Here is a 57,671-nt window from a genome sequence, read left to right as displayed (position 1 = left end):
CGCTGGCGCTGGTCGGCAAGGGCGTGGTGTTCGATTCCGGCGGCGTGTCGATCAAGTCGGCCGGCGGCATGGAGGATATGAAGGGCGACATGGGCGGCTCGGCCGCGGTCGTCGGCACCCTGCATGCGCTCGCCTCGCGCCGCGCCAAGGTCAACGTCATCGGCGCCATCGGCATCGTCGAGAACATGCCCGACGGCAATTCCTACCGTCCCTCGGACATCGTCACCTCGATGTCGGGCCAGACCATCGAGATCATCAACACCGACGCCGAAGGCCGCCTCGTCCTCGCCGACGTGATCTGGCACGTGAACCAGGCCTACAAGCCCAAGGCCATCATCGATCTCGCCACGCTCACCGGCGCGATCATCGTCGCGCTCGGCCAGGAGATCGCCGGCCTGTTCTCGAACGACGACGACCTCGCCGCCGCAATCACGGCTGCCGGCGAGACGGCCGGCGAGAAGGTCTGGCGGATGCCGCTGATCCCGGCCTTCGACAAGGCGATCGACTCCAAGTTCGCTGACATGAAGAACACCGGCGGCCGCCATGGCGGCGCAGCCACCGCCGCGGCCTTCATCAAGCGCTATGTCGGCGAGACGCCCTGGGCGCATCTCGACATCGCCGGCGTCGGCATGAGTTCGACCGCCAGCGAGATCAACCGCAGCTGGGGCGCCGGCTGGGGCGTGCGCCTGCTCGACCGGCTGGTGCGCGACAAATACGAGGCGTGAGCACTTCGGCGCTTCTCGTTGCGACGGCACCCCTAGCCGCCGCCCTCGCGGCGCTGATCGCCGCGTTCCTGACCGGCTTCGACCAGAGCACGCCGGTGCCGGCCGAGGTCGGGACCCGCTTCTACGGGTTCTTCCTCGACCATTACCCGCTCTACGCCTTCGCGATCGTCTATGCTCTGGTGCGGGTGATCGCCGCCGCCGTCGCGCCTGGGCCGTCGGCGGTCCTGCGCCGTGTCCTCGGCGCGGCGGTCGGCCTCGCGGCCATTCTGGGCCTGAGCCTCCACCCGACCTTCGGCGGGCTGGTCCTGCGCGGCGGCTTCATGACCGGGGGCATGGCCTTCCTCAATCAGGTACCGATGATGGCGGCCTACGCTTTCGGCGCGGCAGTCGCCGCGTCCGCACTCGGCTTCGCCATGGGCCTCGGCGTGCTCATCGCCGGACAGCCCGCCCGCGAACCGGCATCCCGGCTGCGCCGCTTCGGGCGAAGCCTCGGCACCCTGTTTTCGCGGTTTCTCGCGCTCTGGTACGCGCTCGCCGTGCTTGGATTCGCACGCACGATCGGGCTCGGACCCTGGCCGCGCCGGCCCCTCGATTCCAGCGACGTGGCGCTGGTCGCGGCCTGCCTCGTCGTCGCCTTCCTGCCGCATGTACTGATCTCCGCCCTGCGAGCGGATCGGTCCGCATCGGCCGCGGGTTGATCGGTCCCGGTCGATCCCGCTAAGCCAAGTAGCCGTACGAGCCGCAGCAGAAGGCTCGACGCAGGGAGAACACCATGGCCGATCCAGTGGCCGGCGACCGCAGCGGCGCGCGCCCGTGGTTGTCCGCCTATCCGCCCGGCGTTCCGGCCGAGATCGACGTCGAACGCCTGGGAACTCTCGTCGACCTGATCGACCACGGCACCGCCGCCTATGCCGACCGTCCGGCCCTGATCAGCTTCGGCAAGAGCGTCAGCTATGGTGAGCTCGGCGCGGCCTCGGACGGCGTCTCGTCATGGCTCGGTGCCCTGGGCATGGCCAAGGGCGACCGTGTGGCACTGATGATGCCGAACGTCGCCGCCTATCCGGCTGCCCTGCTCGGTGTTCTCGTGGCCGGCTGCACCGCCGTCAACGTCAACCCCCTCTACACGCCGCGTGAGCTCATCGGGCAGCTGGACGATTCGGGCGCGCGCATCCTGTTCGTGCTGGAAAACTTTGCCCACACCGTCGCCGAGGCTCTGCCGAAGCTGCCGAAACTCGAGCGAGTGGTCATCGTGGGACCGGGCGATTGCTTGGGGCTCAAGGGCAAGGTGATCGACATCGCCTCGCGCTACATCAAGCGCGCCGTGCCGCCGTTCGCGCTTCCGCCGCGGATCGTCACGCGCTTCGACGCCGTCTTGCGCGCCGGCCGCAAGCTGCCGCGCCACCGCATCGCGGTTGGGCCCGACGATCTCGCCTTTCTGCAATATACCGGCGGCACGACGGGGATCGCCAAGGCGGCGATGCTGACCCACCGCAACATCGTGGCCAACGTCGAACAATGCCGGACCTGGTTCCGCGTATCCGGCGAAGACGGTCAGGAGCGGGTGATGGTGACGGCGTTGCCACTTTACCACATCTTCGCGCTGACGGCCTGCTTCTTCTTCTTCCTCGATATCGGCGGCTGCTGCCTGCTGATCGCCAATCCGCGCGACGTCGACGGCTTCGTGAAAACGCTGGCTTCGAGCCGCTTCACGCATCTTTCCGGGGTCAACACGCTCTACAACCTGCTGGTGAATCACCCGAAACTCGGCACCATCGATTTTTCTGGGAATGGCTACCACATCGCCGGAGGAATGGCCGTCCAGGCGGCCGTCGCCGCCAAGTGGAAGGCGGCCACGGGCCGGGTCCTGATCGAGGGCTACGGTCTCTCGGAGACCTCGCCGGTCGCCACGATCAACCCGGTCGATCTCGACGAATGGTCGGGAACGATCGGGTATCCGGTCTCCTCCACGGACATCACGATCCGGGACGCCGACGGCCGGGACGTGCCCTACGGCGAGCCCGGCGAGCTCTGCGTGCGTGGGCCGCAGGTGATGGCCGGCTACTGGAAACGTCCCGACGAGACGCGGGCCGCGATGACGGAGGACGGCTACTTCCGCACCGGCGACGTCGCGACGATGGCTGCGAGTGGCGCAGTCCGCATCGTCGACCGGATGAAGGACATGATCCTCGTCTCCGGCTTCAACGTCTATCCGAACGAGGTCGAGGACGTGCTCGCCAAGCACCCGTCCGTGCTCGAATGCGCCGTGGTCGGCAGCCGCTGCGAGGACGGCGAGGTTGTCGTGGCACATGTGGTGATGAAGGGCGAGGCCGTCGCGCCGGAAGTCCTGAAAGCCCATGCGCGCTCGGAACTCACCGGCTACAAGGTCCCCCGCCGCATCGTCTTCCACGAGAGCCTGCCGAAGACCAATGTCGGCAAAGTGCTGCGGCGGGCGCTGCGGGATCTGGATTCTTGAGCGCGGGCGCGAGCCCGATACGGGTCATCCGATCGCGTCGCGGCTTTCTCCACTCGCAAAGACGGCCGAGCATTTCGCCGACCATCGCCTGAGCGTATCAGCCGGAAACGCAACGGTACCCGCTCATTGCGGACAGCCGTTGGCCCGCTCGTAGCTCTTCAGCTCCCCCACGGTCGTGCGCTGGCGCGCTGAGAGCGGCACATCCTCGACGGCGTCGTAGGAGCAGCCGGCATTGCCGAAGGCGCGGATGCCACGCGGTGTCCGGAAGCAGTAGCCGGCTTGCTTGTAGATCAGGTTGCGCTGGTACCAGGCTTCCTCGCAGCCATCCGCTCGTGCCGATGGTGCCGCCAAGCCCGTCACCAGCATGCCCGACAGACCGACGAGCACGAACGAGAATCGCATGGAAAGTCCCCTCTGACTGCCGTCAGCCGATCACGCCGGGGCTTTCCTGTCGAGCTTCCGCTGTCTCAATATGCCCAGCGCTGTGCCTTGGAGACCAGAAAGTCGCGAAACGCCTGAACGCGGGCGACCGAACGCATTTCCTCGGCATAGACGAGATAACTCTCCATGCTCGGCATCTCGCTCTCCCGCAGGACCTGCACAAGGGTCTGGTTCCCGTCGATGGCGTAGTCCGGCAGGATCCCGATGCCGGCGCCGGCCCGCATGGCTTCATGCAGCGCCGCGACGTTGTTGACGGTGAAACTGATCGGGCGCCGCTCGCGGCCATCCCGTCCGATGCTGGCGAGGTAGTGCGTCGCGAGCAGGTAGGACGGCTCGTTGCCGCCGAACGAGATCAGACGGTGCTCGTCGAGGTCGTCGAGGGATTTCGGTTCGCCGAAGCGCTTGATGTAATCCGGGCTGGCGAAGGCGTGGTAATGCACCGTGAACAGGCGGCGCTGGATCAGGTCCGGCTGCGCCGGCCGCCGCATCCGGATGGCGATGTCGGCCTCGCGCATGGCGAGATCGAGCTCCTCGTTGGTGAGGATCAGCTCGATGCGGACCTCTGGGTAGAGGTCGAGGAATTCCGAGACGCGCTGGGCCAGCCACGAGGTCCCGAGTCCGACCGTCGTCGTCACGCGGAGGTCGCCCGAGGGACGCTCGCTGGTCTCGACGAGGCGGGCCTGCGTGTTCTCGAGCCGCAACTTCATGTCCCGCGCGGCGCGGAACAGGAGGTCGCCCTGCTCGGTGAGGATGAGGCCGCGGGCGTGGCGGTGGAACAGCGGTGCCTTCAGCTCCCGCTCCAGCGCACTGATCTGGCGGCTCACCGCCGACTGGCTGAGACCGATATCGTCGCCGGCCCGCGTGAAACTGCCGGCCTCCGCGACGTTGAGGAATATGCGGATCTTGTCCCAGTCCACGGCCGTGCCTCCCGTACGCATACCGAGACGCCTCCCGCCCGGCTCGTTGGCCGGGCGGTTCCTCGCCCCAGGCGTCTTCCGGCTAGCCCCCGATTCCTCGCGACCGGAACACGACCGACTGGATCGATCGTGCCGCCGCCAGACGGAATCCCGCGCTGCCAGCTTCTGCCGACATCGCACAGGTTAGCCTGCCAGGATTGCGAATTGGTTGCGAAAGGCCGCGTGTCAACATCTTAACATTCGATGACCTGCAACCAGGGATTATTCCGCAGCGGCTTGGGTTGGATTTTCGCCGACTTCGAGGGCCGCGAGATACTTTTCTGCCTCCAGGGCGGCCATGCAGCCCATGCCCGCCGCGGTCACCGCCTGACGATAGACGTCGTCCGTGACGTCGCCCGCAGCGAACACGCCGGGGATGTCCGTTGCGGTGGAGCCGGGCCGCACGTTGAGATAGCCGCCATGGCGCATCGGCAGCTGCCCCTCGAAGACCTTGGTCGCCGGCTGATGGCCGATCGCCACGAAGATGCCCTCGGTGACGTGCTCGCGGATCGCCCCGGTGCGGGTATCCTTGAGGCGCAGATGCGTGACGGCGGGCGCCGGATCGGTCCTGCCGCAGATTTCCTCGACGGCGTGATGCCAGATCACCTCGACGTTCGGGTGCTTGAACAGGCGCTCCTGCAGGATGCGCTCGGCCCGGAAGTCGCCGCGGCGATGGACGACGGTGACCTTGCTCGCGAGATTGGCCAGATACAGCGCCTCCTCGACGGCGGTGTTGCCGCCGCCGATCACCGTGACCTCCTTGCCTCGGAAGAAGAAGCCGTCGCAGGTGGCGCAGGCCGAGACGCCGAAGCCCTGGAACCTGGCCTCGGAGGGGATGCCGAGCCACTTGGCCTGCGCGCCGGTGGAGATGATCAGCGCATCGCAGGAATAGGTCTCGCCCGAATCGGCCACCAGACGGAACGGCCGGCTCTTCAGGTCGACCTCAGTGATGTATTCGGAGACGACCTTGGTGCCGACATGCTCGGCCTGGAGGCGCATCTGCTCCATCAGCCAGGGACCCTGGATCACGTCGGCGAAGCCAGGATAATTTTCGACATCCGTCGTGATCATCAGCTGCCCGCCGGGCTGGAAGCCCGAGATCAGTAGCGGCTCGACCAGCGCACGCGCCGCATAGATCGCCGCCGTGTAGCCGGCCGGACCGGAGCCGATGATCACGAGCTTCGCGTGCGTATGGGCCATGTCATCCGTCTCCTTGCCCGGGCTTTCAGGCCGGTATGTCGCGGGTCGTCGTCTTCAGCTTCGGCTCGATTCGGCCGTCAGCCGCTTCTGATGCTCGGCAAAAGCCTTCGCCATCGCTAGCGCGATCTCGGGCGTCGCATCGATCGGGGCGTATTGCAGCCCCTCCAGGCGGCCGACGAATGTCTTCAGCGCGCCCGCCATGGCAAGCCCTGCGAACATCCGCCTGTGGCGGATGTAGGTCTTCGGCAGGTCGAACAGAAGAAGCGGAACGCCGGTGCTGGCCGCCTCTCCGACCATGTTGGCGGAATCCGAGGTCACCACCACCTGATCGGCGATCGCCAGCATCGCGACGTAGGGGTTGGTGCCGCTGCCGTCCCAGAAGAACCCGCCCTTGTCGGCGACGAGCTTTTCGAGGGCCTTGCGCAGGGCATCCGGCGTCCGGCGCGAGACGGTGAGCATCAGCGAGGAGCCGCCGTCGGCGAGGTTGGCGAGGTTCTTCACCAGCCGCTTCATGTCGGCCGGACGGTAGCGCAGGTGGCGGCTGTCGCCTCCGATGAGCACCGCGATCCGCGGCCACGAAAGGACCGAGAGGCGCGGGTCCGGCGTTGCCCGCGCCGCCTCCAGCCGGGCCCGCGAGACCTGATGCGGAGCGGTCAGGGTGGTGAAGACGTTCGGCCCGCGCAGATCGTCGTAATCCGGCACCCAGATGAAGTCCGCGGAGTCGTGGCCGGTGCGCGGATCCTTTAGGAAGGCCGTGAAGCTGCGGTTGCCCGAGGCCTGCCGCAGGGCGCGGAGGTAAGGGACCGCGCGCCGGCCGGACGAGATCACGATGTCGGGCAACGGACCGGCGAGGGCACCGCCCTTGCGGCCCGGTGCGTCACGCGGATCGATCGGCCCCCAGGGGGCCGTCCAGCCGAAAGGCCGCGAGGTGATGCGTCGGAGCTCGTAGGGTAGCTTCAGGCACTCGGCGATGCCGATGCACTGGTTCTCGTCGCCGGCCTTGCCGTCGGTGACGATCCAGGTCGGCACATGCGACAAGTCGGGCATCGGCGACGCATCGTCGCCTTCGGGAATGCTCACCGGATACGCCCTCGGCCTCTCCAGCCGGTCACTCGACCGGCAGCATGCGCACGAGCCACTGGGCATATTGCTCGGCGATGGCGGCGATGCGGCGGCGCTCGGAGGCGGGATCGTACCAGGCCCCGCCCGAGCTCGCCGGCAGCACCGACAGTTGCGGATGCCGGGCGAGAACCTGCCCGTTCGCGGCGACGAGGAGCGCCTCGCCGTCGAGGTAGTCGTTCGATCCGCCGCCGCCGAGGCTGCCACGGCCGCCCCCGCCCTGGCTGCCGGCATAAGGGTTCAGCGAGAGACTGCGCACCACCACGACGAGGCTCGGACCGCGGCCGCCGATGCGGTCGGCGAAGGTCTGCCGGAGCGAGGCCGTCAGATCCGCCCGAAGCGCCTCGGCCTGCGCCCCACCGCCGAGCGCCAGCATCGGCCGCACGTCGACCCGCACGGATGCGAACCGGCCGAAGCCGGGCGCCGCCCGTACGGATGCCGCTTGACCGAGCGTCAGACAGACGATCGCCGCGGCGACGATCCGGCCGACGGCTCCGATGGCGGTCGCGTTCCGTCCCACTTCAGGCGCCGTACTTGACCGCGACGACCTCGTAGGACTTTCCGCCGCTCGGCGTCGTGACCTCGACGGTGTCGCCGGCGCCCTTGCCGATCAGCGCGCGGGCGATCGGCGAGGTGATCGAGACGCGGCCGGCATGCACGTCGGCCTCGGGCTCGCCGACGATCTGATAGGTCTTCTCTTCCTCGGTATCGTCGTCGATCAGCTTCACGGTGGCGCCGAACTTGATCCGGTCGCCCGAGAGCTTCGATACGTCGATGATCTCGGCGCGGGCGATCATGCTCTCGAGTTCGAGCACGCGACCCTCGTTGTGGGACTGCGCTTCCTTGGCGGCATGGTACTCGGCGTTCTCGGAGAGATCGCCGTGGGCGCGCGCCTCGGAGATCGCCGCGACGATCCGCGGACGCTCCACCTGCTGGCGATGCTTCAGCTCCTCTTCCATGGCTGCGAAGCCACGTACCGTGATCGGAACCTTGTCTATCGCCATCGTCTCACGCCGCAATTGAAGAGGCCCGGCCGGGAGCGGCTGCTCCCTCCGGGCCAAACACCAAAAACATCCGGACCGCCCACGCGGCCGAACTTCAATGGACCGTCATGCCGACGCGGCTCTACGCCGCGAAGTAATCCTGCAAGGCGCGCACCTGGAAATCGCCTTCGAGATAGGCTTTAATTCCCTCGGCCGCCGCCATCGCTCCGGCAAGAGTGGTGTAGTACGGCACTTTATGCAAGAGGGCCGTGCGGCGGAGCGAGCGGCTGTCGGAGAGGGCTCCTGCGCCCTCCGTGGTGTTGAAGACGAGCTGGATGTCGCCGTTCTTGATGGCGTCGACGATGTGCGGGCGGCCCTCCAGCACCTTGTTGGTCCGCTCGGCCGGGATGCCGTTCTCGACGAGGTAGCGCTGCGTGCCCCCCGTGGCGATCACGCCGAAGCCGAGGCCGTGCAGCGCCCGCACCGTCTCCAGGATGCGCGCCTTGTCGTCGTCGCGCACCGAGACGAAGACGTTGCCCGAGCGCGGCACCGTAGTGCCGGAGCCGAGCTGGCTCTTCGCGAAGGCGACGCCGAAGCCGGCGTCGAGGCCGATGACCTCGCCGGTCGAGCGCATTTCCGGTCCGAGCAGCACGTCGACGCCGGGGAAGCGCGCGAACGGAAACACCGCTTCCTTGACCGCAATGTGATCGAGTTTCTTGGGCTTCAGCCCGAACGAGGGCAGGCGTTCGCCGGCCATGATCCGCGCGGCGATCTTGGCGATCGGCTCGCCGATGACCTTGGCCACGAACGGCACGGTGCGGGAGGCGCGCGGGTTCACCTCCAGCACGTAGATCGCGCCGTCCTTGATCGCGTATTGCACGTTCATCAGGCCGCCGACCTTGAGGGCCAGCGCCATCGCCTTCGTCTGGCGCTCAAGCTCGGCCAGGATCTCGGGCGAGAGCGAGCGCGGCGGCAGCGAGCAGGCGGAATCGCCCGAGTGGATGCCCGCCTCCTCGATGTGCTCCATGATGCCGGCGACGTAGACCTCCTCGCCGTCGCAGACCGCGTCGACGTCGACCTCGACCGCGTCCGAGAGGTAGCGGTCGAACAGCAGCGGATTGCGGCCGAGCACCGTGTTGATCTGGCCGGTCTTGTCGTTCGGATAGCGCTGCTTGATGTCCGACGGGATCAGGCTCGGCAGCGTGCCGAGGAGGTAGTCCGCGAACTGCGCCTCGTCGCGGATGATCGCCATGGCGCGGCCGCCGAGCACGTAGCTCGGGCGCACCACGAATGGCAAGCCGAGTTCGGAGGCGATCAGGCGGCTCTGCTCGACGGAATAGGCGATGCCGTTCTTAGGCTGCTTCATGCCGAGCTTGTCGAGCAGCCGCTTGAACTGGTCGCGGTCCTCGGCGAGGTCGATGGCGTCGGGCGAAGTGCCGAGGATCGGCACGCCATTGGCCTCCAAGGCGCGGGCGAGCTTCAGCGGGGTCTGGCCGCCGAACTGGACGATGACGCCGTGCAGCGTGCCGGCCTGCCGCTCGGTCTCGATGATCTCGAGCACGTCCTCTTCGGTCAGCGGCTCGAAATAGAGCCGGTCCGAGGTGTCGTAGTCGGTCGAGACTGTCTCCGGGTTGCAGTTGACCATGATGGTCTCGTAGCCGGCCTCCGACAGCGCGTAACAGGCGTGGCAGCAGCAATAGTCGAACTCGATGCCCTGACCGATCCGGTTCGGGCCGCCACCGAGGATGATGATCTTCTTCGCGTCCGTGGGCCGCGACTCGTCCACGACCGTGCCCGCGAAGGGAGCGACGTAGGTCGAGTACATGTAGGCGGTCGGCGCCTTGAACTCGGCGGCGCAGGTGTCGATGCGCTTGAAGACCGGACGAACACCGAGCGTGCGGCGCTTGGCGCGCACCGCAGTCTCTTCCGTCCCTGTGAGCACGGCCAGGCGCGAATCCGAAAAACCGGCCGCCTTGAGCTGGCGGAACGCCGCCGGCGTCGTCGGCAGGCCGTGGGCCTTCACCCGGTATTCGAGGTCGAGGATCGCCTGAAGCTGCTCCAGGAACCACGGATCAATCTTGCAGGAGGCGTGGACCTCCTCGTGGCTGACGCCGAGGCGCAGGGCCTGGGCGACCTTGAGCAGCCGGTCCGGCGTCGGCGTGCCGATCGCGGCCTTGATCGCGTTGTGGTCGTCGCCCTTGCCGAGGCCCTCGATCTCGATCTCGTCGAGGCCGGTCAGGCCGGTCTCCAGCGAGCGCAGGGCCTTCTGGAGCGATTCCGCGAAGCAGCGGCCGATGGCCATAGCCTCGCCCACCGACTTCATCGCGGTGGTCAGCGTCGGCTCGGCGCCGGGGAATTTTTCGAACGCAAACCGGGGAATTTTCGTGACGACGTAGTCGATCGTCGGCTCGAACGAGGCCGGGGTCGCGCCGCCGGTGATGTCGTTGGCGATCTCGTCGAGGGTATAGCCGACGGCGAGCTTCGCCGCGACCTTGGCGATGGGGAAGCCGGTGGCCTTGGACGCCAGCGCCGAGGAGCGCGAGACGCGCGGATTCATCTCGATGACGATCATCCGGCCAGTGGCCGGGTCGATGGCGAACTGCACGTTCGAGCCGCCGGTCTCGACGCCGATCTCGCGGAGCACTGCGAGCGATGCGTCGCGCATCACCTGATATTCTTTGTCCGTCAGCGTCAGGGCCGGGGCGACCGTGATGGAATCGCCGGTATGGACGCCCATCGGATCGATGTTCTCGATGGAGCAGATGATGATGCAGTTGTCCGCCTTGTCGCGGACGACCTCCATCTCGTACTCCTTCCAGCCGAGCACGCTCTCCTCGATCAGCACCTCATTGGTCGGCGAGGCGTCGACGCCGCGCTCGACGATGTCGAGGAATTCCTCGCGATTGTAGGCGATGCCGCCGCCGGTGCCGCCCATGGTGAAGGACGGCCGGATGATCGCCGGCAGGCCGATCTCGGCGAGGGCGATCAGCCCCTGGCCGAGCGCGTGCTCGATGTAGCGCCGGCGCCGGTCGCTCTCGCCGCCATTCCACTGCCGCTCGAACTCGGCCAGAGCGGTTGCGCGCGCGGGGCCTTCGCCGTTGGCGGCCTCGATGCGGGCGATCTCGGCGAGGTAGCGGTCGCGGTCGGCCTTCTTGGCGGCCGAGGCGTTGGCCAGCGCCGATCTCGGTGTCTCCAGGCCGATCTTGGCCATGGCCTCGCGAAACAGGTTGCGGTCCTCGGCCTTGTCGATGGCTTCCGCCGTGGCGCCGATCATCTGGACGCCGAACTTCTCGAGCACGCCCATCTTCTTGAGCGAGAGCGCGCAGTTCAGCGCGGTCTGGCCGCCCATGGTCGGCAGAAGGGCGTCGGGGCGCTCCTTCTCGATGATCTTGGCGACGATCTCCGGCGTGATCGGCTCGACATAGGTGGCGTCGGCCATGTCCGGGTCGGTCATGATCGTCGCCGGGTTCGAGTTCACCAGCACGATCCGGTAGCCCTCCTCGCGGAGCGCCTTGCAGGCCTGGGTGCCGGAATAGTCGAACTCGCAGGCCTGCCCGATGATGATGGGCCCGGCACCGATGATGAGGATCGAGGAGATGTCGGTGCGTTTCGGCATCGGGCGCCTTGGCTTGCGTACTGGTCTTCAGCCGCGCGCATCCGCCCTCGCGCGCCGCCGACGGGTCGGCGAGGGTCGAGGCCGGCTGGCGCGGGAATGATCGTCAGACCCGGCGTTTACACGCAGCCGCAAGGGTTTGGAAGGGTGGCGATCGGCCCGGTCCGGCGCCGGCCGCATGGCTCCAGTTTGAAGTATAATTATTCCATTTATCGAATTTGCTCCGCCATTTGATCAAATCTCGCGAAGCACATAAATCAAAATTGCCGGCAGATACTGCCGGAATGCTTCAGAATTATTATGGAGAAAGCCATGACGCCCTCAAGAGCGCTTCTCGCCGCGGCGCTGATCGCGGCGACCTGTGCATCGACGCAGGCGGCCGAAGTGACGATCAAGATGCTGAACAACGGTCCGGCCGGGATGATGGTCTTCGAGCCGCCCTTCGTGAAGATCGCGCCCGGCGACTCGGTGAAGTTCGTCGCGACGGACAAGGGGCACAACGTCGAGACCATCAAGAACATGGCGCCGGAAGGCGTGGCCCCCGTGAAGGGCGCGCTGGGCAAGGACGAGACGATCACCTTCGACAAGGAGGGCGTCTACGGCTTCAAGTGCTCGCCGCACTACATCATGGGCATGGTGGCGCTGGTCGCCGTCGGCGCAAATCTCGATAACCTCGAGAAGGCCAAGGGCCTCGACCAGAACAAGATGGCCAAGCAGCGCTTCGAGCCGCTTTGGGCCAAGGCGGAAGGCAAGTAGGCTTCGCGAAGCCACATCCGGACAGCAGAAATCCGGGCCGATTTCTCGGCCCGGACCTCACGGGATCGACGGAGTCAGAAAGCGGCGTACAGCGCTGCGATGGCGCGATCGATCGAAAGATAGAACACGCCGAAGGCGACGAGCGCCGCCGCAGCGAATTCGTGGGCTTGATTCGGCAGGGTCTGGAAGCGGCGCATCATCTCGCGGCCGAAATAGACCGAGAGCCAGGCGAGGGTCAGCACCGCCGGCATCACGAACAGGTAGGACAGGGTGCTCTCGACCCGCGCGGAGCCTGCGCCGGGATCGATCAAGGCGCGGATGTTGCGGACCCAGGGCGCATGGACCGCCGCGTAGAGCGCTGTCATCCAGGCGAGGCCGACGCCGACGCCGAGATGCAGGGTGAACTGGCGATGCAGCCGCGAAAAGTCGTCGCGCGCGTCGTCGAAGGTCATCCGGGAATCCCCATCGATTCTGTGTGGCCGATCGGCGATTCCGCGAAGGATCGCGTTCCGGCTTTCGATGGGGTCTGGGTGCCGGGGAAGCTGGGGTTTTTTGTGACGGGACCGTGCCGGGATCGTGCTTTCGGCAAGCCTCACGGACCACACGAAGCTCGCGTGGCCGATCGGCCACTATCCCTTCTGGACGGTTTCCGGCCTGTTCTCGCGCATCAGCGTCACGAAGCGCTCGAACAGGTAGTGACTGTCCCTCGGACCGGGCGAGGCCTCTGGGTGGTGCTGGACCGAAAAGGCCGGGCGATCGGTGAGCGACAGGCCGCAATTCGAGCCGTCGAAGAGCGAGACGTGGGTCTCGACGGCGGTGTCCGGCAGGCTTTTCGGGTCGACCGCGAAGCCGTGGTTCATCGAGACGATCTCGACCTTGCCGGTGGTATGGTCCTTCACCGGATGGTTGGCACCGTGATGGCCCTGGCCCATCTTCACGGTGCGGCCGCCGAGCGCGAGGCCCATCAGCTGATGGCCGAGGCAGATGCCGAAGGTCGGCACGCGCTGCTCCAACAGCGAGCGGATCACCGGAACGGCGTAGGCTCCCGTTGCAGCCGGATCGCCGGGACCGTTCGAGAGAAACACGCCGTCGGGCTTCAGTGCCAGGATCTCCTCGGCGCTGGTCGTGGCCGGTACCACGGTGACGTCGCAGCCGGCCTGCGCCAGGAGGCGCAGGATGTTGCGCTTCACGCCGTAATCGATCGCCACGACCCGGAAAGAACCGTCGGCCGCAGCGCGGGTGCCGTAGCCGCTCTTTACCGCCCAGGTGGTCTCGCTCCAGGTCGAGCGCTCGCGGCTCGTCACCGGCGGCACGAGGTCGAGACCTTCCATCGGCGCGAGGGCCGCAGCCCGCGCCTTCAGGGCCTCACGGTCGAACTGCCCGGACGGATCGTTGGCGATGACGGCGTTCGGCATGCCGTGGTCGCGGATCAGTGCGGTCAGCGCCCGGGTGTCGATGCCGGTGATGCCGGTGATGCCGCGCGCCTTCAGCCAAGCGTCGAGATGGGAGGACGAGCGCCAGCTCGACGGCCGGGTGACGGCCGAGGCGATGACCGCGCCACGCACGCCGGAGGCGGGAGCCGCTTCCAGGCTCTCCAGGTCCTCGTCGTTGGTGCCGGTATTGCCGATATGCGGGAAGGTGAAGGTGACGATCTGGCCGGCATAGGACGGGTCGGTCAGGATCTCCTGGTAGCCCGTCATCGCCGTGTTGAAGCAGACCTCGCCGTCGGCGACCCCCTCGCGTCCGATTCCGAAGCCTTCGAGCACGGTGCCGTCGGCGAGCACGAGAAGCGCGGTGGCGAGAGGCTCGCTCCAGGGCTCGGGTGCGGGGCGCGCGGGAGCGGCGGCGTCGTGCAGCATCGATCGGATCCGGATGGCTGTCGGCCGCATTCCGGCGCCCTCAGGGCGGATTCATGCGGCGAGCGGTTGCGCTGCACATAGCGATCCGGTCGCGTGTGGGCAACGTGGTGGGACGGGAGCCGGTGCACATCGTGACGCGTAGCTACGATCTGCTTGATCTGGGGCCGTGCCGATCGTATCGATGGGCATGTACATCGTCTGGGACGAGCCGAAGCGCCTGGCGAACCAAGCCAAGCACGGCCTCGACTTCGCGGAGTTCGAGGATGGTTTCGACCTCGATGGCTGTACCGTTCACGAAACACGCGCGAGTCGCACGGGGCGAAGCCGCTTCAAGCTCATCGGTCTCTTCCGGGGCCGCCTCGTCACGGCTGCGATCGTTTCGCCCCTCGGTTCGGAGGCCCTGTCGATCGTCAGCTTCCGCCGCGCCAGTCCGTCGGAGATCCGTCTGCATGAACGCTCCTAGACACACTCCCGGCTACATTCCCAATCCGGCCTATACGCAGGAGGACTGGGACGAGGTGTCCGACAACCCCGAATGGACCGAAGAAGACTTCAAGGCCGCGCGTCCCTTCGCCGAGGTCTTCCCCGAATTCGCTGAAAAGCTCCGCAAGACGCGCGGGGCGCAGAAGGCGCCGACGAAGCAGCTCGTCTCCCTACGCCTCGACCGGGACGTGCTGGAGCGCTTCAAGGCGAGCGGGCCGGGCTGGCAGTCGCGGATGAACGAGGCGCTTCGGCGGGCCGCTCGGAACCTGCCGGCGGCTTGAGATGCTGGCGGCGGGTCTACGAAGCGTATAGGCACCGCCGTTTCGCCCAACGAGCCGACAGGAACCGACCATGCTGCGCGAGCGCCTCACCGCCGAGATGAAAGCGGCCATGAAGGCCGGCGAAAAGCAGAAGCTCTCGACCGTCCGGATGATCCAGGCCGCGCTGAAGGACAAGGACATCGAGGCGCGCGTCTCGGGCAACGGCACCGGCCAGATCGACGAGGCCGAGATCCTCTCGCTGCTGCAGAAGATGATCAAGCAGCGTACCGAAGCCGCCGGCGTCTACGACCAGGGCGGCCGGCCGGAACTTGCCGAAGGCGAGCGCGCCGAAGTCGCGATCATCGCGACCTTCCTGCCGCAGCAGATGGACGAGGCCGAGACCCGCGCCGCCATCGCGGACGCCATCGCCGAGACCGCCGCCGCCGGCCCGAAGGACATGGGCAAGGTCATCGCCGTGCTGAAGGGCAAGTATGCCGGCCAGATGGACTTTTCGAAGGCCAGCGGGCTGGTGAAGGAGGCCCTCGCCGGGACGTGATCGCGAGGCCGCTTCGCGCGGGTCCTACGCGAACTCGACCCCCAACCGCCGGCCGTCGCGGCGCATGACGGTGCAGGTGCGGGGGCGGCGGTGTTCGCCGATGGTCAGGGTGAACCGGTCCGGGACCGGCTCCTCGGTGGAAACTTCGATCATGGCGCCGCGCTCGGATTCGTCCCAGACGAGGCAGTCGCGCTTCCCCGCTTGGCCTTCGATTTGCAGCGATCCGAAGCGGAAGGCGTTCTTGCGTGGCTCCAGCCGGCGGTTGTCGGTCATGGCAGGCGTCCGGGAGACAAGGCTGCGACGGTTGCAGTCTCAACTTAACAAAACGTGCGACGGGTTCCCGCAATCCCATCGGTGCCCGCCCTGCGGCGATCCGATGAATGTTTTCGATCTTCGGCGTCGGTGAGGCCGGCGCCGCTCCAACGGCCTGCACGGACTTCAGTCGAATCCCGCGCCGCGGACCTCCAGGGTCACGGCGAGGACGCGCGAACCGGCGCACAGGAACAGTCGGCGGCCGTCGGGACCGCCGAAGGCGATGTTGGCGCACGGGCCGGGCGTCGGGATGGTTCCGAGCACCGCGCCGTCCGGCCGCCAGACCTGCGCTCCGTCGCCGATCCCGGCGAAGACGCGGCCCTGCTCGTCCGTCTTGAGCCCGTCCGGCACGCCGTTGGTGATCGTTGCGAAGACCCGCTCGCGATTGAGGCGACCGCCCTCGCCGACGTCGAAGGCGCGGATCTCGCTCCTGCCGCCGGGGTTCTGGTTGCCGCTCGACTCGCTGACGTAGAGCATCCGCTCGTCGGGTGAAAAGGCGAGGCCGTTCGGCTGCATGAACCCGTCGGCGACCGCGTCGAGGCGGCCGCCCGGATCGAGCCGGAACACGAAGCGACCTCGCTGCTCGGAACGCCGCAGGGTGCCTTCCTTCCGGTTATCGATGCCGTAGGTCGGATCGGTGAACCAGATCGCACCATCCCGCGTCACGACGACATCGTTCGGCGAGTTCAGCGGCCGGCCTTCGAAGCTGTTGGCGAGCACGGTGAGGCGGCCGTCCGGTTCTTCCCGGACCACCCGATGATTCCGGTGCTCGCAGGTGATCAGCCGGCCCTGGCGGTCGAGGGTGTTGCCGTTGGCGTTGGCGGATGGCTCGCGGAACACCCGCGTGCCGCCCTCGGCGAGCAACAGCATCCGGTCGCTGCGCACGTCGCTGAAGACGAGGCCGCCGAGCCGCGCGACCCAGACCGGCCCCTCGCACCAGCGGCCCCCTTCGTAGAGTGTTTCGACCCGCGCGCCCGGCGCCAGCACCTCCGCGAGGCCGGCATCCGCTGCAAGTGTCTCGGCGCGTAAAGGGCGGAGACCCAAGGCCAGCACTCCCCAGCCGAGCAGTGCGCGCCTGTGGAGAGACTGTGGATGGATCGCGTCGGGCATCGCCCGGCCAACGCTGTGCGGGCGGCTTTGCTCCGGGCCGACGAGAGGGCTGAGACTCGGGCCGGGTCGATGCGGTATCATCGCCGGTCCCGACACCCCGAAAAGATCCGCCACCGGACTCCGTTGCGATACCCGCCCCACATCCTCGAAGAAATCCGTGCGCGGCTGCCCGCCTCGGACATCGTCGGCCGGCGGGTCCGGCTGAAAAAGGCCGGCCGCGAATGGCGCGGGCTGTCGCCGTTCAATGCGGAAAAGACGCCGTCCTTCTACGTGAACGACCAGAAGCAGTTCTACCACTGCTTCTCCTCCGGCAAGCACGGCGACGTCTTCAAGTTCCTGATGGAGACGGAGGGGCTCAGCTTCCCCGAGGCGGTGGAGCGGCTGGCGAGCGAGGCCGGCGTGGTGCTGCCGAAGCCTTCGGCGGAGACCGAGCGGGCCGAAGAGCAGCGCAAGGGCGCGCTGGAGGTGATGGAACTCGCCGCCGCCTATTTCGAGGCTCAGCTCAAGAGCCAGAGGGGCGGCGCGGCCCGCGAGTATCTCGACCGGCGCGCGCTGGGGGAGGGTGTGCGTCGGCAGTTCCGCCTCGGCTACGCGACGAGCGAGCGCTACGCTCTGCGCGATCACCTCGCGGGCAAGGGCGTCGACAAGGACCTGATGCTCGAGCTCGGCCTGTTGGCCACGAGCGAGAGCCAAGCCGTCCCCTTCGACAAGTTTCGCGATCGGGTGATCTTTCCGATCACCGACATCCGTGGCCGGGTCGTCGCCTTCGGCGGCCGCGCCATGCAGGCGGACGCCAAGGCCAAATACCTGAACTCGCCGGAGACGCCGCTCTTCCACAAGGGGCGGATGCTCTACAACCTGAATGCGGCGCGCAAGGCCGCGCATGATCGCGGCACGATCATTGCCGTCGAGGGCTATGTCGACGTCATCGCGATGACGCTCGCCGGTCATCCCGAGACCGTGGCGCCCCTCGGTACGGCGCTGACGGAAGATCAGCTCGCTCTGCTCTGGCGCCACGGCGACGAGCCGATCCTATGCTTCGATGGGGATAAGGCGGGCCAGAAGGCGGCGTTCCGGGCGCTCGATGTGGCGCTACCGATGCTGGAGCCGGGTAAGTCGCTGCGCTTCGCCATGCTGCCGCAGGGCCAGGACCCCGACGACCTGCTGCGCTCGGGCGGCGCTGGCGCAATCGACGCGGTGCTGGAAGGCGCACGGCCGCTGGTCGAGATGCTGTGGGCCCGCGAGAGCGAAGCTGGGCCGATCGACACCCCCGAGCGCCGCGCCGGCATGGCGCGGACCCTGCGCGAAGCCGTCTCCGGCATCCGCGACGAGACCGTTCGCCGCTTCTACCGCGACGACATTGAGGACCGGCTGCGCGGGCTCTCGGGTGGCGGGGGAAGCGCGCGTGGAGAGCGCGGAAACTACCGACAGGGCGGCCAGGCCGGCCGGTCCGGCAGCGGCGAGGCGTTCCGCCGGCGGCCGCGTCCGGGCGACCCGCCGCCCTCGCCGCGCATCGATTTCAAGTTTAGCCCGCTACTCTCCAGCGCTACGCCTCCGCCTCAGGGCAGCGCCTTCCGCGAGCGCGAGGCGATGATCGTCTCAAGCCTGCTCGTGCATCCCGAACTCCTCGGAATCGAGGAGGAAGCGCTCTCGGAACTGGAGCTCGACAACCCGGACGCACAACTCCTGCGCGGCGCTCTTCTCGACCGCGCCGCCGATGACACAGCGTCGGATTCCGAGATCATGGCGTCGCGCCTGGAGCGGGCCGGCCTCACGGATGCGGCGGCGCGCTTGGCAGCGCTGGTCAGGCCCGGAGACCGCTGGGCGCTCGATCCGCATGTCGATGCCGCACGACTGGAAACGACTCTCCGCCAAGCCGTGATCTTGCACCGCAAGGCTGGAACGCTAAATAGCGAACTTCGCCAAGCAGAACGTGCCCTTGTCGACGACCCATCCGAGGCCAATTTTGCTTGGCTATGCGACGTCAAGGAGCGTCTGGCGGTCATCGCGAGCGCCGATGCCGAGGCGGAGGATCCGGAAACGGATGAAAATTCGACACTGTGACGCGCGGAACATCGCTGCGCATGGTTAACGGTCGGTCAAGCTGGGACGCGTAGACCGACTGCAATCTGCCGGTGACGACCGGCATCCGTATTGCGGCCAATACCGGGGAACGCGTCCGATCGCGTCCGGTGCGGCTGCCACGAAAACATAGGCTGAGCATGGCAACGAAGGCAACCGAGCGGGACGAGACCGACGTCGCTCAGGAGCAACAGACGGACGGCCCTCTTCTCGATCTGACCGATGCCGCCGTGAAGCGTATGGTCAAGCTCGCGAAGAAGCGTGGCTACGTCACCCACGACGAGATCAACGAAGTCCTGCCCGACGGGCAGGTCGACGGCGATCAGATCGAGGACGTGCTGGCGCAGCTCGACGACATGGGCATCCGCGTCATCGAGAGCGAGGAGACCGAAGAGGCCGCCGTCGAGAAAAAGCCCAACGGCGAAGCCGCCGAGGAGGAGGAAGCTTCGGAGGGTGGCGAGGTCGCGGAGGTCGCCCCGGCGCGCGCCGTCGCCGTCGCGGCCACCACCACCAAGGAGCCGACCGATCGCACGGATGATCCCGTGCGGATGTATCTGCGCGAGATGGGCTCGGTGGAGCTGCTGTCCCGCGAGGGCGAGATCGCGATCGCCAAGCGCATCGAGGCTGGCCGCGAGGCGATGATCGCGGGCCTCTGCGAGAGCCCGCTGACCTTCCAGGCCATCATCATCTGGCGCGACGAGCTGATCGACGGCAAGGTTCTGCTGCGCGACATCATCGACCTCGAAGCCACCTATGCCGGCCCCGACGCCAAGACCGCGCCGCAGGTGGCCGCCGAGGGCGCAGAGGAAACCGAGGAGGCCGAGCCCGAGGGGCCGCAGCCGCCCGAGGGCGACGACGAGGACGATCTTGAGAACAACGTCTCGCTCGCCGCGATGGAAGCGGAAATCAAGCCGCGCGTGCTCGAGACCTTCGACGCCATCGCCGGCAATTACCGCAAGTTGCGCAAGCTCCAGAACGAGTCGAACGACCGCCAGGTCTCCGGCGAGAACTCGACGCCGGCCCAGGAGAAGAAGCAGTCCGAGCTCAAGGACGTCGTCGTCACCGACGTGAAGTCTCTGTCGCTCAACTCCAACCGCATCGAGGCGCTGGTCGAGCAGCTCTACGACATCAACAAGCGCCTGATTTCGCACGAAGGCCGCCTGATGCGCGCCGCCGAGAACCACGGCGTCGCCCGTGATGAGTTTCTGCGCCACTACCAGGGCTGGGAGCTCGACCCGAACTGGATGGAGCGTGTCGGCACCCTCGGCGGTAAGGGCTGGAAGAACTTTGTCGAGAAGGGCGGCCGGCAGGTCGCGGACCTGCGCGAGCAGATCCTGACGCTCGCCTCCGAGACAGGCCTGCAGATCGGCGAGTACCGCAAGATCGTCAACATGGTCCAGAAGGGCGAGCGCGAAGCCCGTCAGGCCAAGAAAGAGATGATCGAGGCCAACCTCCGCCTCGTGATCTCGATCGCCAAGAAGTACACCAACCGTGGCCTGCAGTTCCTGGACCTGATCCAGGAAGGCAATATCGGCCTGATGAAGGCGGTGGACAAGTTCGAGTACCGCCGCGGCTACAAGTTCTCGACCTACGCCACGTGGTGGATCCGGCAGGCGATCACCCGCTCGATCGCCGATCAGGCGCGGACCATCCGCATCCCGGTCCACATGATCGAGACGATCAACAAGATCGTTCGTACGTCTCGCCAGATGCTGCACGAGATCGGCCGTGAGCCTACGCCCGAGGAATTGGCCGAGAAGCTGGCCATGCCTCTGGAGAAGGTGCGAAAGGTTTTGAAGATCGCGAAGGAGCCGATCTCGCTCGAGACGCCCATCGGCGACGAGGAGGATTCGCATCTCGGCGACTTCATCGAGGACAAGAATGTCGTCCTGCCGATCGATGCGGCGATCCAGTCGAATCTTCGCGAGACGACGACGCGTGTTCTGGCCTCGTTGACGCCCCGTGAAGAGCGCGTGCTGCGCATGCGCTTCGGCATCGGCATGAACACCGACCACACCCTCGAAGAGGTCGGCCAGCAGTTCTCGGTGACCCGCGAGCGCATCCGCCAGATCGAGGCGAAGGCCCTGCGCAAGCTGAAGCATCCGAGCCGGAGCCGGAAGCTGCGGAGCTTCCTCGACAACTGATCCGGCCGGAAGATCGGATTGAGAAACCCCTTGCGGCGCTGCCGGAAGGGGTTTTTTCGTTCAGGCCTGCCGGACGGACGGTGTCCAGTTGCGCACAGCTAGAATGGCTGCTCCACCACCGAGGACCGCCGTCACCGAGAAGACCGCGAGCAGCGCCAGCCCGACGCCGCCCAGTCCGAAAACGGCATCGTTCAGCATTCCGACGATCAGCGGCCCGGTGCCGGTGGCGACCAGGGTCACGGCGGCGAGGAAAAGCGCGTTGACGCCGCCCCGCAGCGACGGGGGCGTCAGGAACTGGATGCCACCCAGCCCCAGCGGGCTGGCGAAGCCGAACAGGAGCGCGAGGGCCGCGTACCCCGCCAGCGAGACGTGCAGATCCGGCGAAAGGCTCGTCGTCACCGTCGCCGGCACCGTGAGGGCCAGGGCCAGGGCGAGGAGCCGTGGCGCGGCCGCCGCGTCACCGGTGCGGCGCATGCGATCGAGGAGGGCACCTCCGGCCAGATGGCCGCACGGAGCCGCCAGCAGAGCGATCAGTCCGAGTGTCAGCCCGCTCTCGGCCGGCGTGAAGCCAAAGGCGCGGACGTAGAAGGTCGGCGCCCAGGCGGCGAGCGTCTGGATCATCAGCACCGAGGCCGTCGCCGCGGCGGCGTGGGGCAGGTAGGCGCGCCAGCGGCGTAGGACCCAACCCAGCGCCTTCATCCGGGGCACCGGCTTCGCCCGCGCGGGCGTCTCGCGGATGCGGAGGATCAGCCCCGTCAGGACGAGGTTCGGCGCGATCGCGACGACGAACAGCATCTGCCATGGGGCGAGCGGCTCGAGCCCCGGCACGGAGATGCCTCCGGACACGGTCAGCCATGCGAGCACCGCGCCACCTGCCAGCAGCGCGACGCTACGGCCGAGGCTGGAGCCGGCGGTGATGAAAGAGACACCGCGTCCGAGCTGGCCGCGTTCCAAGCGGATCGCCAGCAGCGAGAGCGCGGCCGGAAGTATGCAGGCCTGACCGAGCCCGAGCGCGGACCGACTGACCAGCAGTCCCAGGAAGCCGCCTGCGAGCCCGAAGCCGAGGGTCGCCAGACTCGACAGGACGATCCCGAGGAGCAGCAGGCTGCGGCGTTGGCCGCGATCCACGAGGTAGCCGAAGAGCGGCGACGCCAGGGCGAAGGGCAGGGCGAAGGCCGCGCCCTGCAGCAGGCCGAGTTGGGTGTCGCTCAAGGCCAGCGCCGCCTTCACGGGTGTCGCCACCAGGGTCAGCAGGAAGCGGTCGCTCGACGCCATGAGCTGCGTCGCAGCCAGGAGGGCGACGAGCGGCCAGCCCGTCCGGCCCGCGCTCGCCCAGCTCAATACAAGGTACTTACCCACTCGGCCATGAGCTGTCGCGGGCTGATGGGCGGCCCGTCGGGATTGGTAAGCCGCCCGCCGCCCATCTCTGCGCGATAGCGGCCCGGCGGCATGCCGTAGGCAGCGCGGAAGGCACGGCTGCAATGGCTCTCGTTGGAGAAGCCGAGATCGTAGGCCAGGGTCGAGACGCTGCGCAGTTCGGTCGGCCGTTGCAGGGCCGACCGCATCTGTTCCAGCCGCCGGGTCGTGATGTAGTGCCCCACCCCACCGGCCGGCACGAACAGGCGATAGAGCACGCTCCGCGAGATCGCGACGCCCGAGGCGACGGTTTCGGCATCCAGGCTTGGATCGGCGAGGCGGGCGTCGATGAAGGCCTGCGCGCGTTCCAGCCGCAGGGCCGCCATCCGCGCCGGCGAGACGGCCTCGCTGGCGTCGTCCGTGCCGATTGCCACCGCGACGAGCTCGGCGACGGCGCGCGAGACATGCGCTGCGGCCTTGTCCGGCACGGTGTCTCCACGGCGGGCCAGCGAGCGCATCAGGTCGCCGAGCAACCCCGAACCCGTCCGGGGCAGGATCCGGCCGTGATAATGCCCGGCTTCCGGTGCGGACGCCTCCACAACGTCGCGCGGCAGGCTGAGTGTCAGGAAATGCGCACCTTCGGCCAGAGTCCGCTGCGGCCGGGTCATGTCGAACAGGATGATCTCACCCTTGTTCAGCGGGCTCTCCGCACCGAGCGCCCCGCCCTGGAAGCTGCCCTCGCACAGGAGCTGGAGCGTGTAATGGTCGTAGCCGTCACGCCGAACCCGAGCAGGGCTCCGACTATGCATGACGCCGCTCAGGCGCCGTTCGAACAACATCAGCCGGTCGAAGTGATACCCGTCGACGCGCGCATGAAATCGCGCCCCGCTGGCCGTGACGTCGGAGCCGACGGAGTAGAGGTCGCGGTAGGATGCGAAGCCGTCGGCTTCGTTCTCCGCGGTGAAGGTGAAAGAGGGTATGGACACGCCTGTTAAGCCTGACACCCCGGTTCGGCACGCTTCAAGCGTTGAAGACAGCTGAGCCGTGCAACCTAACGGGTGTTTTAGATGCCGGCGTCCGTCAATGCCCTTTCTCGGGCATCGGACAATCCGGCTTGTGTGTGCCGAAAAACGAGACGAAATGTCCGCTGAGCAACGTGGGCGAAACGAGCCTCGGATGACAACGGCGATCGTCAGGCACTCCATTCGGCTGGCGGACGGCGACGCCGCCTATCGTGTCGCCGCGTGGCAGGAGGCAATGGGGACGTCGGGCGAGATCCAGATGACGGCCGAGGAGGCCGAGCGCTTCACCAGCGAGAGCACGTGGCGGCGTCTCGGGCCGGCGATGGTCGGGCGGATCACGGCGAGCGATTTCCGCCTCGTGCGGACGAAGGCCGCTGCCGAGCGCATCGGCCTCGATCACGTCTTCGTCAATGTGGTCGAGGACGGCCGGGGCCACGGCACCTGCGGCAAGCGGAGGATGGATTTCGGCATCGGATCGCTGATGATCACGAAGCTGTCGAGCCCGGCCCACTACCAGATGGAGGGCATGACCTTCACCGTGATCGTCCTGCCGCGCAATCTGCTTGAGGCGGCGATGGGGCCGGTCGATCCCTTTGACGGGCGGGTCTTCAAGGCGGAATCGCCGGAGGCTCTCATCCTCGGCGCACATATCCGCGCCTTGCTCGATCTGCCCGATCCGCTGGCGCCCGCCAAGGCGGCGCTGGCCGGCCGCTCCTGCCTCTCGCTCCTCGCGAGCTGTCTCGACAGGGCTTCGCCTCGGCCGAGCATCGGCACCGACGAGGACCGGGAGACGGCGAATGCGATCCGGCGCTACATCGACGAGCATCTCGCCGATCCCGATCTCGGGCCGGCCATGATCGGCCGGGCGTTCGCTCTGTCCCGCTCCCGGCTCTATCGGCTCATGAGCGCGTCGGGCGACGTGGCTGCGACGATCCGCAGGCTGCGCCTCGCGCGGGCTCATCGCGAGATCGCCTCGCGGCGCATGGTCGACGTGCCGGTGGCGCAGATCGCGGCGGGTTTCGGATTTCGGCAGGAGCGCAGCTTCCGCCGGGCCTTTCAGGACGCCTTCGGCTACTCCCCCGCCGCCTTGCGCGACAAGGCGCGCGCAGGGGTTCGGGTGGTGCTCCCCGCATCGGGGGCCGTGATCGAGGATTGGTTCAAGGAGCTTTGAGGATCACGATCGAGACGGGGCCGCCGCGCCGGATTGCAGCAGCGGCGGACCGTCCGATGCCTGGCCCCGCACGGCATCGGAACCTGCGTCGTGCACCGCTACTCGGCGACCGCCCGCGTGGTGCCGGCCTTGCGGTTCCAGAACAGGCTGACCTTGGTGATGTCGCAGAGATTGACGTTGTGGAATTCTGCAGCATCGCCGTCGTTGTAGACGACCCGGATGTCCCACTTGCAGCCGCCGCCACCCTGGAAGCTGATGTCGGCGCTCTCGCCGTCATCGATCGCGTCCTTGCCCATGACGTCCTTGCCCCACTCGGAGCTCGAGACCGGGCCGACATAGACTTCGTCGATCTGGTAGCCGGTACGGTTGACGAGGGTGAAGTCCTGCTTGGACTGAGCCAGCGCGAGACCCGGCGCGAAGATCGCGGCCAGAGCGGCGAGACGAAGTGCGGTATTCAGCATCGGATGGGTCCCGGGAGTTCGATCGCGAGGGTTCGTCGGACAATGCCGAGCTTCCGAACCCTCGGACGCCCCTTAGAGCGGCCGCACCCGATCTGCATTGATCGTCTGTCCCAAAGTTCCGATTGCACGTCTCATATCCACAGACTTGTTGGGCCGTACCACTTGGCGATGAATTTCGGGAATACGTTGCACGCACGTCGAGCGTCCGCGTGACGACGGGATGTCGAAGATCGCACGGTTTCGGGGTATGACACGCCAGGACGAGCCGCAGGATCCGGGGCGCACACGAGGTGGTCGCTGACTTGCGTCCGCACTGCAACTCGACCGCACCGGCGAACCTTGCTTTACCCCCCATCGCCCCCACCTTGGCCATATGCCCGACGAGGACACCACGCCGCAGCCATCGAGAGCTCTCGCGCCGACTGCCTTCGCCGACGGCTCCGAGGCACAGGACGTCCCGTTCGGCGCGATTCAGCAGAGCGTAGGCATCCGTGACTGGCTGCTGGGCGAGGGCGCGCGCCTGCAGAATGCCAGCGACCTGCTGTCGGGGCTGGCGCAGCGCCTGATCGACGTCGGTGTCCCGATCGACCGTGCCTCGACGGCGATCGACACGCTGCATTCGGAATATTCGGGCGTCGGCCGGGTGTGGACCCGTGAGGCCGGCACGACCGTGCGGCTGTTTCCGCACGGCGAGGCCTCGGACGCGGCCTATCGCGAGAGCCCGTTCCACGCCGTCCACCAGAGCGGCGAGTGGCTGATCCTCGATCTCGCCGAGACCGATCCCGGATTGTTTTCGATCATCCCGGAGCTGAAGGCCGAGGGCTACACGGCCTATGTCGTCGTGCCGGTGTTCTTCACCAACGGCACCCATAACGGCCTCACCCTGGCGACCCGGGCGAAGGATGGGTTTGCCGACGAGGACATCGCGATCCTGCGCTTCATCATGCCGGCGCTCGCCGCAGTGATGGAGATGCGCATCGTGAACAAGCAGCTCGACCAGGTGCTGCGCATCTATGTCGGCGACGAGCCGCACCGGGCGATCCTCTCGGGCGACATCCGGCGCGGACAGGTGAAGCGCATCCGCTCGGCGATCCTGTTCGCGGACATGCGCGACTACACCCGGCTCTCGGCCGACCTGACGCCGGAGGAGGCGGTCGAGCTTCTCAACCACTTCTTCGACTGCCTCGTGCCGGCGATCGAGCGCGAGGGCGGCGAGGTGCTGAAATATCTCGGCGACGGCCTGCTCGCGATCTTCCGCGAGCCCGGCGACGACCTTGGCGGCGCTGCGAAAGGTGCACTCACGGCGGCGCAGGGTGCGCTGGAGGCGCTGGCCGAGGCCAACGCCGTCGGCCGCTTCGGCGGCAAGCCGGTCGCCGCGGGCATTGCCCTCCACCACGGCGAGGCCGCCTACGGCAATGTCGGCTCGGGCACCCGGCTCGACTTCACCGTGATCGGCCGCGACGTGAACCTCGCCAGCCGTCTCGCCCGGCTCAACCGCACGCTCGGCGAGCCGCTCCTGATGTCGAAGCCCTTCGTCGATTTTCTCTGGGGCGATCCAGAATCCGTCGGCGTGCACGGCCTCGACGGGTTTTCGGAGCCGATGGAGGTCTATCGGCCGAGCCGGAGGCGGGCGGCAGGGACTTCCAGCGGACAACCTGCCGATCGTGGATCGCCGCCGGGCGTCCTCGTGGCGGCTGCTCTCGCACAGGATGCGGATTGAACCGTCGGATGGCGCGGAACAGGCGCTGCGCGCATCCCGGAAATGGGACGTGTCATCGATCGGATCAGCCGCAAACCGCATGGTTCGGTTTAGCGTCGAAAGGTCCGGCGGGAACGTCCAACCGCGATCACCCAACGACTCCGCGACGGCAAACAGAATGAGGCCGCCCCTGGCATGGCCGGTTTCGATACCGATTGAGGTCGACTTCGACTCTCCCTCGGTCGGCCGTTGATGTGACACAACGCGCCATTGTTTCCGGATGTTGCCGGCGCGGCACATCGCGGTGAATCAATCCTCGTTAATGACGGATTGAAACGAAATCCTTCGAAGATTGCATATGTTCGGTATGCAACTTTAAAGACGTACGTTTGTACAGCAAGCTCAAGTCATTCCGGGGAGCAGAATGAGACGATCGGGCAAGGCGCGGCCATTCCGCAAGGCGGGATTGGTGGCGGTCTCGACGGTGCTGGCCCTCGCATCCCGTCCGGCCCGCTCGCAGGCCGTGGATCTGTCCACCTTCGCGTATTTTCCGCAGCGGACGGCGCCGGCGAGTGCGGCGGATCCTTACGGCTTCGCCCTCGACAGACCGAGCCTCCCGCCCGGTACGCCCCAGCCCACGCTGTTCGAGTTCAACGCCAACTGGGGCAGCTTGGCGGTCGGACAGGCCGCCGCGCTGAACACGAATGCGACGCGGGCCGGCCTGCCCGTCAACGGCCTGACCGGTCTCGGCGTCACGGTGGCGGTCATCGACAGCGGCATCGACGCCCAATTCCGGACGACCAACCCCGCCGACGGCTTCTCCAGCATCCATCCCGAATTCGTGAGCCGCCTCGACACCCGTAGCCGCGCCTTCCTGGCCGAGACCGGCCAATCCCTCGACATCCTCGACCGCGACGGCCACGGCACCCACGTCGCCGGAACCATCGGCGCGAACCGCAACGGCGTCGGCATGATGGGCATCGCCCCCGACGCCAACATCGTCGCCCTCAAGGCGATCGGCGCGAAAGGCGAACCCGCCTTCGACTCGGAGGCGGCCCTCGCCTATGCCGCGTCGCTCCCCGACGTGCGGATCGTCAACGGCAGTTACGGCCCGACCATCGCAGCCGGCACCACCGTCTGGCAGACCGGCGATCTCACGAGCGAGTATGCGGCGGTCCGCGCGGCGCTCACCGCCGGCAAGATCCTCGTCTTCGCCAACGGCAATGATTTCGCCTCCGCGCCGGTCGTCTCGCGCAACCCCACCGGCATCGCGCTCTACCCCTTCATCCGCCCGGCCAATGCCGGTCTCGGCGTCTACAACGACGGCGGCCGCAACTTCGACTTCTCGTCGCTGGCCACCTTGCCCGGCAGCATCATCGCCGTCGCGAACGTCGATGCGAGCCTCAAGATCTCCGGCGATTCCAACCGCTGCGGCGTCACCGCGAACTGGTGCGTCTCCGCGCCCGGCGGCGGCACCGACGACGGTGCGGCGGCTATCCTCTCGGCCTACCCGCGCGCGGTCGCCGGCACCAATGTCGGCCCCTCGGCGCAGGAGACCTACCGGGCGATCACCGGCACCTCGATGGCGACGCCGCACGTCTCGGGTGTGCTCGCAGTCCTGTTCCAGGCCTTCCCGGCCTACTCGTCTCTCGACATCGTCCGCGTCCTGCTCTCCACGACGCAGGATCTCGGCGTCCCCGGGATCGACGACATCTACGGCCGCGGTCTCGTCCGCCTCGACCGCGCCTTGAGCGCGCCGGCCATCGACCCCGCCGCCTCGGCGAACACGGCGAACCTCGCTCCCGGCGAGACCCGCTACTGGTCGGCTCCCGTCACCGCCGCCGGGACACTCACCGTCACCGGAGCCGGGCGCGAACAGGGCACGGGCAGCGAGCTCGTCGTGGCCGGCCGCACCACCCTGCGCGGCACGGTGCGAGCCGAATCCGTCGACATCGAGGTCGACGGCACCCTGACCACGCCGCAACTGAGCATCGCCCAGAACGCCTCGCTCAGCGGCGAGGGCGACATCTTCGGCAACGTCGAGGTGAAGGGCCTATTCAGCCCTGGGTCGGGCAATGGCGGCGACCTCGTGGTCCACGGCAACCTGACGCTGGCCGAGACCTCGCTGTTCCATGCCTTGATCGACGCCTCCGACGCGGAGGACGGCGTCGTCGATTACAGCATCGCCATGGTCACCGGGCAGGGCCACGCCTTCAGGGCGGCCGGCGCCCTGGTCTTCGACATCTTCGGGATCACCGGCACCAACCGGATCGGCGAGATCGGCGCAAAATTTCCGCTGGTCCTCGCCACGGACGGCGCAAGCGTCCTCGGCCGCTTCATCAGCGTGAGCGTCACATCAGACACCGGCCGGACCGGCTTGCCAGCCGCCTCGCGCATCGACCTCCTCTACCGCCCGAATTCGATCGTCGGCGCGATCACGCCCGCCGCCTATGCGAGCCTCGAGGCCAACGGCGTCGCCTTGAGCGCCCGCCAGCGCGCGGTCGGCGCGGCCCTCGACCGTGCCCGCGGCCAGCCCGGCGACGCGATGAGTGACCGGGCGCTGGGGGTTTTCGATCCGCTCTTCGGTCAGTCTGCCGCCGACCTGCCGCGCGTGTTCGAGCAGCTCTCCGGTGCCGGCAGCAGCGCCAACGCCCAGGCCTCCGTCGAGGATTCGCGGCGGTTCACGGGCCTGATCGGCGGTCGCCTCGACGCCCTGCGCTCGGGCACAGCCAGCGTCCAGGGCGACTTCGCGCCAAGTCTCGCCACGGCCTCGACCGGCACCGGCGGGCTCTTCGTCTCGCCGACGGCCTTCGTGCCGACGACGTTCACCGCCCTCGGCGTAAGCCCTTCGCGTGTGGCGGACCCGGCGGAAACACGGTCCGGCACCGGCATCTGGGGCCTCGGCTTCGGCAACGGCTACCGCATCGGCGCCGACAGTTCCGGGCCGGGCCTGCGCGCGCAGGGCGGCGGCCTGATGCTCGGCGCCGACCGGGCGATCGATCCCTCGCTCCTCGTCGGCGCGGCCTTCGGCTATGCCCGATCGAGCACGACCGCGTCGGGCACGCGGGGCACCTCCGACACCTATCTCGGCGCCGCCTATCTCGGCTACCAGCGCGACGGCGTCGAGGTCGATGCCATCGCCGGCCTCGCCTACGCCACCCTCGATTCGCTGCGGGCCGTCGCACCGTTCGGCGGCGTCATGACCGCGCGCGGCCGTACCGACGGGTTCGGTGCCATCGCCTCGGTCGAGGCGGGATACCGCTTCCTCGTGCCGACGGAGGCCGGCCTTCTCGGCATCAAGCCGCTCGCCGGCGTCGCCTACAACGACCTGCACCGCTCGGGCTTCGCCGAGACGGGCGCCGGTGGGTTCGGGCTGAGCTTCGCGGGCCAGAACTTCGGGCGCGCTACGACCTTCGCGGGCGTGTCGACGGGACTCGATCTCGTCACGGCCGGCGGCCTGGCGCTCAGGCCCGACCTGCGCCTCGGCTGGACCCACGACCTCATCGACGCCAGCCCCTTCATCACGACCGCGCTGCTCGGCCAGCCTTTCCGGACCCGCGATGCCCGGCCCGGCCGCGACGGGCTCCTCGTCGATGCGCGGGTGACGCTGTGGTCCTACCAGTCGGTCAGCCTGTTCGCCGGCTATCGCGGCGAATACCGCCCCAACGCCGCCAGCCACCAGGGCCATGCGGGGTTGCGGGTTAGCTGGTGAGACTCGACCGGCAGTCGTGTTGCGCCATCACAGGCGGATAGGCCAAAGACTGCATCCGTCATTGCGAGCGCAGCGAAGCAATCCAGGGCCGCATCCGCAATCGTCGAAGTCTTGGCTGTGGATTGCTTCGCTGCGCTCGCAATGACGGAGTTGTACTGACGTGCTGATGGCTATTGCCGATCCAGTTGCAACCACGTCTATTCGAAAAACGACTGTGTTGGTTCGAACGTCCAGACGCAAAAACAGGAGCCCATGCGAATGCGGCTCCTGTTTTCGTGTCGATCGCGACGCCTCGGCTTCCGGTCGTGACCGAAGGCGGCCCGCTGGTCAGTGGCGCGGCAGCCGGTGCAGTGCCTTGAGGAAGATGTCGACGTCCTCGCGGGTGTTGTAGAAGGCGAGCGAGGCGCGGATCGACTGGTCGACGCCAAAGCGGCGGAGTGCCGGCAGCGCGCAGTGGTGGCCGGAGCGCACCGCGACGCCGTGGCGGTCGAGGTGATGGGCCACCGCCTCGTTCTCCAGGCCGTCGATCGTGAACGACATCACGCTGGCCTTCTCGCGGGCCGTGCCGATGAGGCGCAGGCCCTTGATGTCGGCGAGGCCCGCCTGCGCGTAGTCCAGCAGGTCGTGCTCGTAGGCCGCGATGGCCGGCAGGCCAACGCTCTCGAGGTAGTCGAGCGCCGCGCCGAGGCCGACGGCACCGGCGATGTCCGGGGTCCCCGCCTCGAATTTTTCAGGCGCGCCTTTGTAGACCGTCTTCGTGAAGGTGACGTCCTCGATCATGTGGCCGCCGCCCTGCCAGGGCGGCATCGCCTCGAGCAAGTGCTTCTTGCCGTACAGCGCCCCGATGCCCGTCGGCCCGAAGACCTTGTGGCCGGAGAAGACCACGAAGTCCGCATCCAAAGACTGCACGTCGATCGGGATGTGCGGGGTCGACTGGGCCGCATCGATCAGCACCGGCACGCCGTAGGCGTGAGCCAGCGCGATGATCTCGCGGACCGGGTTCACCGTGCCGAGCGCGTTGGCGACATGCGTCACCGACACGATCTTGGTGCGGCCCGACAGGAGCGCGGCGTATTGCTCGAAGATGATCTCGCCGCGATCGTTGACCGGGATCACCCGAAGCGTCGCGCCGGTGGCCTGCGTGAGCAGCTGCCAGGGCACGATGTTCGCGTGGTGCTCGATCGTCGAGACGATGATCTCGTCACCCGGGCCGATATTGGCGCGGCCGTAGGAGTTCGCGACGAGGTTGATCGCCTCCGTCGTGCCGCGCAGGAAGACGATGTCGTCCTTCGACGGCGCGTTGAGGAAGCGGCGCACCTTCTCACGCCCGCCCTCGAACAGGTCCGTCGAGCGTGCCGCGAGGGTGTGCGCGGCCCGGTGGATGTTCGAGTTGTGGCGGCCGTAGAACTCCGAGGTCGCATCGATCACGGATTGCGGCTTGTGGGTGGTGGCCGCGTTGTCGAGCCAGACCAGCCGGTGTCCGTTCACGCTCTGGTGGAGCGCAGGGAAGTCCTTGCGGACATGGTCGACTTCGAAGGGCGCCCCGGCGGGGCTCGACTGGGTCGAGGTCACGCGCGGAGCCGGGCCCTCGTGACGCGAGGGTTCGACACGGGGAGACGCGTAGGTCTTGGTGTTCCGCGAAGAGCCGGTCAGGAAATAGTAGTCGCCCGACGAGAACGGCTCGTCGCCGCCATGCTCCACCGTGCGCACGGGATCGCCCGAGAGCCGGCCGGTGCGCTGGAAGTTCTCCTGGGAGACGTCGACGCCGCTCTTCGAAGGATTGGCCGGGACGAGGCTCGGCGCGACCGCGCTGGCGAAGGCGTTCGCCCGCGGATGGTCGGCCGCGATCGTGCGATGCAGGTCGGCGACACCGGGCAGGAAGGCGGCGACGTCCGGCACGCTCGGCACGAAGAATTCCGGCAGCCCGCGCTGTGCCGATAGCGGGTCGGCGAGCGGATGGACCGAGGGAATCGTCGTCGTGTCGAGGACGCCGGCGCTGGCGGGCGCAGGCGTCCCGCCGAACGGGTTCGCCGCGGACGGCCCGGTCAGGCCCGGCAGGCCGACGGCCGGACCGCCGAAATTCCGCGCGCTCAGCGATGCGGCGTCGGGCTGGATGCCCGACGGGAGGGCGCCGGAAGGCGCCGAGGGGGTGCCGATGTTGGCGCCCGGAAGAGACGGCTGCCCGGGGGCCTGGGGAAGATTCTCCAGGCCTTGGGGAAGCTGCGGCGAAGCCGGCAGCGCAGGGGCAAACGGCGCGGAGGCCGCGTTACCCTGGCCGTAGATCTCGCGGGCGAGACGCCCGACGAGATCGGCGTGGGCGAGATCGCCGGGTGCGCCCGTGGGGATGCCGATGGCGGATACTCCCAAAGGGCTGGCCTCAGGCGTAGTCATGGTAGTTGCCGAGCAGCACGTTATCGAGACGTGCGATGGCATCCTCGACCAGCACGGCGGCTGAGAAGTAGCGGGTCACAAGGTGCGAGGCGATGGAGTGGTCGTTGGTGCCCATATAGCGCACCGACAGGCCCGGCTCGATCTCGCCGGTGACGCCCGACTTCTGCAGGCCGACGACGCCCTGCTCGCCTTCGCCGACGCGCAGCAGCAGGATCGAGGTGGTCTGGGCGCCGGTGACCGGATCGATGTTGATCGGCAGCTTGTCGCTCGGCACCAGCGGCACGCCGCGCCATGTGATGAAGGGCGCGCCGAACAGGTGGACGACGACCGGCGGCACGCCGCGGCGGGTGGCCTCGCGGCCGAAGGCGGCGATGGCGCGGGGATGGGCGACGAAGAAGGCGGGCTTCTTCCAGACCAGCGTCAGCAGCTCGTCGAGATCGTCCGGGGTCGGCGGACCCGAGCGGGTCGGAATGGCCTGGCGGCCGCCGACTTCATGGAGCAGACCGAACTCGGAGTTGTTGAGCAGCTCCCACTCCTCGCGCTCCTTCACGGCATCCACCGTGAGGCGGATCTGCTCGCGGAGCTGGTCGATCTCGTTCGAGTAGAGATCGGTGACGCGGGTGTGGGTGTTGAGGATCGTCTGGATCGTCGACAGGTGGTACTCGCGCGGGTCGATCTCGTAGTCGACGAAGGTCGTCGGCAGGCGCGGTGCGCCGGTATGCACGGCCAGGAGCTCGATGCCCTGCTCGCCGTGGCTGTTGGTGTGGCCCTTCAGCCGGTCGCGCTCCTCGACATACTGGGAGATGCGGTTCTTGATGGCGTCGTCATCGAGCGCCTTGCGGTCGAGGGTGAGCAGCGTCACGGCCGAGAGGGCCTTAGCGGCGGGAGCGGGCTGGCCGTCGCCGGTGATGGTCTCGTCACCGAAGAAGTCGCCGCGGGTGGCGAGGCCGGAGCGCAGGCGGTTCTTGTAAGGGCCGGACAGGGACAGCTCGACCGTGCCTTCGGCGACGATCGTCAGGCTGCGGTCCTTGGCGCCTTCTTCGGAGATCGTGTCGCCGGCCTTGTGCTTGCTCTCGACGAACTTGTCGGCGAGCGCGGACAGCTCGGCATCGCCGAGGCGGCTGAACGGCGGCACGGACCGCAGCGAAGCCGGGCTGACGGCCCGCTTGGCACCATCGGTCGGGAGATCGATGCGGCCGGGCTTGGCCAGCACCACGGCGCGACGGTTCACGCGGTAGACGCCGCCGTCGACGTTGACGAAGGGCAGCAGCCGGAGGAGCCAGCGCGGCGTATTGGCAAGATTCTGGACCGAAGTGACGGTCGCGGTCGATAGATTGCGTGCTGCCGATGCGCCCACGCTCTGTCCCTGTCCGCTCATCGTTGATGGTCTCCGCTCGATTTTCTAAGGTGGATCGCGCTCTCCTCGGCACATGGCGGCTCAGGTACAGTCGCGAAGACTGCGCCGAAGCCGCGCTCGGGAGAAGCGCGTCCGGGTCAACAGGGTGAATTCTTGGGTTCCGGACGCGACGACTTGTGTCGCCCTGGGAACGGTCAATGGTCTAGCCGCGCCTGCGACATCCGGTCAATGGAAGGATTTTCTTAATTTATGCCAATAGGCAGTGCATCATCCTACTGATAGGTAAAATACAAAATTATCCTACTAAATAAATTCAATCTAGTAGAATTTAATTCTTGAAATGCCGCCGTCGACGGGGGCGACGGCGAAAAAATCATCTACCGTTGCGCCGCGCCTCCTGCATGTGTGCCCGGTGAGTACCGCTCACTCATGCGCCGCCGTTGCGATCGTCCGGCACCCCGTTCTCAAGTCCAGCGCTGCGGTCGCTCGTCGAAGCGGAGCTCGGCTCGCGGGGCTGATTCGCACGCAGCCGATCAGATCCCGTCGCCGAAGAACTGGTCCATGCTCTGCGCCGGTTCCTCGTTCCGCGGCAGCTTCGAGACCACGCGCGCCGGCACACCGGCGACGGTGGTGTGCGCAGGGACGTCGTGTAGCACCACGGCCGCGGCGGCGACCTTCGCGCCTTCTCCGACCCGGATGTTACCGAGCACCTTGGCGCCGACGCTGAGGAGGACTCCCCGTTCGATCTTCGGATGGCGGTCGCCGCTCTCCTTGCCGTTGCCCCCGAGCGTTACAGACTGCAGGATCGAGACGTCGTCGGCGACCATGGTGGTCTCGCCGATGACCACGCCGGTGGCGTGATCGATGAACACGCCCGAGCCGATCTGCGCGGCCGGATGGATGTCGGCCCCGAAGATCTCTGAGATACGGCTCTGCACGTGGAGAGCCAGCGTCGCCCGGCCCTGCTGCCAGAGCCAGTGCGCGACGCGATAGCCTTCGAGCGCCGCAAGCCCTTTGTAGAACAGGAACGGATCGAGATAGCGTCGGCAGGTCGGATCGCGCTCGCGGATGGCGACGAGGTCGCGCACCGCATGGGCGCTCGCATGCGGGTCGGCCTCGAAGGCCGATAGGCAGAGGTCGCGCATGGCGAGCCGCGACAGGTCGCCGTCGCCGAGCCGGTGGGCGAGGCGATAGGCGAAGGCCTGGGCGATGCTGCGCTGGTCGAGCACCGTCGCCTGTATGATCCCGGCATAGAGCGGTTCTTCGATCAGCGCCGCCTCGGCCTCAGAGCGCAACTCGTGCCAGACCGCGTCCACGGTCGAGGATCGGCTGGTCGCCCGGAGCGGGGCCTTGGACAGCGACGACCGCGCATCGAGAACGGCGCCGAGACTCACGCGGGGATCCTTACTTGCGGGGACATTCTTAGTTCGTCCGTTTCTCGAACAGGTCGGGCAGGTAGCGCTGCAGGGTCTCGTGGCCGTCGAACTGCACGTCGACGGTGACACGACCCTCGGAGGCGGCCTGCGTTTCGTCGTGGGTGTCGACCACGCGGCCGGTGGCGTGGCGCCAGATGCCGAGCGCCTCGGCCACGTCGAGCCGCGCGAAGACGACGCGGTCTCCCGGGACCATCGCGCCGGGTCCGACGCTCGATTTCGCCGCATGCCGGTTCGCGCCGCCCGCCGGCCGCCCGGCGCGATCCGTATCCGATGCGGTGGGAGAGTAGCTTTCCTCCGAAGCGTCCAGATGGGAGAAACTTTGCGTCGCGGAAACCCTGTCCAGCAGCATGATTCTTCCGTTAAGCCATTGATCTGATTACATAATTGGCGATTGCTGTCGGTTTTGCAAGCCTTGTTTCGCGTCGTCCGCCGCGATACGCCGACACAGCCGGCGGACGCGCTCGCCGGTGGGAGGCCGGTATGAAACTCACCCCCGTCCACGAAAAGCTCTCGGTCGCTGACCAGCCGGACGCCGCGGAGATCGCCGCGCTCGGGGCCGGCGGCACTGTGCTCCTCATCAACAACCGGCCCGACGACGAGGAGGCGGCCCAACCGGGCACGGAGGTCGAACGCGCGGCGGCCGAGGCCGCGGGCCTCGCCTATCTCCACCTGCCCGTCACCGGGCCGAGCCTGAGCCGCTCCGACGTCGACCGCTTTCGCGAGGCGGTTCTCGCCGCCCCTGGCCCCGTCGTCGCGCATTGCCGGAGCGGCACGCGCTCCCTGACGCTCTGGGCGATCGGCGAGGTGCTGGCCGGGAACCTCTCCCGCACCGAGCTGCTCGCTTACGGTTCGGAGCGCGGCTTCGACCTGACCGGCGCGGCGCGCTGGCTCGATGCGCATGGGGATCGGACGTGAGCCCGTATCTCGCCTCCCTCGCCGGTGGCGCACTGATCGGCCTGTCGGTGGCATTGCTGCTGCTGCTGAACGGCCGCATCGCCGGTGTCAGCGGCCTCGTCGCCGGCCTCGGCACCGACCGGGGCGAGCGCAGGCTCATCGACGCCGCCTTCGTCGCGGGCCTTGTGCTCGGGCCGCCGGTCTTCGCGTGGCTCGCCGGAGCTTGGCCGGCGATGACGATCGTCGCCTCCCTGCCGGTGCTCGCCGTCGCGGGCCTGCTCGTCGGCTTCGGCACCCGGCTCGGCTCGGGCTGCACCAGCGGCCACGGCGTCGCCGGACTGGCGCGGTTCTCGCCCCGCTCGCTCGTTGCCGTCCTGACCTTCCTGTCGGCCGGGATACTGACCGTGGTGCTCGCCAGGGCCTGCGCGACGTGGTGGTCCTCGTGAGCGCCCCGGCGCGCCTTGTCGCGGCGCTCGGATCGGGCCTGATCTTCGGGCTCGGCCTGTCGCTGTCGGGCATGCTCGATCCGGCCCGGGTCCGCGGGTTCCTCGATGTGACGGGAGCCTGGGACCCGAGCCTGATGTTCGTTCTCGGGGGAGCCGTGACCATCGCTGCGCTCGGCTACCAGCTCGTGCGGCGGCTCCCGAAGCCGGCCTTCGCGCCGGAGTTCCAGATCCCGACGAACCGCCGGATCGACGGAGGGCTGATCGGTGGCTCGGCCCTGTTCGGCATCGGCTGGGGCCTGTCGGGCTTCTGCCCGGGCCCGGCCGTGGCCGCGCTCTCGACGGGGGTGCTCCCGGTGGCGGTGTTCGTCGCGACCATGCTGATCGGCATGACGGCCTATCGGCTCGTCTCGGGATCCTGATCCCACCTACCGGTTCCGGCCAATCTGTTCGGGCGGCGCGCATCCCCTCGCCCCGCTTGCGGAGAGAGGGGGCACGCGCACCACCGATCTGATCGAGAGGAAGCGGTATCGGGAGCCGCAGCCGGCTCAGTGCCGGAGCACCAGCGGTGGCGCTCCGGTGGGAACCCGCGGGATCGGTGGCGCTGCAGCGAACACGGCGCCTATCCCGAGCCAGCTGCCCTGCACCGCCTGCCGAAGCGTAGGCAGGTCGCTGCCGTCGATCATCGCCAGCGGGAAGGTGTCGAGGCCGAGCGAAGCGTAGACGTTGGCCCGCGCGTTCTGCACGGCCGCATGGGCGAGGTCGTACTTCACTTCGGCGATCAGCGTGTTCATCTCCTCGCGGATCAGGGTCTGCTCGCTCGCCGACTCCACCGCGGCCGAGGCGCGCAGCTGCTCGACGATGCGGCGCTGGACCCGGCGGAATTCCGCTGCGGTCTGGAACTCCTTCATAGACAGGATGTGGCGGATGCGGCTGACATGGACCTGCGTCAGCACCGCCATCGTCACCGCCAGCGCGCGCTTGTCGAGGAGCGCATCCTGCGTGTCGATCAGCCCCTGCCGTGCCGGATAGCGGAAGACGTTCAGGAGGTTCCAGCTGGCCCGCGCTCCCCAGCCGACCCAGTTCGAGTTGTAGAGCAGGCGGTTCGAATCCGCGTTGCCGCCGACGATGAGGTTCATGCCGGGCAGGAGTTCGAGGAGCGCAGCGGTCGCCTCGCGGCCGTTGATGCGCTGGCGGTAGGCGACTTCGCGCAGCTCCGAGCGGTTCTCGAGGGCGACCTTCACGAGGTCGGAATCGGGCACGCCGAGCTTCAGGCCGGCCTCGACGCCCTCCATCTCGGCGAGCCGGAACGGCAGGTCGGGCGGCAGGTTCATGAGGGCGGCGAGCTGGCTGCGGGCGACGAGCAGGTCGGCCTCGACCCGCTGGACCTCGCGCTTGATTTCGATCAATTCGCGCTCGTAGGTCAGCGCGGTGATCGGCGAGGTCTGGCGGTCCGAATAGAGCTTGCGCGCGTCGCCGATGGCGGCTTGGGCGCGGCCTTCGAGGCGGCGCAGGCGGTTGACGAGGCGCTCGCTCGTCAGCGCGCGCCAATAGGCCGTGCGCACGTCCTCGATGATCCGGCTAACCACGCGGCGGCGGCATTCCTCGGCGATGAGGACCGCGTCGGCGGCCTGCCGGGCGCGAATGTAGGACAGGCCGAAATCGAGGATGTTCCAACTCAGCGAAAGGTCGCTGAAGACGTAGTTCTTGTCCTGGCTGTAGGACGGCTCCAGCGACTGGCGCTGCGTCAGCACCGAGATCGAGGAACTCGCGGCATAGCTGTCTCGGCCGGCATAGGCGCTGTTGGCGACGAAGTTCGGCAGCATCGAGTAGCTGGCGAAGCTCAACTCCTGCGCACGCACCGCCGTCTGCATGATCTCGACGCGCTGGTCGAGGTTGTACTTCAGGGCGCGGGCGAAGGCCTCGTAGAGGTCGATCTGGGGCCCTGGCAACGGCTGGTCGGCGGTCACGCGGCGCAGCTTGTCCGCGGCGTAGGCGCCGAGCTCGGCCGGTCCCATCTGTTGCGGCTTCAGCGTGCAGCCCGCCATCGTCGTCGCGAGCGCCGTCGCCCCGACAAGGGCGGCGGCGATGCGGCGTATCCGCCGGCCGGCGGCGTGCCGATACTCGAACATGGTCCCCGATACCCCTCAGCTCGGGCGTACTCGGGAACCCCCGGGGACACGCTCTCGCGACCCCTCGATGTTTCGGCGTTTAAGGTAAACGAAGCGTCAAAGTCGGCCCCCGGACAGGTCTCACGGTTCAGTGCCCTCGGGCGAGCGCCATTTCGATCAAAGCAAGATCATGGGTGCCACGTCCTCCGAGCGAAGCGAGTTGGGCCGTGAAGAGGGGCGCATCGGGCCGCGGGGCAGGCTCCGGGTCGCGGGCGCCGCGAGGTTTCGGGTCGCCCGCGGGCTTTGCCGGCGGCAATGCGCGAATCTCTCCGGTTTCGGCGTCGATGCTGAGGGGCCGACGGACGATGCGCCCGTCCTCCAACTCGATCTCCAACTCGATCCGGACGAGACCGGTGCCGGCCGGGGGACGTCCCCAGAAACCGCCCTTGCCGTCGCTCTCGATCCAGTCGGGACGGGGCGCGCCGTCGATCCCAAATAGGCGGACCGCTGCCACGGTTTCGAGGCCGGGGGCGTGGTTCCGCAGGTTGATCGCCAGCGCGTCCGGCCGGCGGATGGCCTCGACTGTCAGATCGTTCGTGCCGAAGCCGTCGGCATCCGCCGTCAGCGAGACGCCGAGGGACCGTCCGAGATAGGGCCGGGGTGAGAACCAGGGCGTCTCGTCGATCGGCACGCGCTCCAAGCGCTCCCACGCGAGCCGCGCGATCCGGTCGCTCTCGTCGAGCGTCACCGACCGGTCGACGAGGATCGTCGTGCCGTGCAGCGAGGCGACGCCGTTCACTGCAGCCACCACGGCTCCGTCGGCGAGGATGACATCCCCGATGGAGCCGAGCGCATCGATCTCGGTCACGGCGGGCAGGACGATCCCGTTGGCGGCGATGGCCGATGCCGAAGGCAGCACCGGCGGCGCGGCCGGGCGATCGGAGAATGGCTGGGACGGCGACAGGATCGGAACCAGCGCGGATGGCGGCACCTGGACCGGGTTCGGTGTGATGGTGATGGCGACCGTGACGAATGTGCGGCCGCCGTTGCCGTCGCTCACTTCGACGACGAAGCTGTCGGCACCGCTGAAGGCGGCGTAGGGCCTGTAGGCATAGGAGCCGTCGGCAGCGAGCGTGACGGTGCCGTTGACCGGCTGATCGGTCAGTCGGAACCTCAGGGCATCGCCGTCGCGGTCGGCGGCGGCGATCCGGCCGGTGCCGATGGTGTTCGCCGGAAGCGTGAGCGGGTCGGCGCTGGCGGTCGGCACGTCGTTCACCGAATCCACCGTGAGGTGGACGGTGGCCGTCGCGCGGCCTCCGTCGGAATCGATCAGGGCGTAGGTGAAGGCGTCGGTTCCGTGGAAATCGGCGTCCGGCGTGTAGGTGAACGTTCCGTCCGGCCTGAGGTCGAGGCGGCCGTGGGCGGGCCCGGCCACCGGCACCGGATCGACCCGGAGCGCGTCGCCGTCGGGATCGCGGTCGTTGCCGAGGACGCTGCCGGTGAGCACGCCGTCCTCGGAGAGCGTGGCGTCGTCGTCGGCCGCGATCGGGACGGGATTCGCCACGGTGATCGTGAACCGCGTCGTGGCCGAGCCTCCGCCTGTGTCGGTGGCCGTCAGCACGATCGTGTAGGCGCCGCCCGGAACACGGCCGGAGGCATCGGAGGCGATGGTGCCGGAGATCAGGCCCGTCGCCGGATCGACGGTGAGGCCCGTCGGCAGGCCGGTCGCGCTGAAGGTCAGCCGGTCGCCGACGTCAACGTCGCGGAAGGCGCTGCCGGCCGGGATCGCGACCGATTCTGCGTCGTTCGCCGAACGGTCGGCGAGGGCGGGAGAGGACGGATCGAAGATCGGGGCGTCGTTGACCGGTGTCACGGCGACCGTGACGGAGGCCGTGGCGAAGCCGCCATTGCCGTCGGTGATGGTGTAGACGATGCGGTCGGTGCCGTTGAAATCCCGATCCGGCACGTAGCGCAGGCTGCCGTCCGGGTTCAGGGTCACGGTGCCGTGCTCCGCCGCCATCGAGCCCGGCACGACATTGAGCGCGTCGCCGTCCGGATCGGTGTCGTTCGCGGTGACGTCGATGTCGACGGGCGTGTCTTCGGCTGTCGCGATGGTGTCGTCGACGGCCGTGGGAGCGGGGTTGGTCACGGTCCAGGCGAAGCTGCGCGTGACAGCGAGACCATTCGGATCGGTGGCGGTGAGGGTCACGACATAGGTCGCGCGCCCGCTCGGCCCGGAAGCGGCCCGGTCGATCGTGCCGGCGATCTCGCCGGTGGCCGGGTCGATGCTCAGGCCCGGCGGCAGGCCGGTCACCGAGTAGGCGAGCCGGTCGCCGTCGGGATCGGCGATGAGGTTTTCGAGGGACACCCGCACGCTCTCGCCGTCGGCGACGGTGCGGCTGGGCAGGGTCTCCGGCGCGACCGGGCGGTCGTTCAAGGGCGCGACGTTGACCGTGAGGATGCCCGTGGTGCGGCCGCCCTGCGCGTCGGCGATCGTGTAGACGACGGTATCGCTGCCGGAAAAGCCTAAATCGGGCGTGTAGGCGAGAAGGCCCGTCGCCGGATCGACGGTAACGCTGCCATGGGCTGCGCTCGCCGCGCCGGGCTCGTCGACGAGGCGGATCGGGTCGCCGTCCGGATCGACGTCGTTGGCGGTGACCGCGACGAGGACCATCGTTCCCTCGCGGGTGGCGGCCGTGTCGGGTGCGGCGAGCGGCGCGATGTTGCTCACCGTCCAGGTGAAGCCCCGAGCGACGCTCGCGCCCGAGGCATCCGTCGCGGTGATGGTGACGGCGTAGCGTGAGACCGCGGAGGCATCGCTCGGTAGCGTGCCGATGATCACGCCCGTCGCCGGATCGATGCTCAGGCCGGGGGGCAGCCCGGTGGCGGTGAAGCGCAGGCTGTCGCCGGTCGGAGCCTGCACGATCGAGGGGTCGGTGTCGGCATCGTGAAAACGGCTTGAGACGTCGTAGCGGACGGGGGCGCCGTCGCGGCCGAACTGGTCGGGGAGAGGGCCGGCATCCGGCGCGTCGTCGGCCGGGCTCACCGTGACGGTGACCGAGGCGGTGCTGGTGCCCCCGTTCCCGTCGGAGACCGTGTAGGTGATCGTGTCGGTGCCGTTGAAGTTCGGGTCCGGAATGTAGGCGAGGCGGCCGTTCACCACCGTGACGCGGCCGTGGCCGGCGCTCGGGGCGGCATCGCCCGTGGCGACGATGGCGAGCGCGTCGCCGTCGGGATCACGATCGTTGGCGAGGACGTCGATCGTGATTGGCGTATCCTCGACCGTGGTCGCTCGATCGTCCGCCGCCTGCGGGGGCGGGTTCGTGACGCGGAGGGTGAAGCTGCGCTCCGTCGTCGTCCCCTGCGGATCGGTCGCGGTGATCGTGACCCGGTAATCGGCGAGCCCGGTGGCACCCGAGGCCGCACGGTCGACCGTGCCGGTCACGGCGCCGGTCGCCGGATCGATGCTCAGGCCCGGCGGCAGGCCGTCTGCGCCGAATCTGAGCGCTCGGCCGTCGGGATCGGCGAACAGGCTGCCGAGTGGCAGCGCCACGGTCTGTCCGTCGGCGAAGGCACGGTCGCCCGGTGCGAGGGTGGCAGGCGGGGCGTTGCGCCCCGTCACGGTGACGGCGACGCTCGCCTCCGCGGTGCCGCCGTCGCCGTCGGCGACCGTATAGGTGATCCGCGTGGTGCGGGTCTCGCCCGGGGCGAGATCGGCGAAATCGCTGCCCGGATCGAAGCGGTAGCTCCCATCCGTGAGCACGATGAAGCGGCCGCCGGCCGAGCCGGCGACGGACTGTCCGATGTTGGCTGCCGCGCCGTTCACGGCGGCGACTGCGAGCGGGTCGCCGTCCGGATCGCTGTCTGGACCGTTGCCGTTGTCGGCGAGAACCGAGCCGGCCACCGGGGTCGCTGCATCGACGATCGCACCGTCGTTCCGCGCGACCGGCGCCGGATTGACGACACGCCAGACGAACGTGCGGCTGGTGACGCCGCCACTGCCGTCGTCGGCTGTGACCGTGACGGCGTAGTCGCCGTTCACGCCGCCGCGCGAGGCCGAACGGTCGATCGTCCCGCTGACGAGGCCGGTCGACGGATCGATCGCGAGACCGGGCGGCAGGCCGGCGCTCGTGAAGCGCAGCGTGTCCCCCTCGACATCGGAGAAGTAGCGTCCGAGATCGGCAGTCGCGACGGCATCGCCTTCCAGCGAGCCGATCGCGGGCAGGATGCCGGACCGCGGAGCGTCGTTGACCGGGGCAATGGTCAGAGCGATCGCGTCGGTGTCGCTCTGCGCGCCGCCCGAGCCGGTATTGCCGTTGTCGTTCGTGAGAACGGTGAGTGTGTCCGCGCCGTTGTAGTCCGCCGCCGGCCGGTAGGTCGTGCCGTCGAGGGCGGCATTGATCGCGTCCACCGTGCCCGTCAGCGTGACCGAGCCGGTGCCGTCGCCGGCGACCGTGACGCCGCTGGTCGAGCCGAGCGTCAGCGTGCCGTGCAGGACGCTCAGCATCGTGGTGATGCTGCCGTTCTTCGCGTCCGCATCGGAAACGCCGATCCGGTTGCCGTTGGCCGTCGAGAAGACGAGCGGCGTGTCCTCGGCGAGGCCCTGATCCGCCGGCATGCCGTTGATGGGGGCGTCGTTCACCGCAGTGAAGGCGATGGTGGCGATGGCGAGGTTCGACTCGAGCCGGCCGTCGTCCACGCTCACGGCGATGCTGCGGGTGACGGTCGAAGGATCGCGCTCCGCCGAAGAGAATCGAACCTGCCGGAGGGCGGTCTGGTAGTCGGTCTTGCTGGCGGCCCCGGTCAGCGTCAGCGTGTAGGTCTGGGCGTCGAAGGTTGCGCCGATGCCCGCGGGCAGGGTGCCTTCGACGGCGAGCGTGTCGCCGGTCCGGCCATTGGTGATGACGGCCTTGGCCGACGCCATGCCGGCATCGTCGACGTCGATCACCGAGACGTCGGCGTCGGCGATCGCCACGCCCGGGGCGCGCTCGGTATAGGCCGTCGCGTAGCCGGTGCCGGCGGCGGCAGTGCCGAGGTCGAGGATCGGCGCGTCGTTCACCGCGCTGACCGTGACGGTGATGGTGGCTGTTTCGGTCGTGCCGCCGGAGGTCACCGTGTAGGTGAAGCTGTCTGTCCCGTTGAAATCCGCCTCCGGCGTGTAGGTCATCGTGCCGTCGGGCTGGAAGGTCACTTGACCGTGGACGCCCTGCGTCACCGCGGTCACGGCCCGCGTGAGGTCCTCGAAACTGTCGGCGGAGGCGCCGTTCGTGCCGGTGATGGCGTTGAACGTGATGGCGGTGTCCTCATTCGTCGCGACCGAATCCGGCACGATGTCAGCGACCGGCGCGATGTCGATGGCGATGGTGCTGGAGGCGGTCGCGCCCTGCGGATCCCGCGTCGTCAGTGCGATCTGCACGGGGCCGTTGAGGTCGGCGTTCGGATCGAAGCGCAGGCCTTCGAGGGCGGCGTTGATGTCGGCGATGGTGCCGGAGAACCGCATCGTCCCATCGCCACCGCCGTCGCCCTGCAGGAAGGACAGGCCATTGGTCTGCGAGAGCGTGAGGCGCCCTTGCGCCGAGCTCAGTGTCACAGTCACGGTGCCGCCGTCCGGATCGGCGACGCGGATGCCGTTTCCGGTGCTGGTGGAGAAGACCAGCGGCATGTCCTCGTCCACCGTCTGGGTCACGGCAGGGACCGAATTCGTCGGGGGGTCCGCAACCGGACGCACGGTCAGGGCGAGCTGATCCGTGTCGTTTTTGGCGCCCCCTGCGCCGGTGTTGCCCCGATCGTCCGTGGTGATCGTCAGGGTATCGGCGCCGTTGTAGTCGGCCGTCCCGCGATAGGCGGTGCCGTTCAGCGCCGCGTTGATGTCGGCGACCGTGCCGGTGAGCGTGAGCGTACCGGTTCCGCTTCCCGATACGGTGACGTTGGCCGTGCCGCCGACGGTCAGGGTGCCGTGCAGGACGCTCAGCGTGGTCGTCAGGCTGCCGCTGCCGGCATCGATGTCCGAGACGGTGATGCGGTTGGCGTTGGCCGTAGAGAAGACGAGGTCGGTGTCCTCGTCCACGGCCTGCGCCGCGGGGAGGCCGTTGACCGGCGCGTCGTTCACCGGACGAACGGTCACGGTCACGGTCCCCGTTTCGGTCGTGCCGCCGGAGGTCACCGTGTAGGTGAAGCTGTCGGTTCCGTTGAAGTCGGGATTGGGCGTGTAGGTGAGCGTGCCGTCAGGCTGGAAGCCGACGGTACCGTGCGCGCCCTGCGTCACCGAGGAAATGGAGCGCGAGGGATCGCTGAAGCTGTCGGCGGAGGCGCCGTTCGTGCCCGTCAGGGCGTTGAAGGTGATGCCGGTATCCTCGTCGGTGGCCACGGTATCCGCCACGACGTCGGGCACCGCGGCGATCACGACGTGAATGTTGCTCGCGACCTCGAAGGATTGCTGGATCCGGATGCCGTCGACGAAGTTTCCGATGCTCGGCGAACCGCCGGCCGCGCTGATCGAGCGGAACTCGAAACGCAGGGTGTTGCCGCTGGCGTTCTGGGCGAGGTTCTCGTGATAGGCGCCCCAGGCGGTGTTGCCGTCGGCATAGGTCTTGTCGAGCAGGACCGAGTCGTCGGCCGTGCCGAGGGTGTTGTCGGCGCCGAGATCCGTCACCACCACCTGCATGGTATCGACGCCCTGCCGGCCACGATGGGCGAAGTCCAGCGAGATCTTGGTGCCCGCCGTCGGATTGAAGGTCTGGAAGAGCGCCGCGACCTGGTTTGCATTGATCTCCGCGAACTGGTTGCCCTCGTAGGCCGTGACGCCCTGGAAGCCCGACTTCCAAATCTCGATCTGGTGATCGGTCGCATCGGTCATCCAGCCGGGCACCGAGGAATCCTGGACGAAAGCATTGCTCGAACCCGAGATCACCGGGTTCTCGAAGCCGCCATTCGTGAAGTTGGCGGCGCTGTTCGGGCGGCTGCGCGTCAGGAGCCCGATATCGGCCGCGCCGTTGTAGTCGGCGGACGGATCGAAGCGGAGGCCTTCGAGCGCAGCGTTGATGTCCGCCTCCGAGCCGGAGAAGGTCATCGTCGCGTCGGTCGTTCCGTCGCCCTGGACGAAGCTCAACCCGTCGAGGCGTGACAGCGTCAGGCTGCCGTTGGCGGTCGACAGGGTGACGATGAGGCCGCGGCCCTCCCGGTCGGTGACGCTCACGCCGTTGCCGGACCTGGACGAGAAAACGAGGGGTGTATCCTCGGTCGCCGCCTGGGAGCCGGCCGGAACCGCATTGCTCGGTGCGTTCGGGTCGGAGCCGACCGTGATGGCGACCGTTTCGGTGTCGGAAAGCGCGCCGCCCGTTCCACTGTTTCCCTGGTCGTCCGTCGTGACCCTCAGTGTCTCGGAGCCGCGGTAGATCGGGTTGCCGTGATAGATCGTGCCGTCGAGCGCCGCGTTGATCGCGCCGACGGTGCCGACGACGGTCACCGTGTCGGTCCCGTTACCGGTTACCGTCACGTTGCCGGTCCCGCCAAGGGTCAGGGTGCCGTTCACGACACTGAGGGTCGTCTTTACGGCAGCGCTGCCCGCATCGACATCGGAGATCGTGAGGGCGTTGCCTCCGTTGAGCGAGAAGACGAGGTCGGTATCCTGGTCCACGGCCTGGGCTGCGGGGACGCCGTTGATGGGCGCGTCGTTTACGGCCGCGACGGTGATCGCCAGCGCGTCCGTGTCGCTCTGTGCCCCGCCGGATCCGGTGTTGCCGTTGTCATCGGTGACGACGCTGAGCGTGTCGGCACCGTTGTAGTTCGCGCTGGCCCGGTAGGTGGTGCCGTTCAGCGCGGTATTGATGTCTGCGACCGTACCTGTGAGCGTCAGCGTACCCGTCCCACTCCCCGACACCGTGACGTTGGCGGTGCCTCCGATGGTCAGGACACCGTGCAGGACGCTCAGGGTCGTGGTCAGGCTGCCGCCACCGGCATCCGCGTCCGACACAATGATGCGATTGCCTCCGGCGGCAGAGAAGACGAGGTCGGTGTCCTCGTTCACGGTCTGCGCGGCGGGGAGGCCGTTGACGGGAGCGTCGTTGACCGCGGTGACGGTCACGGTCGTCGTGGCGACGTTCGAATCGAGCGCGCCGTCGTTGACGGTGACCGCGATGCTGCGGGTCGCTGACGACGGATCGTCGCTCGTCGACAGGAACCGGATCTGCTGGAGCGCGGTCTGGTAGTCGGCCCTGGTCGCGGTACCGGTCAGGGCCAGGGTGTAGGTCGCGGGGTCGAAGGTCCAGGCGATGTTCGACGGCAGCGTACCGACGACGCTCAGCCGATCGCCTAGGCTGCCGTTTGCAATGACCGCCCTAGCCGATGCCATCGTCGTATTGTCGACATCCGTGACCGAGACGTCGGTGTCGACGATGGAGACGCCCGCTCCGTTCTCGGTGTAGCCCGTCGTGTAGCCGGTGCCCTGTGAGGAAGCGTCGGCATCGAGCACGGGCGCGTCATTTACGGCGACGACTGCCACTGTCGTCGTAGCGGACGTGCCCTGAATGTTGTTGCTCGTCACGCGTGTCTTGACGACACGATCGATCGTGCTCGGATCGCTGCTGGTATTCTCGAAGGTGATCGCCTGGAGGGCAGCCTGGTAGGTGGCGGGATCGGCGTCGCCCGAGAGCGTCACCGTGATCGTGCCGGAACCGGTCGACGGCGTGGCGGTGATCCCGTTCGGCAGTGCGCCGATGTTCAATTGGTCGCCCGCCTGAGCGTTCGTCAGGGTGACCGTTGCGCTCGATACCGTCGCGGCGGTGTTCGTGACGAGCGGATCGGTGTCGGCGATCGCGACGGCGCTCCCCTTCTCGGTGAAGCTCGTCCTGTAGTCGGTGCCGGTGGCGCCGCTCGAATCGTCCGCGTCGAGATCGACCTTGGGGATCGCTTTGACCGCACCGGGCGTGAAGGCGAGGCTGCGATCACCGTCGTGCTGGAACGCGGCCTGACCCGTGGTCGCGTTGGACGCCAGATCGTAGGTCACCTGCCAACTGGAAACGTTGGTCCAGTCGAAGCGCACGATCGACACGGAATTCGGTGGCGAGGCGGTTTCGTCCTGGGTACCCGAGACGCGGATGCGGTCGTTGCTCGAATCCACGATCAGGTCTGTCGTGTCGGCCAGCGTGTACGACGTTAGCCCGGTCTGGGACGGCGTGACGGACTCGCGCGTGTTCGGCTGGCCGCCGATACCGTCGATGTCGCCGATCTGGAGATCGATGTCGGCGGCCACCGCGACCGATGGATTGTCGGCGCGAACCAAGTCCCAGCGGATCGTGACGGAGGCGGCGTGGTTGGCCGCAGGGCTCGTCGTCGCCTGCGCACGAATGAGCACCGATGCGTCGCCTCCGGTTGCGGACGTCGCGAAGGAGACGGCGTCGTCCGACTCACCGACCGCGATCACCGTGGCACGAAGGCTCACATTCACGCCGCCCACCATGCCGGCATTCGCCCAGAAGGCGGTGGAGCCGACGACGCCGCTTTCGACGTCTAGATAATTCACGCCATTGCTGGCGCGCGCGGTCGTGATCGCGTTTCCGGCACCGTCCTTGACGACCGGATCGCCCGAAACGGTGATCGTGGCCACCGCGAGCAGGTGGTGCCAGCCGCGCTGCGCCGCATCGCTGAGGATGACGCCGCTCTCGATGGCACCGTCATGCACTTCGAGATCCCAGTCGCCGCCGAGTTCGGTGTGGCCCGTCGCATCGTTCGAGGCGGCGACGTCTGCGCCGGTGGCCTGGGCCAGCAGCGCCGCGGCGCGCGCGCCGACGTCCCCCGCGGCGAAGTCGCAGCCGTAGATCAGGAGATCGCCGGTAACGGTGAGCGCGCGGCCGATGATCGCGAGGTCGGCAGCGTAGCGGCCCTGGATCGTCTCTGCCGTCAGATCGCCGGTGCCGAGACGCAGGTCGCCGGCCGTACCGTGCGAGAGGATGTGGATCGCGTCGATGTCGCTGCGCCCCTTGAGCGCGTCGGCGAGCTGGTCGAACCCGTCCTTGCCGGAATCGATGAGGATCACTTCGGCCGAGGCCGGAATGCCCGCGAGCAGGGTCTGCAGGTCGGCGACACGCTGATCGATCACCACGATCTCGTGGCGGCCGTTGGCGGAGGCGGTTTCCGTGCCCGGTGACGCCGCGGCCGGGGCGGCCGCCTGCTTGTCCGAAGGCTCGGCATGAGAGGTATCGGGATGAGAGGTGTCGGCCCCGTCGCCGTGCGATTGCGCGGCGGCGTCCGACTGTGCCTGGGCTGCGGCCGGCGCGGCGGCTCCGTCGAAGATGAAGCGCAGCTCGAGCGCGCGGATCGCTGGGGCCGGCATCGCCGCGGGGCCAGCCAGCGCATCCGATCCGTTTCGCGACCTGCTGCGGAAGCGCTCGAACATCGATCTCAGCCCATCGTCCATCGGGGGCGCAGCGAGCGTCCCTGTCGGGCGAGGCTAGATCGGCATGGTTAAGGAAGGATGGGACGAGGGTCCGATCGCCCCGCGATCAGAACCCGCTCTCGCGTACGACCACGGCGACGACACGGCGAAGCGCATGGGCGGCGATGCTTTCGCGATGGCCCGAGACGGCCACGACGCCGCGCGCCACACCCGGCGTTCCGGACAGGCGCAGTTCGTCGTCCGGCCGGTTGAGCACGACGGCGTATTGCGCCTCGACCGGCACCGGGCCGACGCCCTTTTCCTCGCGAACGGCCACAGGGCCGCCGAGATGCGAGGCGAGCGCGGGAATCTCGACGGTCGAGACCGCGGCATTCGAGACGGAAGTGACGGCGACCGGGATCGCGCCGGTGGTGAGATCGTCGGGCACGAAGGTGCCGGCGGCGCCGGCATAGAGCCGCGCCATCGCGTCTTCGGCCACGAGGCCGCGCACCTGCCGTCGTCCGTTCGAGACGAGCGTGCCGAGTTCCTCGCCCTTGCCGACCCAGCGGCCGGGCTGGAGGTCGGGCTCGATCTCCGCGACGATGCCGTCGAAGGGCGCGCGGATCACGAGTTCGTCGTGTCGGCGCTGCAGGCCCTGGAGAGCTTCCCTCCGCACGCCCTGTTCGCCGTCGAGCACGAGGCCGCCGGCCCGGTCCTGCGCGTCGGCGGCGCGGCGGTCCTGCTTGGATTCGACGAGGGCGAGGCGGATCCGTGCGGTGGCCAACTCGTGGTCGAGGCGGGGCGAGCTCAGTCGCATCAGGATCTGCCCGGCGCTGACCGCCGCGCCCGGCTCGACCTCGACGGATTCAACTCGCGCCGGCGCCACGGCGGTGAGGCGCTCGGTCCGCTCGGGCTCTGCGATGGCCGGGATGTCGACGCGGCCGGAGAACGGCAGGAAAACCAGCACCAGCATGACGGCGAGCGCCGCCCCGGTGACACGCGCGCGCCCACCCGGCGCGATCCGTGCGCGGTTGGCCCACCAGAACAGCGTTTCGCGATAGATCGGGCGGATGACAAAAACGCCGATCTCGACGGCGAACAGCAAGAGACCCAAGATCTTGAAGGCCATGGTGTAGACCATCACGGCGATGCCGGTGAACAGCACCAGCCGGTAGATCCAGACCGCGACGCCGTAAGCGATCAGAGCCGCGCGCCGGCGCGGGCTCCAGGCCTCGGGGCAGGGATCGCCCAAGCCGAACAGCGTCTCGCGCAGCGCCCAGGTGGTGAGGGCAAAGGCGCGGGGCTGCAGGTTCGAAACCCCGAATAGGTCGGCGGCGATGTAGTAGCCGTCGAAGCGCATCAGCGGGCTGAGGTTGATCGCGATGCTCATCACCCAGCTCGTGGTGGCCAGGAAGAAGGCGATGGAGCGCGGCGTGCCCTCCGGCAGAAACGACCATGCCAGCGTCGCGATGGCCGCCACGGCAAGTTCCACGGCGACGCCGGCCGCGTCGATCGCCACCCGCTTGCGGCGGTCGCGCAGGCGCCAGGCGTCGGTGGTGTCGGTGTAGAGTACCGGCATCAGCACCATGAAGGCGACGCCCATGCTCGGCACGCGGCAGCCGTGATGGGTCGCGACATAGGCGTGGCCGAGCTCGTGCAGCAGCTTCACCGCGACGAGCGCGGCGAGGTATCCGGCCATGCCCTCGGGCGTGAGGAACTGCAGGAAGGTCGCCGTGAAGGCGTCCCATTGCTGGGCGGCGAGGTAGAGGCCGAGCAGCCCGGCCATCGCGATGGCGATCAGGCTTCGGCGGCCGGCGAGCCGGCGCGCCAGGGGCAGGGTGCGGTCCAGGAAGGCCTGCGGCCGCACCAGTGGGATGCGGACGAACAGGTAGTTGTGCAGCAGCCACGCGCCGGGCCCGTGCCGGCGCGCCGCCACCTGCCGGGCGAGCCCCTGCCAGCCGCCGCGATGCGCGACGAGGCCGTTGCTCTCGCAGAAGCCCCGGAAGCTCGCCACTTCGGACGGCGTGACGTCGCGGCCGAGCGCGGTCCCGGCGGCCTCGGCGAGTTCGGCCGGCGTGATGCCGGCCCGCCAGGCGCGCAGGAAGGCGAGGCCGGTCCCGTCGATCTCGTAATAGCGATGCGCCAGCGGGTCGTAGACGAGCCAGGGCGCCGGCCCGCCGTCGCCCGGCACGGCGCCGCGCTCGATCCGGAGGTCTTCGCGGAGCGCGGTGAGCGGGAGTTCGCCGGGAGGGGCCATCATGCCCGCACCCTCCCGTCATCCGTCATTGCTTCGCTGCGCTGGCGATGACGGAGGAGGGTCGGCATCCCGCTCACAGCCCGACCTTCTGCCGAAGGAACGTCAGCGGCTTGCGCAGCAGGTAGAAGCCGAACGGCACGGTCGAGCCGTAGAGCTGCGCCGTGCCGTGCGCCCCGAGCCGCGGTGCGGGTGCCGACGGATCGAGCCGGGCGGTGACGCGGTGGGCGAGCACGCCGGCATCGGTCAGGCGGGAGACCGGCGTCACCTGCTGCACGCGGGCTTCGAGGGCGCTCAACGGGTCGGTGTCGAGGAAAATGCGCACGCGGGCATCCGGTGCGAGGGCGATCGCATCCGAAACCGGAAGGTCGATGCGGACCTCCACCGTCTTCGGATCGGCGATCTCGAGGATGCGCTGGCCGGCGGCAACGGGCTTGCCGTACCACTCCTTACGGTCGGCATAGACCGCGACGCCGGGGCGCTCGGCGCGCACCTGCGTCTTGGCGAAGGTGTCCCGCGCGAAGTCGCGCTCGGCGGCCTTCAGGGCGAGTTCGGCGCGCGCTTGCCCGACGTCGCGCCGGGCGCGCTCGTCGGAATAGGCGCCCTGGGTGACCTGCCGTAGCCGGGCTTCGGCGACCTGGACCTCGCGCTCGGCCACCGACAGCGCATTTCGCTGGGCGGTGTCGACGTAGCGCAGCACGATGTCGCCGATGGCCACGGACGCGTTCGGCGCCACCGCGATCTCTTCGACGATGCCCTCGATCGGCGCCGCGACGACGAAGGGCTTTTCGGCGGTGACGGTGGCCGGCGCCAGCACGGTCATCGAGACAGGCAGGCAGAGCGCCAGCAGGGCGGCGACGGCGACGGCGAGCGCGGGCTTGCGCAGATCGCCGGACAGGCGCGGCAGCAGGGGAGGGCGTAGCGCCAGCAAGGCGTGCGCGCCGGTTTCGGCGAGCCGTGCGGCCAGGGCCGTATCGGCGTCGTCGAAGGCGCGCTCACGGGCGAAAAGAAGGCCGCCGATGAGGGCGCCGGCCCGGTCGAGCAGCGGCATCCAGAGGCCGTGGCCGAATGGATAGCTGCGCGCCTCTTCGCCGCCCTGGGCTGTGAGGTCGAAGGGGCGGGGCTTGAGGCGCTCGGCCCCGGGGATCGCGGCGGCGGCGGTCTCGACGAAGGCGATCAGCGGCGCGTTGCGCTCGACCTGGACCGTGCCGGAGACCCGCTCGACGATCAGGCCGCCGATCCCGTCCTTCTTCAGCAGGAAGCCTTGCCGGGCACGGACCAGCTTCACACTCTCGTTGACGAGGGCGAGGCCGAGCGCATCGCGATCCGAGGCTTGGCGGAACGCCGCCTCGATGCCGAGAAGCTGGCGAAGGCCGGCGCCGGCATCCTCGACCGGGGTCGGCTTCGATGCCGGTATCCGCACCAGCGTCTCTCCGGCCGGATCGACGAGGAGACGGCGGCGTGGCGTTTCGGTTTTCGGCTGTAGTGCGGGCATTACGACAACCGCCCTCGTGCTTCTTCGAGGCCCTGCGGACGGGTTCGAAATCCCCTCCCGTCATTCCGGGGCCGCGCAGCGGAACCCGGAACCCACGACTGGCCGGAGCGTGTCCGGTGGGTTCCGGGTTCTCGCCTCTGGCGAGCCCCGGAATGACGGCGGAGGGTGCCGGAGCCCTCGAGACGGCAGGAGGAGAACACTATGAGCCCGGACGTTCGAACGTCGCGTCGAGGCTCATGCCGGGCAGCACGGCGGAGGTGTCGCCGGGAGCGAAGCCGGCGGTGATCTTGATGGTCTGCGAGACGGGATCGACGGCGGCGGCGGTGCGGATCACCTTGGCCGCGTAGGTCCGGCCGGTCTCGTCGACCTTCACCTGCAACGGCGTCGCGACCTTCAGCCAGACGAGCCAGGCCGACGGCACGATCAGATCGATCTCGACGGATGCCGCGTCGACGATGCGCAGCAGCGGCTGGCCGGCGGCGGGCATCTCGTGTTCGCGCGCCCGGAGTTCGGCGACGCGGCCGGAAAACGGCGCGACGATGCGGCAGTCGCGTACGCGGAAGCGCAGGGCGTCGGCCGCGGCATGGGCCTTGTCCCACTTCGCCTTCGCGGCCTGGACCTCGATCTTGCCGATGGCGTGACGGCGGTCGAGCTGCTGGGCGTTGTCGAGGGCGATGCGGTTGACCGTGTCCTCGGCTTCCGCGGCGCGGAACTCGGCTTCCGTCCGGTCGCAGTCGAAGGCGACGAGGGTCTCGCCGGCCTTGAACGACTCGCCTTCGCGGAACGGGAGCTTGACGATGCGGGCGTTGAGGTCGGTGGCGATGCTGGCATCGCGCACGGCGCGGACGACACCGCGCACCGGCGGGTCGGATTGGGCGAGGGCGGGCAGGCCCGCGAGCGACAGTAGAACGACCGTTGCCAGACGCACGAAACCCCCTCACGCACGCTCGATACCGTGGGGATGGTTGTGCGCGATTAGGGTTAAGACATCGTGCGGCGGGGCGAGGATCCCGGAGCGATCGGCCTCTCGCCCCCGCTCAGACCGGCTTGTTCTCCAGCCGGCGCTCGATCGCGTGCGGCTCCAGGCCCGGCGCCACCAGCGGCGGTTCCGGCACTTCGGCAGGGTCCTTTCGCGAGGAGAGGGCGCCGGCGAGGCGCGAGCGCTCGAACAGCAGCACGACGACGATCGCGACCGCGAAGGGCAGCAGCAGGTAGAACAGCCGGAAGATCAGAACGGCCGCGACGACCGAGGCCTTCTGGTCGTCGGCGTCGATCTGCATGGCGGCGAGGAAGACGAGCTCGAACACGCCGAGGCCGCCCGGTGCGTGCGAGGCCAGCGCCACCGAGAACGAGGCCAGGAAGATCGCGAGCACCGGGATGAAGCCCGGGTTCAGGCTGTCGGGAAGCGCGAAGTAGATGATGCCGGCGGCGCCCAAGAGCTCCATCGGCGCGGCGACGAGCTGCCGGAGCATGATGCCGGGACGCGGATACTCGACCTTGAACGAGCGGATCGTCAGCGGCTTGAAGTGCAGCACCGAGCCCAGCACGTAGAGCGCCACGAAACCGAGCATGGCGAAGCCGACGATGCGGGCCGTGGTCGGGTTCGTGAGCAGGCTCGGCAGCAGGGTGTCGAGCCGCGCCAGCAGATGCGGATCGTAGACGAGGCAGAAGCCGCCGAGCAGCAGCGTGCCGAGTCCGAAGGTGAAGGAGCAGAGCGCGACCAGCACCGCGACCTGCGCGGCCGAGAGCCCCTTCGCGGTGTAGGCCCGGTAGCGCACCAGCGCCCCGGAAAACACCGACGCGCCGATGTTGTGGGACAGGGCGTAGGTCGTGAACGAGCAGAGCGAGACGAACACCCAGCCGATGTGGCGCACGCCGAGATGCAGCAGCGCGATCCGGTCGTACCAGGCGAGGGCTGCGTAGGCGACGAGGGTCGAAAGCGCGGCGAGCAGGAAGTGGTGCAGCGGGATCGCTGCGAAGGCGGCCTGAAGCTGGACCCAGGACAGTGTCTTGAGCTGGCCGTAGAGCAGGTAGCAGGAGACGACGACCGCACCGAGACCGATGAGCGGCCAGAGGAATTCGCTGATCTTCTTCATGCAGAACCGGCCGCAGCTTGGGGACCGGGTCCTGATGCGCCACGGTGCCGTGCATCGCAAGCGGGACCGGTCAGGTCTCGTGATGCGCGCACCCTTGCACCGGGATCATGACATTGTCGTGCCGCGGCTGTCGTCCGCAGCGCGGGGGGCGGTTCAGGCCCGGGCGCGGCTGAGGCCGATGGCGTCCATCTCGGCCTGCTCGCGCACGCCGGCGGCGGCACGCTCGGCGGAGCGCTCGCGATCCTCGAGGATCTCGACCTTCTTCAGTTCCTCGAACGCCTCGCCGAGTTCGGCCTTCGCCTCGGCGAGCTGGCCTTCGAGTGCCAGCGCCGACTGGCGCATGTTGTCGCGGCGGTTGGCGGCGGCGCGGGCATAGGTCGGGTAGGCGAAATGCGCGATGTCGGTGATGCCGGCGCGGGCCTCCTCGTGGGCGACCTCGCGGTCGAGCTCGACCACCATGCGGTTGAAGTCGGACATCATCATTTCGATCTGGGCGACCCGGCGACGCTTCTCGTCGACCTGGAACCGGCGCAGCCGTATCAGCGTGTCACGCGATTTCATCTCGGGCCATCCATCTCAACGCAACGCGGGCTACGGGCCGCTCTCGCGCACCCGGCCTTTCAGCCGGTGCCGACGATCGTGGCCAACCGTGCGTAACCCTCGCCGATGGAGGTTGCTTCTTCCTTACTTTGCCCCAGAAAAGCCTCAAGATCCGGCATGAGCGCGACGGCCTCGTCGACCTCCGGCGAGGAGCCCGCACGGTAGGCGCCGAGCCGGATCAGCTCCTCCATGTCGGCATAAGTGGCCAGCAGCGCGCGAGCCCGCCGCATGGTCGGGAGGAAGGCCGGATCGCAGGCCCGCGGCATGGTGCGGGAGACCGAGCGCAGCACGTTGATCGCCGGATAGCGCCCGCGCTCGGCGATGCGCCGCTCCATGACGATGTGGCCGTCGAGGATGCCGCGCACCGCGTCGGCCACCGGCTCGTTGTGGTCGTCGCCCTCGACGAGCACGGTGAACAGGCCGGAGATCGAGCCGTCACCGGTCCCGGGTCCTGCCCGCTCGAGCAGGCGCGGCAGCTCCGAGAAAACCGTGGGGGTGTAGCCCTTGGCGGTGGGCGGCTCGCCGCCGGCCAGCCCGATGTCGCGCTGAGCCATGGCGAAGCGTGTGATCGAATCGATCATGCAGAGGACCTGCGCGCCCTGGTCGCGAAAATACTCGGAGAGGGTCAGCGCCAGGTAGGCCGCGTTGCGGCGCATCAGCACCGGCTCGTCGGAGGTCGCGACGACGACGACGGAGCGGGCGAGGCCGGCCGGGCCGAGGTCCTCTTGCAGAAACTCCTGCACCTCGCGGCCGCGCTCGCCGACGAGTCCGATCACGGCGGCGTCGGCGGTGGTATAGCGGGCGAGCATCGACAGCAGCACCGACTTGCCGACGCCCGAGCCGGCGAAGATGCCCATGCGCTGGCCCTGGCACATGGTCAGGAAGGTGTTGATGCAGCGAACCCCGAGATCGAGTGGCGGCCCGACGCGGCGGCGTGCGTGGGCGGGAGGCGGATCGGCCCGCAGCGGGTAGGCCACCGGCCCCTGGGGTAGCGGCCCGAGCCCGTCGATCGGCCGGCCGAGGGCGTCGACCGTGCGGCCGAGCCAGGCCGGCGTCGGTCGGATCGCGCCGGCCGTGTCCTCCCGGACATAGGCCGGACAGCCGCGGCGCACGCCGTCGAGGGAGCCGAACGGCATGGCGAGCGCACGGTCGCCCTGGAAGCCGATGATCTCGCACGGCACCGCTGCCGCCCCGGTGGAACCGACGGCGATATCGATCCGGCCGCCGAGCCGCATGGCGGCGATCGGTCCTGCAACTTCGACGAGCAACCCGCGAATCGCCGTGACGCGGCCGTACACTTCGAGCGTTTCGACGCCGGCGAGTGCATCGATCGCTGCGGCCAGGCTCGGCCCGGGTCGTGGAGTGGCCGTTCCACGACGGTCCTCACTCATTTTTTCAACCTCAACGGTTCGTTTACCTCCCTCCTTAACATTAGGCGCATCGCTTCGTTAACGGCTGGAGCTTCGGTGTGTCTAACACGCCACGCAGGGCACCAATCGTTATCGCGGAAGGAGTTAGCAGGTAGTTCCGAGGGTTGTGCAGCCCCGGATCGGCGTCGGACCGGAACGGACCGACAACGACTCGGGCAAACTGGAAAGACCTTCAGAAAGAGCGTGCTTGCAACTGGGATTCGGGTTTTGTTAACGGTTAATCGTTAGCGTTTCGAAACAGGAACGAAGCAACGTCCGCCGAGGCCGTCGGCGGGCGAGCGGCGGGCGCATGCCCGCCC

General features: G+C 68.3%; 41 protein-coding genes (1 of these 41 running past the window's edge). 15 read left to right on the top strand and 26 right to left on the bottom strand.

The features are described 5' to 3' along the window. From MHA02_RS10235 to MHA02_RS10225, 3 genes are all read left to right on the top strand, one after another. Positions 1-725 carry the 3' end of a leucyl aminopeptidase gene (locus MHA02_RS10235; RefSeq protein ID WP_147078540.1) on the top strand. The gene continues 772 nt to the left of window position 1, outside the view, so the window shows 725 of its 1,497 coding nt (coding positions 773-1,497); the start codon falls outside the window, past its left edge; its stop codon occupies positions 723-725. Beyond that, entirely contained in the window at positions 722-1,423 is a 702-nt protein-coding gene (locus MHA02_RS10230) for a hypothetical protein (RefSeq protein WP_238180243.1), read from the top strand. The genes MHA02_RS10235 and MHA02_RS10230 overlap by 4 nt, the downstream gene beginning before the upstream one ends. Positions 1,424-1,497: 74 nt before the next feature. Then, positions 1,498-3,198 carry an AMP-binding protein gene (locus tag MHA02_RS10225; protein ID WP_238180242.1) on the top strand — a complete coding sequence of 567 codons (1,701 nt, stop codon included), beginning with the start codon at positions 1,498-1,500 and terminating at the stop codon, positions 3,196-3,198. Between the two features lie 123 nt (positions 3,199-3,321). Here the strand turns inward: MHA02_RS10225 and MHA02_RS10220 are convergent, their stop codons facing one another. The 7 genes from MHA02_RS10220 to carB all read right to left on the bottom strand — a co-directional run bounded on the left by MHA02_RS10220 (position 3,322) and on the right by carB (position 11,513). Further along, positions 3,322-3,600 carry a YARHG domain-containing protein gene (locus MHA02_RS10220; protein ID WP_147078538.1) on the bottom strand — a complete coding sequence of 93 codons (279 nt, stop codon included), beginning with the start codon at positions 3,598-3,600 and terminating at the stop codon, positions 3,322-3,324. Between the two features lie 65 nt (positions 3,601-3,665). Next, on the bottom strand, positions 3,666-4,556 hold the full coding sequence (locus MHA02_RS10215; RefSeq protein ID WP_147078568.1) for a LysR family transcriptional regulator: 891 nt from the start codon (positions 4,554-4,556) through the stop codon (positions 3,666-3,668). A gap of 261 nt (positions 4,557-4,817) precedes the next feature. Then, positions 4,818-5,795 (bottom strand): thioredoxin-disulfide reductase, encoded by a 978-nt coding sequence (trxB, locus tag MHA02_RS10210; RefSeq protein WP_147078537.1) that lies wholly within the window; start codon positions 5,793-5,795, stop codon positions 4,818-4,820. 54 nt (positions 5,796-5,849) lie between these two features. After that, entirely contained in the window at positions 5,850-6,842 is a 993-nt protein-coding gene (locus MHA02_RS10205) for a mitochondrial fission ELM1 family protein (protein ID WP_147078567.1), read from the bottom strand. 61 nt (positions 6,843-6,903) lie between these two features. After that, on the bottom strand, positions 6,904-7,371 hold the full coding sequence (locus MHA02_RS10200; protein WP_238180247.1) for a hypothetical protein: 468 nt from the start codon (positions 7,369-7,371) through the stop codon (positions 6,904-6,906). 64 nt (positions 7,372-7,435) lie between these two features. Then, positions 7,436-7,912: a transcription elongation factor GreA gene (gene greA / locus MHA02_RS10195; protein ID WP_174804663.1), complete on the bottom strand. Its 477-nt coding sequence runs from the start codon at positions 7,910-7,912 to the stop codon at positions 7,436-7,438. 127 nt (positions 7,913-8,039) lie between these two features. Then, the gene (gene carB, locus MHA02_RS10190) at positions 8,040-11,513 is read right to left on the bottom strand and encodes a carbamoyl-phosphate synthase large subunit (RefSeq protein ID WP_147078535.1); all 3,474 of its coding nucleotides are present in this window, start codon (positions 11,511-11,513) and stop codon (positions 8,040-8,042) included. Between the two features lie 309 nt (positions 11,514-11,822). Between carB and MHA02_RS10185 the strand changes: the two genes are divergently transcribed. Next, positions 11,823-12,266, top strand: coding sequence for a pseudoazurin (locus tag MHA02_RS10185; RefSeq protein ID WP_147078534.1), 444 nt, complete (start codon positions 11,823-11,825; stop codon positions 12,264-12,266). Between the two features lie 74 nt (positions 12,267-12,340). On the opposite strand, the gene MHA02_RS10180 is transcribed toward MHA02_RS10185, so the two are convergent. Both MHA02_RS10180 and carA read right to left on the bottom strand, forming a co-directional pair. After that, complete coding sequence (locus MHA02_RS10180; protein ID WP_147078533.1) at positions 12,341-12,718, bottom strand: hypothetical protein; 378 nt, start codon at positions 12,716-12,718, stop codon at positions 12,341-12,343. Positions 12,719-12,895: 177 nt separating this feature from the next. Further along, on the bottom strand, positions 12,896-14,125 hold the full coding sequence (gene carA / locus MHA02_RS10175; RefSeq protein ID WP_147078532.1) for a glutamine-hydrolyzing carbamoyl-phosphate synthase small subunit: 1,230 nt from the start codon (positions 14,123-14,125) through the stop codon (positions 12,896-12,898). Positions 14,126-14,291: 166 nt separating this feature from the next. On the opposite strand from carA, the gene MHA02_RS10170 reads away from it, so the two are divergent. The 3 genes from MHA02_RS10170 to MHA02_RS10160 all read left to right on the top strand — a co-directional run bounded on the left by MHA02_RS10170 (position 14,292) and on the right by MHA02_RS10160 (position 15,424). Beyond that, positions 14,292-14,588: a BrnT family toxin gene (locus tag MHA02_RS10170; protein WP_306469029.1), complete on the top strand. Its 297-nt coding sequence runs from the start codon at positions 14,292-14,294 to the stop codon at positions 14,586-14,588. Continuing rightward, positions 14,575-14,889, top strand: coding sequence for a BrnA antitoxin family protein (locus MHA02_RS10165; protein ID WP_147078531.1), 315 nt, complete (start codon positions 14,575-14,577; stop codon positions 14,887-14,889). Before MHA02_RS10170 ends, MHA02_RS10165 begins: the two co-directional genes overlap by 14 nt. Positions 14,890-14,959: 70 nt before the next feature. Further along, complete coding sequence (locus tag MHA02_RS10160; protein WP_147078530.1) at positions 14,960-15,424, top strand: GatB/YqeY domain-containing protein; 465 nt, start codon at positions 14,960-14,962, stop codon at positions 15,422-15,424. Between the two features lie 24 nt (positions 15,425-15,448). Here MHA02_RS10160 and MHA02_RS10155 read toward each other — a convergent pair whose 3' ends face one another. Both MHA02_RS10155 and MHA02_RS10150 read right to left on the bottom strand, forming a co-directional pair. Next, positions 15,449-15,697, bottom strand: a complete 249-nt coding sequence (locus tag MHA02_RS10155; RefSeq protein ID WP_147078529.1) for a PilZ domain-containing protein — start codon at positions 15,695-15,697, stop codon at positions 15,449-15,451. A gap of 165 nt (positions 15,698-15,862) precedes the next feature. Next, entirely contained in the window at positions 15,863-16,846 is a 984-nt protein-coding gene (locus tag MHA02_RS10150) for an SMP-30/gluconolactonase/LRE family protein (RefSeq protein WP_147078528.1), read from the bottom strand. A 123-nt stretch (positions 16,847-16,969) separates the two neighbouring features. On the opposite strand from MHA02_RS10150, the gene dnaG reads away from it, so the two are divergent. Continuing rightward, positions 16,970-18,910, top strand: a complete 1,941-nt coding sequence (dnaG, locus tag MHA02_RS10145) for a DNA primase (protein WP_147078527.1) — start codon at positions 16,970-16,972, stop codon at positions 18,908-18,910. A gap of 158 nt (positions 18,911-19,068) precedes the next feature. Then, the gene (gene rpoD / locus MHA02_RS10140) at positions 19,069-21,072 is read left to right on the top strand and encodes an RNA polymerase sigma factor RpoD (protein WP_147078526.1); all 2,004 of its coding nucleotides are present in this window, start codon (positions 19,069-19,071) and stop codon (positions 21,070-21,072) included. Between the two features lie 60 nt (positions 21,073-21,132). Here rpoD and MHA02_RS10135 read toward each other — a convergent pair whose 3' ends face one another. Both MHA02_RS10135 and MHA02_RS10130 read right to left on the bottom strand, forming a co-directional pair. Next, positions 21,133-22,431 carry an MFS transporter gene (locus MHA02_RS10135; protein WP_238180241.1) on the bottom strand — a complete coding sequence of 433 codons (1,299 nt, stop codon included), beginning with the start codon at positions 22,429-22,431 and terminating at the stop codon, positions 21,133-21,135. Next, positions 22,410-23,414: a helix-turn-helix domain-containing protein gene (locus MHA02_RS10130; RefSeq protein WP_170249164.1), complete on the bottom strand. Its 1,005-nt coding sequence runs from the start codon at positions 23,412-23,414 to the stop codon at positions 22,410-22,412. Before MHA02_RS10130 ends, MHA02_RS10135 begins: the two co-directional genes overlap by 22 nt. Before the next feature lie 190 nt (positions 23,415-23,604). On the opposite strand from MHA02_RS10130, the gene MHA02_RS10125 reads away from it, so the two are divergent. After that, positions 23,605-24,621, top strand: a complete 1,017-nt coding sequence (locus MHA02_RS10125; RefSeq protein ID WP_170249161.1) for an AraC-like ligand-binding domain-containing protein — start codon at positions 23,605-23,607, stop codon at positions 24,619-24,621. A 98-nt stretch (positions 24,622-24,719) separates the two neighbouring features. On the opposite strand, the gene MHA02_RS10120 is transcribed toward MHA02_RS10125, so the two are convergent. Next, entirely contained in the window at positions 24,720-25,082 is a 363-nt protein-coding gene (locus MHA02_RS10120; RefSeq protein WP_147078523.1) for a hypothetical protein, read from the bottom strand. 373 nt (positions 25,083-25,455) lie between these two features. On the opposite strand from MHA02_RS10120, the gene MHA02_RS10115 reads away from it, so the two are divergent. Both MHA02_RS10115 and MHA02_RS10110 read left to right on the top strand, forming a co-directional pair. Continuing rightward, positions 25,456-26,802, top strand: a complete 1,347-nt coding sequence (locus MHA02_RS10115; protein ID WP_147078522.1) for an adenylate/guanylate cyclase domain-containing protein — start codon at positions 25,456-25,458, stop codon at positions 26,800-26,802. Between the two features lie 403 nt (positions 26,803-27,205). Further along, the gene (locus MHA02_RS10110; RefSeq protein WP_147078521.1) at positions 27,206-30,493 is read left to right on the top strand and encodes an autotransporter domain-containing protein; all 3,288 of its coding nucleotides are present in this window, start codon (positions 27,206-27,208) and stop codon (positions 30,491-30,493) included. Positions 30,494-30,820: 327 nt separating this feature from the next. Here the strand turns inward: MHA02_RS10110 and MHA02_RS10105 are convergent, their stop codons facing one another. The 4 genes from MHA02_RS10105 to MHA02_RS10090 all read right to left on the bottom strand — a co-directional run bounded on the left by MHA02_RS10105 (position 30,821) and on the right by MHA02_RS10090 (position 35,870). Beyond that, entirely contained in the window at positions 30,821-32,884 is a 2,064-nt protein-coding gene (locus MHA02_RS10105) for a family 2A encapsulin nanocompartment cargo protein cysteine desulfurase (protein WP_147078520.1), read from the bottom strand. Beyond that, positions 32,871-34,262, bottom strand: a complete 1,392-nt coding sequence (locus tag MHA02_RS22845; protein WP_147078519.1) for a family 2B encapsulin nanocompartment shell protein — start codon at positions 34,260-34,262, stop codon at positions 32,871-32,873. The genes MHA02_RS10105 and MHA02_RS22845 overlap by 14 nt, the downstream gene beginning before the upstream one ends. A 512-nt stretch (positions 34,263-34,774) precedes the next feature. Next, positions 34,775-35,635, bottom strand: coding sequence for a serine O-acetyltransferase (cysE, locus tag MHA02_RS10095; RefSeq protein ID WP_147078518.1), 861 nt, complete (start codon positions 35,633-35,635; stop codon positions 34,775-34,777). A 28-nt stretch (positions 35,636-35,663) separates the two neighbouring features. After that, positions 35,664-35,870: a hypothetical protein gene (locus MHA02_RS10090; protein ID WP_147078517.1), complete on the bottom strand. Its 207-nt coding sequence runs from the start codon at positions 35,868-35,870 to the stop codon at positions 35,664-35,666. Positions 35,871-36,157: 287 nt separating this feature from the next. On the opposite strand from MHA02_RS10090, the gene MHA02_RS10085 reads away from it, so the two are divergent. From MHA02_RS10085 to MHA02_RS10075, 3 genes are read left to right on the top strand one after another with little or no spacing between them, the layout of a single operon-like run. After that, complete coding sequence (locus tag MHA02_RS10085; protein WP_147078516.1) at positions 36,158-36,592, top strand: protein tyrosine phosphatase family protein; 435 nt, start codon at positions 36,158-36,160, stop codon at positions 36,590-36,592. Then, complete coding sequence (locus MHA02_RS10080; RefSeq protein ID WP_147078515.1) at positions 36,589-37,017, top strand: YeeE/YedE family protein; 429 nt, start codon at positions 36,589-36,591, stop codon at positions 37,015-37,017. Before MHA02_RS10085 ends, MHA02_RS10080 begins: the two co-directional genes overlap by 4 nt. After that, positions 37,014-37,436 carry a YeeE/YedE family protein gene (locus tag MHA02_RS10075; RefSeq protein ID WP_147078514.1) on the top strand — a complete coding sequence of 141 codons (423 nt, stop codon included), beginning with the start codon at positions 37,014-37,016 and terminating at the stop codon, positions 37,434-37,436. The genes MHA02_RS10080 and MHA02_RS10075 overlap by 4 nt, the downstream gene beginning before the upstream one ends. A 126-nt stretch (positions 37,437-37,562) precedes the next feature. Here MHA02_RS10075 and MHA02_RS10070 read toward each other — a convergent pair whose 3' ends face one another. The 8 genes from MHA02_RS10070 to fliI all read right to left on the bottom strand — a co-directional run bounded on the left by MHA02_RS10070 (position 37,563) and on the right by fliI (position 57,333). After that, positions 37,563-39,146 carry a TolC family protein gene (locus MHA02_RS10070; protein ID WP_147078513.1) on the bottom strand — a complete coding sequence of 528 codons (1,584 nt, stop codon included), beginning with the start codon at positions 39,144-39,146 and terminating at the stop codon, positions 37,563-37,565. Between the two features lie 127 nt (positions 39,147-39,273). Beyond that, positions 39,274-49,518 (bottom strand): Ig-like domain-containing protein, encoded by a 10,245-nt coding sequence (locus MHA02_RS10065; protein ID WP_170249159.1) that lies wholly within the window; start codon positions 49,516-49,518, stop codon positions 39,274-39,276. 106 nt (positions 49,519-49,624) lie between these two features. Then, on the bottom strand, positions 49,625-51,757 hold the full coding sequence (locus MHA02_RS10060; RefSeq protein WP_147078511.1) for a site-2 protease family protein: 2,133 nt from the start codon (positions 51,755-51,757) through the stop codon (positions 49,625-49,627). A gap of 70 nt (positions 51,758-51,827) precedes the next feature. Next, entirely contained in the window at positions 51,828-53,174 is a 1,347-nt protein-coding gene (locus tag MHA02_RS10055; RefSeq protein ID WP_170249157.1) for an efflux RND transporter periplasmic adaptor subunit, read from the bottom strand. Between the two features lie 271 nt (positions 53,175-53,445). Then, the gene (locus tag MHA02_RS10050) at positions 53,446-54,174 is read right to left on the bottom strand and encodes an efflux RND transporter periplasmic adaptor subunit (protein ID WP_147078509.1); all 729 of its coding nucleotides are present in this window, start codon (positions 54,172-54,174) and stop codon (positions 53,446-53,448) included. Positions 54,175-54,283: 109 nt separating this feature from the next. Then, entirely contained in the window at positions 54,284-55,342 is a 1,059-nt protein-coding gene (locus tag MHA02_RS10045) for a putative bifunctional lysylphosphatidylglycerol flippase/synthetase (RefSeq protein WP_147078508.1), read from the bottom strand. Positions 55,343-55,495: 153 nt separating this feature from the next. Further along, a complete protein-coding gene (gene fliJ, locus MHA02_RS10040) occupies positions 55,496-55,903 on the bottom strand; it encodes a flagellar export protein FliJ (protein ID WP_147078507.1) in 408 nt (135 codons plus the stop codon). 59 nt (positions 55,904-55,962) lie between these two features. After that, the gene (fliI, locus tag MHA02_RS10035; RefSeq protein WP_147078506.1) at positions 55,963-57,333 is read right to left on the bottom strand and encodes a flagellar protein export ATPase FliI; all 1,371 of its coding nucleotides are present in this window, start codon (positions 57,331-57,333) and stop codon (positions 55,963-55,965) included. Between the last annotated feature and the right edge of the window lie 338 nt (positions 57,334-57,671).

The organism is Methylobacterium haplocladii, assembly GCF_007992175.1.
Classification (GTDB): Bacteria; Pseudomonadota; Alphaproteobacteria; order Rhizobiales; family Beijerinckiaceae; genus Methylobacterium; species Methylobacterium haplocladii.
The sequence above is the reverse complement of the archived record's forward strand: the minus strand, read 5'-3'. Positions and strand labels throughout refer to the sequence as shown.

Bases quoted from the DNA above. Each gene is read 5' to 3' on its own strand.
- MHA02_RS10225 (WP_238180242.1), top strand. From the start codon at position 1,498: ATGGCCGATCCAGTGGCCGGCGACCGCAGCGGCGCGCGCCCGTGGTTG.
- MHA02_RS10220 (WP_147078538.1), bottom strand. From the start codon at position 3,600: ATGCGATTCTCGTTCGTGCTCGTCGGTCTGTCGGGCATGCTGGTGACG.
- trxB (WP_147078537.1), bottom strand. From the start codon at position 5,795: ATGGCCCATACGCACGCGAAGCTCGTGATCATCGGCTCCGGTCCGGCC.
- MHA02_RS10205 (WP_147078567.1), bottom strand. From the start codon at position 6,842: ATGCCCGACTTGTCGCATGTGCCGACCTGGATCGTCACCGACGGCAAG.
- carB (WP_147078535.1), bottom strand. From the start codon at position 11,513: ATGCCGAAACGCACCGACATCTCCTCGATCCTCATCATCGGTGCCGGG.
- MHA02_RS10185 (WP_147078534.1), top strand. From the start codon at position 11,823: ATGACGCCCTCAAGAGCGCTTCTCGCCGCGGCGCTGATCGCGGCGACC.
- MHA02_RS10180 (WP_147078533.1), bottom strand. From the start codon at position 12,718: ATGACCTTCGACGACGCGCGCGACGACTTTTCGCGGCTGCATCGCCAG.
- carA (WP_147078532.1), bottom strand. From the start codon at position 14,125: ATGCTGCACGACGCCGCCGCTCCCGCGCGCCCCGCACCCGAGCCCTGG.
- MHA02_RS10165 (WP_147078531.1), top strand. From the start codon at position 14,575: ATGAACGCTCCTAGACACACTCCCGGCTACATTCCCAATCCGGCCTAT.
- MHA02_RS10160 (WP_147078530.1), top strand. From the start codon at position 14,960: ATGCTGCGCGAGCGCCTCACCGCCGAGATGAAAGCGGCCATGAAGGCC.
- MHA02_RS10155 (WP_147078529.1), bottom strand. From the start codon at position 15,697: ATGACCGACAACCGCCGGCTGGAGCCACGCAAGAACGCCTTCCGCTTC.
- MHA02_RS10150 (WP_147078528.1), bottom strand. From the start codon at position 16,846: ATGCCCGACGCGATCCATCCACAGTCTCTCCACAGGCGCGCACTGCTC.
- rpoD (WP_147078526.1), top strand. From the start codon at position 19,069: ATGGCAACGAAGGCAACCGAGCGGGACGAGACCGACGTCGCTCAGGAG.
- MHA02_RS10125 (WP_170249161.1), top strand. From the start codon at position 23,605: ATGACAACGGCGATCGTCAGGCACTCCATTCGGCTGGCGGACGGCGAC.
- MHA02_RS10120 (WP_147078523.1), bottom strand. From the start codon at position 25,082: ATGCTGAATACCGCACTTCGTCTCGCCGCTCTGGCCGCGATCTTCGCG.
- MHA02_RS10115 (WP_147078522.1), top strand. From the start codon at position 25,456: ATGCCCGACGAGGACACCACGCCGCAGCCATCGAGAGCTCTCGCGCCG.
- MHA02_RS10110 (WP_147078521.1), top strand. From the start codon at position 27,206: ATGAGACGATCGGGCAAGGCGCGGCCATTCCGCAAGGCGGGATTGGTG.
- MHA02_RS10105 (WP_147078520.1), bottom strand. From the start codon at position 32,884: ATGACTACGCCTGAGGCCAGCCCTTTGGGAGTATCCGCCATCGGCATC.
- MHA02_RS22845 (WP_147078519.1), bottom strand. From the start codon at position 34,262: ATGAGCGGACAGGGACAGAGCGTGGGCGCATCGGCAGCACGCAATCTA.
- MHA02_RS10090 (WP_147078517.1), bottom strand. From the start codon at position 35,870: ATGGTCCCGGGAGACCGCGTCGTCTTCGCGCGGCTCGACGTGGCCGAG.
- MHA02_RS10085 (WP_147078516.1), top strand. From the start codon at position 36,158: ATGAAACTCACCCCCGTCCACGAAAAGCTCTCGGTCGCTGACCAGCCG.
- MHA02_RS10070 (WP_147078513.1), bottom strand. From the start codon at position 39,146: ATGTTCGAGTATCGGCACGCCGCCGGCCGGCGGATACGCCGCATCGCC.
- MHA02_RS10065 (WP_170249159.1), bottom strand. From the start codon at position 49,518: ATGTTCGAGCGCTTCCGCAGCAGGTCGCGAAACGGATCGGATGCGCTG.
- MHA02_RS10060 (WP_147078511.1), bottom strand. From the start codon at position 51,757: ATGATGGCCCCTCCCGGCGAACTCCCGCTCACCGCGCTCCGCGAAGAC.
- MHA02_RS10045 (WP_147078508.1), bottom strand. From the start codon at position 55,342: ATGAAGAAGATCAGCGAATTCCTCTGGCCGCTCATCGGTCTCGGTGCG.
- fliJ (WP_147078507.1), bottom strand. From the start codon at position 55,903: ATGAAATCGCGTGACACGCTGATACGGCTGCGCCGGTTCCAGGTCGAC.
- fliI (WP_147078506.1), bottom strand. From the start codon at position 57,333: ATGAGTGAGGACCGTCGTGGAACGGCCACTCCACGACCCGGGCCGAGC.